Here is a 57509-nt window from a genome sequence, read left to right as displayed (position 1 = left end):
CCTCCAATCCTCTCCCTCTCCTGCCAGCACGATCCGGCACGAGTTGATCGCCAGCCGAGCCGGCACAGCACACACAGCCGTGAACGCAGTTTCTGCAGGAGCCGACAATGAGAGGGATCGATCAAGCGCGGCTGGCGCTTTATACTCAGGACGGTCGGCGGGGCCGCTGCGTGCAATCCCGACGCGGAACCCTGTGAACCCGCTGATTGACGGACCGCGCTTGCGCTGGTCCGGTCAACGTTATGCAGCCCTTCTAGCTTTGCCTGCGCCCAACTCGATGGATGCTCCGACCTCATCCGGCAGGTGGCCAAGAAGCCACTCCGCGGCCTTGCTGGCCTGGCTGGCGGCACGAACGATGGCACGATTGTCCTCTTTCAGAACCTCTAGCCATGAGCCGATATAATCCGCATGCCGAACAGTAGGCACGATGCCCAAGGCCGCGCAGCAGAAGGCCGCGTTGATCTCTGCCACGAGTTCCTCGAACGCATATTTTCTGGAGGCGGTAGAGCCGGAGAATTTACGATCCAGGCGTGAACTGTGACCGGTTGCATGACCGAGTTCATGCAAGGCTGTCCGATGCCAGTTGATTGGCTCGAAGTAAGCTTGGGGCGGAGGCACCTGGATATAATCGTGGGCAGGCACATAGAACGCCCTGTCGCCGCCAACACGGAAGTCGATACCGGTGGCCTTGATCAGCGCCTCGACCCGCCGTTCGATCGGGCTTGCCACCGACAGCGGGGCCGAAGCTGCGACTTCGTCAGGTAGCCCTTCACATTGCTCGATGTTGAAAACGGTGAAGCGCTTGAGGAACGGTACGGCTTGAGCCTCCTCGCCCGTCTCGCGAGCGCGCTTCTTCTCGTGATCGGGGACAAAACGATCGGCATAGACGATCGTTGTCCCGTGCTCGCCTCTGCGGACGTTCCCGCCGAGCGCGAAAGCCTGTCGATAGGTTATCCAACTCTGTGTTGAGAACCCGCGTTCGACGACGGCGCCCCAGAGGATTAGCACGTTGATCCCGCTGTACGCGCGATGCGTGCTGGCATTCTGCGGCAGGGAAAGCGGGGCTTTTGCCGCGGAAGTGCCCCATGGCTGAACCCAGGGAAAACGACCCGCTTCCAGCTCGGCAATTATCTTGCCGGTGATCTCGTCGTAGAGGTTCGACCTGTCGGCGACGGCATGGGTTTGATTGGTCCGGACAGACATCGCGGTTCTCCGCGACGGGCGCCGAAGGCCTCTCCTTCCGCTTACAACCCGTCGCGAAAAACCCGCTCACTCCTCTGACTCTCCGTCGGGAGAGCCCCTGCTCTCCCGACCAATGTGTAAAAGGGCGTACAAGGCGGAAGCACCGAAATGTCCGTCAGCGGGAATAAGTCAGTTCGGTGCTGGAGCACGTTCGTGGCCCTGAGACCGGTTCAACACGGCGGCCGAAGGAGCATCAGCATAGCGCCGCCGTGAGGCGGGATGCGGGACCGACCGGCCCCGGCGAAGGGCGCCATATGAGACTATGCAGAGCAGGAAGCGATCGGCCGCGCATGACGCATGGTCGATCCAGGCCCAGCTCACCCTCACCGGCCAATATGTGCCTGGCATGGCCCCCTGCCTGCTCGACGCAGGCGTCGGAGCGGTAAATGATCCCCCTGCTGAGTTTCCGGCTTTCGGGATTTCCTTCCCTGAAGGCCATCAGCCTCAATCGGCTGGTTAGCGATGGAGGAATGGCGCCATGACAGGCTCCCGGGAAAGGTGTTACAAAGCGGACGATCCGCCGCAAGCGGCTGCGCGCGTCCCCCGATAATGACAGTCCGCAGGGGTGGATCTTGCCGCGCTGCTGATCTTAGAAATGGATGCTTCCAGTCGCGCATTTGATCGCAGCTAGGAAGTTGGAGAAGCGCGCCACTGGCGGGACCTCCTGAATAAGCCGCCAGATCGCCCAACGGGAGAGCTTTCACAAGGGTGCTTCTTGCTCGATCTGCTTGTCTATTTCGTTGCGGCGTTTGTGTTCCGGGGCTCCAGCAAGAGCGACAACCGGCAGAACAATCACAGATCGACTTTAGCGTTGTCGGCCACGTCTGGCTTCGAGCCGGTGACGGCCGCAACATCATTTTTTGCCGTAGCAACGACCAATCCGGGGCTGTGCCACACTCGCCTTCGTCGGGGTTGACTGTAAACAGTCGAATCTCGGGATCGTTGGCGTTGCCCCACAAAGCGCGTCGGTTTTCTCCCAGAGGTCGGCAATCTTCTTCCTGTCATTGGTTACCGCAGCGGAACCGGAGATGGTGGCGTACTTGCAGTGCCTGCTGTCACTCCAGGCTAGTGTCCCTTTTGGGTTGGTCAAAAGCTGCTTGTTCTTTGCGCTGTGATCATGACGAGGAAATGAATGGCGTTTTCTTCTCGGGAGACGCGTGCGGCGAGCGGACGGGCACGATTGTAGTGGCCGTCCCAGGTGACAACATGCAGGTCGATTTCCTCGGCGACTTTCCAGATGCGGTCCGCCGCCTCGGCGGGTGTCAGTTCCTGCCTGTTGCTGTCGACGCTTGACGCATAGCCTGTCCTCCATGGTGAAAGTGCGGCCTTAGAACTTGCGTAGCGCCGCGACGTGCCACGCTCGCTATCACAGCGGTGAGTTTCCCGCGGACTGGATTAGGAATAGGATCGCGCCAGGAGGCCTGATCGATGCAGAGGTTCACCGTCGAGTTGGTACGCGACGGCAAGGCGGTGAAGCGCGCCGCAATAACGGCTGAGAACGTTGTCGAGGCCGCGAAGATATGGGGATCAGTGACAATCCCGTTTGGCGATGAGCCTGACATGGGCGAATGGATCAGGGTAACGCATCCCGATGACAGCACGACAGCCTGGTTTGAGCTGGATCGTTAAGACGTCGCGATAGATCTGTGGAAAAAGCGCTGCCGTCTGGCGATCGACACAGCAACTATTCATTTCACGACCTCTTTTGCGGCGCCGGCCCGTCGCCAGGGGGTCGGGTGTGTGCAAGCCCACGGCGCGATCGGGGTCCCCGTGGCGTGCGGCAAGTCCAGGGGAACAGAAGCTCAAATCCGAACGTTCTAATGCCGTAAAGGAGCATAGAAATGGTACGCCAAATCGTAATTGTGGTAGTGCTGATTCAGTTTTCAGGTTCGGCATTTGGAGACACCGCTCAATATTGGGTCGCGAAGGATGCCGTTTCGAAGCAGTGCGAGGTCGTCACAAAGAAGCCAGACGGAACTTTGGTCATAGCCCTTAGCAAGGCCACGTATAAGACCGAGGCGGAGGCGAAGGATGCCTTGAAGAAGCTTCCAGATTGCAAGTGACGCAGGGCGCGCCAGCCGCCTCATCCCCGAGCGTCGAGCTCAATTGTTGGACTTTGCCAACCAGCGTCCGTGCCGACAGGCGGCGACAAGGGTTGCTACACAGGGTGCAGGGTATCTGTTTCCATGCCCGCCTCTGGGGCGGCTTGGGCGTGCAACGGCGCGCTTGGAGCGAGTTGAGCCGCAATCCACGAATTCCTTATTTCTTCAAACCTATTCCATTACAGCGATGAGATCATTTTGGGGGCCGCTTGAATGTCGTGGCCTGAGAACCTTGGCTTCAGCGTATCGGGCGCCAGGTCCCCCCGGCGGCAGGAGCGGATGTTTCCACAACCGCATTCGGCTTCACCAGTTCATTTTCACGCACCCTTAGTAGCGCCGAAACTCAGCTTGGATGCGCGCCGAAACCCTTGAGGACAAACTTTTTTCTATGCAGGGTGCGCGATCAACCATAGCAGCAGGATGAGAGCCGCTCCGAACGCAAACAGTATGTAGCCTGACAGGAGCAGAAGGACGGGGAAAAAGTCGCTGTGATAGGCAACAACGATAACGCGGATTAGAGGATTGTGAATCTCATTGTCCAATAAGCCCTCTTTGCCGTCGACGGCCTTTGGTATTGCATCTTGCGTTGTGGCCCGCTCCGACTTCGCGGCCGCCTCCGCCTTCTCAGCCGTTAGAATCCTGCTTACGGTACGGATGGCCGCCACCCGACCATCGGATGGATGGTCGGGTGAGACCGATTTGGCGAAAAGTTCGGCTCCGCGTGTGCCCATGGACAAATAAGCAATTGCGGCACTTGACGTTCCTTCAGGGGACCTTGGTCCTATCAGGATGCGACTGAAGTCTGCGACCAGGAACCATGTCGCTGTCTGAAAGTTCACCGGCGGGCAAACGGTCAAGTCATCAGTGCCGGAGAGCGGTGTGCAAATTGGAGAGATGATCGCTGATGTCTTCGCCACAATTCTGGTAATAGGTCTTCTGGCGATAATGTTCTTGATTCCCGGAAACCAAATCTGGTCTCAGCCGATGGCGCGAATGGTGATTATCTTGCCGATGAATCCGCTGAACACAGCCGCGTTGCAGAAGAAATACTTAGATTTGCCAGCCAATTTTGACGTAGGCCTTGTCCAGCCTCGACCGCCTATTCGCTGACATTCAATGGTTTTTAAACGTGAAAGCAGAAAGATGAAGCTCGAACGCCTGGCGGCGTCGATACCAAAGCACGAGTTCAAATTTCTGATGAAGCTTGGGCAAATGACGAGAGCGGAAACGTTGGCCCTGATCGAAAAGCATGACGGACACCGCACCGCAATTTATGCCGGTCTCGCCAGTATCGCGGCGCGCCGATAAATGATCGGGCCTCTCCGTGGCCCGGTGCCGGTCTTCAAGCCCAACAAAACCAGTTTCCTCGTACATTGAGTTTCGACAGCACCCCGGTTATGTAAGCGCTGAAAATGATAGAAGCCTCCGGAGAAGGTTCGTGCTCCTGGTCAACCCGCTAGTGGGCGGCCTTGTAGGGAGAACAGACGATCATGGAGACTCGACGTCACCGGGCCGTTTCAACTCAGCCAGCAAAATCTCAGCCGCTTTTTTGAGCCGCTGCTCCCTTAACCGGGCGGTCTTTGCCTCCCTTGCTTGCCGCTCTGCATCAAGTACGAGCCTGCTTTCTCGATCTGCTCTCTCTATTTTTTCGCGATCAACCTTACGACGTTTCATCTGCAAACCTCCTTCGACCTGACGGGCCAAAAAAGGCTGACTTTTTAAATTGTTCCCGACGAAATTTTCCGCTTCTTGCATCATTTGTTGTTGAGCGCTGCCGCGCCGAGCTTTGAGCCCTGAGAGACTGTTTCGGCGCTGACTCACCGATTACCAGATCATCGAATCCGGCATCCATCTCGCTCGCAACGGGCTGACATGTTCGAAGATCCTCCCTGCCGTCTGACTGCGCCTGCAGAGATTGAACACAATGATGCGCCGCGCCGCAAAAACGCTCTACTGATGAAGCCCTTTCTTCACGGCTGGGGTCAATGGCAATCACAAGCAGCGCCAGTTGATGTGGCTGGTTCCGTTCTGGGGCGGGAAAGGCCCAAGGTGGCTATGTTCAACGCCAGGATTGAAGGCATTGACACGGCGCCGCCCTCTAGGGACGCCTTCAAGTCGAAGTGCTGCCTCATCTCCGGCGATGGGTTCTACGAATGGGCGATTTCCGGCCGATGGCGAAAAGGATCCTTGGCAAATCTATCTGCCTGAGCCCGCGCCCTTTTTCGTTTGCCGGAGTCTGGTTGGTTTGGCGGACTCTGGGCGTAGAACTCCAATCGTCGCCGGCTGCACCATCATCGCCGCGTCCGCCGGCGGGCCGATGAAGAACCTGCACGATCGACAACCGGTCATCCCCGATCGGGCCTGTTATGAAGCCTGGCTCGACCGGCAACGCCGAAGCGATGCGCGCAGGGACGCAGTTTTAGGGCGATGGGGGCTTGGAGCGACAAGCCGGGCATTACAAATTGGTAAAAATCGTACATTCTATTGAAAGGCGGCAGAGGGAGATTAGGATTTGCTCGTCGCCCGCCTTCCTCAAACAGGTGGCGAAGGCCGGTGAGTTCCCCCGCGTCAGCTTGAGGGGCTAGCCGGGCATTTTGTAAAATGGATGTTCCCATTGCTTTCTAGGGAGCTTAGCGATGGATAGCGTGACGCCTGACGGCAAGGTCAATCCTTGCGTTGAAGTCATGGAAGCCTGCGGAGAGTGGTTCGTCCGTGTGGTTGATGGCGACGAAGAACTAACACGATCATTTGAATCGGAATCGTTCGCACTAGCCTTCGCAGAGGGTCAACGAATACGTCTCGGGTTAGCTGATTTCGATCGGCTGTAGCCAAGTTTGAGGGAACGGCCGGTGCGGGTGGGGCCATCGGGGTTTTCGGGCACCCGCACCGTTTGCGGTGAGGGCTCGGAGTCCTCCCGCCTGATTGTTTTATCCCTCTACAAGCCAGGTCGCAATTAAGCCTGTTGGCCTACGCCGCAGGCGGCTGCCGGCGTGGGTTGTCTCCCTCTTCCCGGCCATGCCTACCCCTTAACGAAAATGGAAGTCCGCGCACTATCGGACAGAGGTGAGTGGGCGCGGCTGCCGGTCCCTGCCAAGCCGTGGGATTATGCCAGCTCGTGTGGCTGGCGCTGTAAACGCTCGAAGCTCTGCACCTCAGCCACTTGTCCGGGCCAAGGCAAGCGTCATGTCGGCCATCGTCATAATGCGTTTCCATGTCCGCGCCAGCCGCTGGGTGGCCCGCCGTTCTCGGCAACTGCCATCGTTTCTTGGCAGTCGTCCAGTTTGATAGACGGAGAAAAAACGGTTGGGGAGTTGGCGTCGCTGATGGGCCCTTCACGTTCGGCCTCATCACACCATCTCGCGCTTCTAACAGAGGTAGGGGTCGTTGAATCGCGGGCAGATGGAGTTCGGCGCTTCTATTCCTGCAAATCAGAAGCTGCGAAGGCTGTCGTGGTGTTGTTCGATGACCTGGCCAAAGATGAGAAGCTTCCCACCGGCTTCGACCGGCGCCGACGTTGACACGCTGACGCCCGGCGGACTTCGTCGTGGTGATGTATTGACCGAGCGGTCATTCGAGGCGAGCGCTTATAGCGATTACCGATCGAGCCATCAGACTCCAGGCTACGGCGCCGACTACACGAAAACCTACCGTTCCGGCTACTATGCTGCCTTGTGGTTGCGTATCGAACGCTCCCTGGTTGAAAACATTCTTAGGCCTCTTGGCGGGCCGGGTCGCAGCTGCCTTGACTTCGCCTGCCGCACAGGCCGCGTCACAACTGTTGCAGGCCCATTGTTTGGTGAGGTCGTCGGCGTCGACGTCTCTCAATCCATGCTCGCTTGCGCGCGGGTTCCGGGCAACGTCCAACTGGTGGAAGCCGATCTACGGTTGCCCCCCTTTCCAGAAGATTCGACGTGGTCACAGCTTTTCGGTTCTTCCTGAACGCTGAAGACACTCTTAGGCGGGACGCACTGTCGGCCATTCATGAGCACTTGAACGATGGTGGGTTGCTGGTTTCGAACATCCACATGAACGCAACCTCGCCAATGGGTCTGGTCTACCGCTTTCTCAACCGATTACAGGGGCGCGTCGTGCGCAGTACGTTAAGCATCCACGCATATCGCCAGATGCTCGTTTCCAACGGGTTTGTCGTCGAACGGGTCATCGGCTATGGGTTTTTGCCGCGACCCGGGTGGCTGCTACCGAGGCTTTGCGAGATGTTGGTCGGGCCTGTTGAGACGATATGCAGGCGCGCTGGTGTCCCAGCGCGCTTTGCTCAGAATTTCTTAGTGGGCGCCAGAAAGCGATAAGTCTCAGCAGAGCGGTCGGCGAGGCGACGAAACGCCGCCGACGACTGATAGAGGAACCATGCCAGTTAGCGGTCATTTCAGGGGTCAGTTAGTCGAGGGAGGCTATGTTGACCCAACGAAGGTTCGACAGAGAACGCATTGAGCGCGCCGATCAAGAGGCGAAGCTGTTGATCGAGGCGGAGACCCTGGCCCGAAATGTAAGGACAACGCGATTGAGGGCGCTTCGCCTGTCAGCGGAACATCTCACGGAGAGGCCGGCACGGGTCAAAAGGCGCAGGACGCTCGCCAAAAACCCCTCTTTGAAAATTATCGAAGGCGAGTAATTCCATCCGTCGGCGAACCAAACGCCGGAACCTGACCGCCAAGCCGAGCTTATCGCGGCATGAGCACGCGCGGTATTAATTTCCTTGATCGATGGCTGGTCAACAACGTCCCTGAGACCACGAAGGCGGACGTCATCTCGGTTGACGAACAGACGCACAAGCTCATCGCAGACGCCAAGGCGCTCGGCATCAAGCGGGAAGAGATCGATGAAGAGGTCGAGAGCCTCTACCGGGCAATCCTCGATCCGATTGTGCATTATGACCTTGGCCTGCCCGAGTAGACCTTGCCGTGCAAAAAGGCCCCGGCGCAGGGTGAAATCGCCGGGGCCTTAGCCATGTACAAGTTACTCGGCCTGTCCGCTTATTACGATGCGCCGACGTGCTCAAGATTCCGTTAATTCGCTCCACAACCTGCGGCTGGTGGCAGGTGCGGGCAGGGCAGGAAAATACTCGCGTTGCGGCGAACCCCTCAAAGCAGGATAACGCCGTTGCCAGAACCAAACCTTCCAAGCATTTATCGCAGCCTGAGATCGAGCGCTTCCTGGCGGCCGCGGAAGCGCTCCACGATAGGATCGTAGGTCCGCTGATATGGCCTACGTGCCAGCGCTACCGGGCAACCCGTGTCCTGCATGAGGTCTGTTGAAGACGGTGCGTGACGTGACCGGCAAGGGAGTCGAATTCATTCGCTGGTTTCGGTGGCGGTTCGGCTTAGAGCTTTGACGGAACATTAGCTGTCTCTAAAAGTTGATGCGAGCGGCAGGTGGTATCCTCCATCGTCTGCCGTATATCAGGCCTACGCCACACGGGCGGGGGCTTTCAACCTCCAAGGGTGCAATTGGCCGACACGCCTGCAACCACCTATGTCGTCAGCGTCTTCGAAATGCCGAACTGGCGCACTGTGCTGACCACCAAGGACAAGCAGAAGTCCTTCGATATGGCCAAGGAGATCGGCGACAAGGTGAGGATCGAGGAGATCACGCCGAAGGTGAAGTAGTGGTCCGGCTGCCAAGCGCCCGTCGATACCAACGGGGATATTCTAGTGGACGCGATCAAACGCCGCGCCTTTGATCTGCGAATGTCGACCGTCGACCTAGATCGCTCGCTCGGCAACAAGAAAGTCTTCAAAATTGCTAGAGGAAACCTATCCCTCCCGCTCGGGTTCACCAGGGTGTGCAGCCCCCGGCGGCCGAATAGTAGTCGAATGGGACGACGAATGAGCGCCTTGTTCCGACGCCCGGGTAGAGGCTTGAACACATGATCGGGCCGCTTGACGCGACGGATGGCGATTCGGACCTGAAACCCGAGACGATCGAAGAACAGCACGATCGAGAGGCCGATCCTGCCGAGAGGTATCTCAGACCGGGTGTTTCTCGCCTACATCGCGGCGGAGGCATCAAGGCGCCGGCTCATTGTCCGCCTCAGACTGTGGCGCCGCCTTCCAATCGAACGTCACGCCGGTCGGGGCCCCCAAAAAGCTCGGTAAGACCCCTCGTTGTTCCGCGCCGGGATTTTTGCGCCTTCATGTCGGGCCTATTGGCGCTTGGCCTTCCTGATCCTCGGCAAGTCCTTGCTATCGGTCTTGACTTCGCCGCACCGGACCGAGCAGCCCCAAGGCGCGCTTGTATTCGATTGTCCATCGATCGTCGCGGCGCTGGATCGGCTCAGGAAAGTGGGGTTGATTGCGGCGTATCGAACGCAACACCCAGGCCATGGGCCACGGCGCTTGCTGCGATCATGTGCTCCAGCTCGCTTCTGGAAACCGGACATGCTTTGATGACCGTCAGGACAGCCGCTGCCGCTTGCCTCACCGACACAACATCGTGCCGCTTCTTCCGCACCTCGACGTACTGCTCGATAAGCATCTTGAGGCGGCGCTCGTCTACTTCGTGCGACATCTTGATCCTCCACCCAGATCACATGGCCGGCGCCGTTGGAGGGCACCCGCCGACCTTCAATCGCTGTCAATTTGCGGGCTCGATCCTTGTTCCACCGTTCGGGCAGAAGGCGCCGCTTCGTTCCATGGCCTGTCGCATCAGCGAATTCGCCAACGGTCGGCATTTAACGTCTTTTACGCTCAAGGTCTGAGCCGCTAGGCGAATCGCTGGTGGGAAAAAGGAATTATCCCAAATTCACAACCGGCCGGCCACAGCGCAGCAGCGTTCAGCCCCCATTCAGAGCGGCATCAACGCCGCTTTGGCCAGAAGCGGCACGGTGCCGGGCATGAAGCCGATGAATTTTGTAATGAAAGAGGCAGTGATGCCAAGACCATGACAGTTGAGGCTCGCGTGGGCCCAGGGCTTGCTCTTTTATGAGCGCTGCCTCCTCTGCTCCCAGCGCTCGGGCAACCCGAAATCGATGCTCCGTTGCTCGTTTGAGATCTAATCTCTCTCCACGCCGGAACCTTTGGGAACGTTCAAGGTTAAGCGAGCAGGCGTCCAAGACGTTCCCCCTGCCCAACGGCATTGGCCCTAGCCGCAGGCAAGCCCTGTTTCCCGAGGTGTCCTATGGCGAACAACGTTCCCGAAAATCAAGCTCGACAAGGCCCTCTTGGCAGGCCCGTCCTTGTTGTGCTCTTGGGCGGGCTGCTACTGGCCGTTGCGGCCTGGGGTGTCGCCGAAATCTATGGCGTAGTCATCAAAGGACCATCGACAGAGCAGGACAGTAAGGCGCCTGCGCGCACCAGCCAAAACCCGGACAAGGTTGATTCCGGTCAAACTCAGTCTGACAGTATCGATCAAAATCCCAAGGTGGACAGGAATCCAACGCCCCAGTCCAGCACGGGCGGTGACCAGCAAGGGGTGCAGCCCTCACAACCCGCTGCACATTGAGCCTTAGGTGGCGGGCGCCAAGGCACGCTTTGATCGCACGGTTGCTCAAACCTCGTGACGGTCCCGGATGTACCGAAGTCTAAGATGCCTGTATCGGGAGGAGATTATGGGGCTTTCGGAAAGTATGTTTCTTTCAGTCCACTTGGACAAAAAATCATCCAGGAAAGCGCGGCGGCGACATGCATAAGGCGACCGGCCGTTTTGGCAACTCACTCAAAGGACTAAAAGACTACAGCTCCCAGCGGTCAAAATGCGATACCAGCAAGGAAGAAGCCGTGGGTGATCCAAGGGGACATGCCTCACCGGTGAGCCAGCGATCTGCCTCCTGGTCGGGCGGTCCTCTCTGGCACCACCCGTCAAGATCCTTGCTGCGCTACGCCTCTACGGTTTAATCACACATGCGAGATATCCCGGCGCCCGGTACGGTGGTTTTTGGGGACCTTGGCGAGGTCGAGCCCCTAAGCCGAAAATTTGGCGGCGATCGCGGCACGCCACTTGACCGTTACTACATTGAACGTTTCCTGCAGCGCCATGCTGAAGACATTCGAGGACGTGTCGCGGAAATCGGCGACAATGTTTACACGCTCCGTTTTGGTTTGGCACGAGTTGTGACTTCCGACATTATCGACTCGCCCGAAAGTGCCAATCCTCAAGCCACGATTTGCATCGATCTCCAGAACGAGAATGCCGTGGAGCCCGGGCGCCTTGACTGCATCATCGTGACTCAGACGCTGCACATGATTTACGATGTGCGTGGCGCAATCGCCACGGTCCATCGCGCCTTGGCACCGGGTGGCGTCGTGTTGGCGACAGTACCAGGCATTACTCCCATCGACGCGCATGACGGGCCGGAAAAATGGTTCTGGGCCATGACACAGAGTGCCGCACGACGCCTGTTCGAGGAAAGTTTTGGGGCAGCGGGAGTGGAGGTACAGCAATTTGGCAATGTGCTCGCCGCCACCGCCTTTCTGCAGGGCCTCTCTTTCGAGGAGATAGACCGCGCAAGGCTCGACCTTGTTGATCCCCTCTACCCTGTCATTACCGGGATCAGGGCCATCAAATCTTGATCCAGTCTGAAGTCAGGGGACGGAGTGGAGCCGCGCCTTGTCGGTACGAGGTCTCAACAGCTGGCGGAAAATATGGCTCGTCATAGTGGCCGACTGGCGGATATCGAAGGTGGCCTGCGCCCGCCTCACGCTCGCGTCGGCCATCGACTTGAGCCTGGCGGGATTGGATAGCAGCGAGATTGCCGCCAAGGCCACGCCTTCCCAGTCGCCGGGATATTCCGAGACGATGCCCGGCCATTCGATGGTTCCTATAAGAATCCCGGTCTCTCCTCCAGAGACGATTTCCGGGATGCCGCCGACGCCGATGGCCACGACCGGCACCCCAGATGCCATGGCCTCCAGAATGGTAAGAGGCATCGCGTCAGCGCGCGAAGTATGCAACAACAAATCTAGGCCCGGATAAATCCGATGCGGTTCGCGCGTGAGCCCGACCATGTGGATCCGCGACTCGAGTCCCGCACGGCGAACGGTCGCAGTCAGGTCCTTTTCCATCAACCCCGTGCCAACCACTGCGAAGTGCACCTCGGGCCGCCTTTGCAGTATGAATTCGGCTGCTTTGAGGAATTTGTCGGGGCCCTTTTCCCAGGCCAGCCTGCCAACGAACCCGACCAACATATCGTCAGGGCCGACGTTGATCGTTTGCCGGAAGTCCAAGCGGTCAGCCGACAGCGGATGATACATTGCCAGGTCGACCCCGTTAGGAACGAGGCTCACATGCTCAGGTGACAATCCCACAGCAAGTGCTTGCGACCAGGCTTCGCGGCACACCACAATGGTGTGGCTCCCGGTTGTGCGCGCCACACTAATTTCCTGCGGATGCAAGCTCATCCCATGCAGCGTGGCAACTGTCGGCGTCGCGCTCAGTCGGCCGGCCATAGCAGCCACGGTATGCGCGTTCATCAGGTGAGCGTGGAGCAGGTCGATACCGGTTTCGCGAACAAGGGTACAGATGAGTTCGATTGTCTTCCAAGGTGGATCGTCCCGCAGAGGCGCAATGTAGACGTCCCTGCCCTCAGCCCGCAGCAATGCGGTGTAAGGGCTTTCATACGGGCACAGGAAGGAGACTTTGAACTCGTTCGAGGGCAGGTTCGCAGCCAGATTGCGCACGTAATTTTCCATGCCGCCAACAATGGCGTTACCCAAGACCTCAAGCACATGGATGCGCTCATCAGTCTGGCCGCCTGGCAGCACGCGAGGGGTCCGGGCCATCAGTTTCCTCCTTGCGACGGGAGCAGCCTCAACCAATCCGTCGCGGTTCCCGACATGATTGCAATTCGGTCGTCGGCTGCGACGTCGAGTTGATCCAGAATTGCCGTGACCTCGTCTATTGCCGCGCGGATATGGGCCCCGCTGCACGGCAAGAAACGGTCGCTCCCGAATTGCAATGAGCGTGGGCCGATCACGTCGATCGCCTTGCGGAACACCTCGCTGCGGTAGATGGGAGGCGGTCCAAAGGACAGGTCGAAGCGAAACTGGCTGTCGGCTGGCTGGACGCCGTTGATCCGATCGATAACGCCAACTGCGTTGGCTTCGTCACACCACGGCCAGCCAAGGTGAGCCAAAGTTACGCGAAGGCCGGGGTGATCGCGAACCGCCTCGTAGAAGGATGGCCGGCAGAACCGGCCAGATCGGCCGTCAATGAAAATTCCGCTATGAAACAATATCGGCAGGTCGAGCCTTGCCGCGACCGCGTACACGCGATGAGCGCACTCGTCATATGGATACCATCCGGTCGGAACCATCTTAAGCGCGCGAATGCCGGGAAGCGTGGCTGCCTCCTCAAGATCGTCGGCTGATTGGGGATGCAGCGGATTGACCACCGCGAACCCGATGAGCCGATCTGAGTGGCCTTTGACGAGGTCGGAAAGGTACCGGTTGCCAGCGCGCAGCGACTCCCGGTCATTAAGCGAATAGGGCGATGTCAGGAACGGAGCCAGCAGGAACGCCATATCCACCCCCGCATCGTCAAGTGACATAAGTACTTCCGCCGTTGTCTCGCGACCCGACGTATGAAGGTGTGCATCGACGATCATTGGCGCCTCCCCGCCGACAACTTACGGAGGCAAGGCCCGTTCCAACGATAGAGCGAAATCGTGGCGCCATTGATGTTGGGCAAAATTCTGCGTTGCCGTGGAACCCGATTTGCGAACGGAGCTTGATCCACCATAAGCCAACCCTAATGCGGATTGTTGCCATGGATCAGACTGTATCCAACCCCTTGCTCGTGCCTTTTGATAACCCGCTCCTGATCTGCTTTTCTCACCTGCGGTGGGACTTTGTTTTTCAACGCCCGCAGCATTTGATGACGCGCGCCGCGGCCGACTACACCGTTGTGTTCTTTGAGGAACCTGTCTTCGAGCCTGTTCCGCTACCTCTTCTGCGCCGCAAGGCGGTTGCGCCAGGCCTGGAAGTTATGACGCCGATACTACCGCAGTGTCAGTCCGGAATTGAGGTCGACAGGGCCATCGCCACTCTGCTTGAGAACCTGCTCGCCGGCATCGAGCACGACCAGTTGGTGACTTGGTACTACACCCCCATGGCCCTGAAGTTCACCGAAGCGCTGCAGGAGGATGTCTGCGTCTATGACTGCATGGACGAACTCTCTGCCTTTAAAAACGCGCCTCGTGAACTCGAGCGACTGGAAGAGCAGCTCTTTGGCAAGGCCGACGTCGTATTCACCGGTGGAATGAGCCTTTATGAGTCCAAGCGTCGCCGGCATCCCTGCGTTCACGCGTTTCCAAGCAGCATTGACACGGCACACTTCCATCAGGCGCGCCGGCCTCAGGCAGACCCGGCAGACCAGCAGAGCATTGCGCATCCCCGCGTAGGCTTCTTCGGAGTCATCGACGAGCGGTTCGATATCGACCTGACTGCTCGAACCGCTGCAGCGATGCCTACGGTCCAGTTCGTCACGATCGGACCGGTGGTCAAGATCGACCCGGCCGCGCTACCCGTCGGCCCGAACATCCATTGGCTGGGCGCCAAGCGGTACGCCGAACTGCCCCAATACATGGCCGGTTGGGACGTAGGGTGGATGCCTTTCGCCCTGAACGAGGCGACGCGTTATATCAGCCCGACGAAGACGCCTGAGTTCCTGGCCGGCGGACTGCCCGTCGTGTCGACCGCAATCGTTGATGTGGTGCAAACATACGGCAGTCGCGGATTGGTCGACATTGCTGATGCGGGCTCGATGTCAGCCGCCCTCGATGCCGCTCTGCGCAAGCGCCGCGAAATGACCAAGGTCGACGCCTTCCTCTCAGGGATGTCTTGGGACAGCACCTGGAGCGCAATGCACGATTTACTCAAGCCCGCGAAGAGTTTGCGCCGTCAGGGATTCAGGAACTTGGTCCACCATGTTTGATTGGCTTGTCGTCGGCGCAGGCTTTGCCGGAAGCGTACTAGCAGAGCGCCTAGCCAGTCAGCGCGGGGAGGCAGTGCTGGTCGTCGACCGTCGCAGTCACATCGGCGGCAACGCTTTCGATTGGTACGATGAAGCCGGCATTCTTGTGCATCGCTATGGGCCGCACATCTTCCACACCAATGCCGAGGCCATTGTCGCCTACCTGTCCCAGTTTACGGCGTGGCGTCCCTATGAGCACCGTGTGCTGGCCAAGGTAGACGGTCAGCTTTTGCCAATCCCCATCAACCTTGACACGATCAATCGCCTCTATGGCCTCGACTTGACCTCCGACCAGATGGAGCGGTTTTTGGCCGAGCGTAAAGAGAGCGTGGAAGAGATCCGCACCGCCGAGGACGTTGTCGTGGGAACGGTGGGGCGGGAACTCTACGAGAAGTTCTTTCAAGGCTACACGCGAAAACAGTGGGGGGTCGACCCCTCGCAACTGAGCAAGTCAGTGACGGCGCGCGTTCCGACACGAACCAATCGCGATGACAGGTATTTTGCCGACACGTTCCAAAGCATGCCGGCGAGCGGCTACACACGCATGTTTCAACGGATGCTGGCCCATCCCAATATCAAGGTGATGCTGCAGACGGACTATCGGGAGGTTAGAGAGGTCATCCCCTATCGCCGCCTCATCTATACCGGTCCAATCGATGAATTTTTCAACTTCAGGCTGGGGAAATTGCCGTACCGATCCTTGCGTTTTGAGCACGTCACACTCGATACGCCACGGTTCCAGCCGGTCGCCGTCGTCAACTACCCGCAGACCGAGGGCTTCACCAGGGTTACCGAATACAAGCATATGACCGGACAGCAGCATGTTCAGACAAGCTTGACCTATGAATATCCAACGGATGACGGCGATCCTTATTATCCCGTCCCCAGGGCGGAGAATGAAGAACTCTACAAGCGATATGAGGCGCTCGCCGCTCAGCAAACCGATGCAATCTTTGTCGGTCGGCTGGCAACCTACCGGTACTACAATATGGACCAGGTAATTGGTCAGGCGCTGGCCGCGTTCAATCGCATCCAGAAGGCGGGCGCGCCGCAGCTATCCCTTGCCAAGGGCGCGGCCGGGTAGCCATTGTGGAAATTTGGGGCGGTATTGAATGCAGTGTGGTTCGGGTCGGTAGCGTGATCCGCGATCAGCTTGCGGAAACCGGTCATTCCAAACGGATCGAGGATTTAGATCTCGTCGCTTCTCTAGGTGTCAAAACACTTCGATATCCTGCGTTATGGGAACACGTCGAAGCTTTGGGGGGGCAGGATGACTGGAGCTGGCTCGACGAACGGTTTCAAAGGATGCGCCGTCTCGGTATCAGTCCAATCGCAACCCTAATCCATCACGGGAGCGGGCCATCCTGGACGTCCATTCTCGCTCCGGATTTTGCGGCGCGTCTCGCGGCATTTGGCGGTCGGCTTGCTCTTCGATACCCGTGGGTAAAGACTTTCACGCCTATCAACGAACCGATGGCAACCGCCCGCATGAGCGGTCTTTATGGGTTTTGGCATCCGCACCGCGCGGATGAACCAACTTGCCTGCGGCTCCTTGTTGCCCAGTGCCGTGCGATCGCCATGACTATGTCGGCTATCCGCAAGGTCATCCCGGATGCCCGCCTGCTGCAGACGGAGGATTTCGGAAAGATTTTTGCCACCCCAAAACTGGCATACCAAGCTGCTTACGAGAATGGGCGGCGATGGTTATCCATGGATCTGCTTTGTGGGCATGTAGACGCGCGCCATCCGTTCCTTGGGCGCCTCCTCGACGCTGATATCGATCCTGAACATTTGGCTGAGTTGGAGGCCGCGCCCTGCCCTCCGGACCTTGTCGGCGTTGACTATTACCTCACCAGCGACAGGTTCCTCGATCATCGCGTCGAGCGGCATCCTCAAGAACCCGTTGGCGGTAACGGCACAGAGCCCTATGTCGATGTCGCCGCTTTCCGCGCGGGTGTGCCCACCCATACACTCGGGTTTGCCGCACGCGTGCGTGAAGTGTGGCGCCGTTACGCCCTGCCCGCGGTAATCGGAGAAGTGCACAACGCCTGCACGCGTGAGGAACAGCTGCGATGGTTCATGGAGGGATGGGAAGCGGCCTTTGAATGCGCGGCTGAGGGCATTGACGTACGTGCCGTCACGGCTTGGTCACTGTTCGGAGCAGTGGACTGGAATTCCATGATGATGCGCGAGGATGGGTACTACGAATGTGGGGTGTTCGATGTAAGGGCAGATGTGCCGCGCAAAACAATTATGGCTGATGCCATTTCGACCTTAGTGGATAAGCAATCGTTCGGCCATCCCGTGCTGGCACAGACGGGCTGGTGGCGTGCGCCGCGTAAGAGGGGGGCAAAATCGCCCACGATCCAGCTCCGAGGATTTGACCGGCGGCTATCGATCCTGGGAGAGTGTTGCAGTCGCCGTCGACTTACAGCCAGGGCTGCACCCAAGCAGTCAGAATTGTCGGATGTGTGGGTTGAGTTAACCGTAGGGGGCACCGGACGCCGGTCAAGAAGTATTTTGTTTGCCACCTACTGCCCGGGCAAGACCCTCTCGCTCGCCGTGCCCGATGGTGCGGACTGGGTTGCGGCCTGCAACGCGTTCCTCGACCTTGTGATCGACGGACTCACGGGGGCTTACGAGTTGCTCGCCGCACATCGCGACAACCAGTACTGGGTCGCCGAACGCCCGGCACCACATGCCGCTGGCGTGGCTCGTCAGCACTGATGCGGTCTGGCAATGTCGGCGGCGGGCGACATTGACCTGCTAAAAAAGCGCGGCAGTAGAACTAGCTACCGCCGCGTTCAGTAGCGGGTCATTTCATAGTGGGCGACTGCTTGCGCCGTCATCGCTTCGTCCGGCACCTGATTAAGCCTCCTCAAGCAATAGGTTTCCCATGAAATTCAAGGCCTCTTCGAAAGTGGCGATATGCTCCAACGTTCATAAGTCCACGTCTCCGTGTAAGTGGGCACCGGCTTGCGCCTCGAGCCCGCCGCCTTGGAGTGTCGATCCTTACCCCGGCTCGTGTCCAAGCGAGAGCTGGGTACTATGCGTATCATGCAAGCAAACGGGCCTCGTTCTAAAGGACAGATGGAACGAATTGACGTCAGTGACGTTCAGCTTGGTTGAGGAGAAACGGGGATCGCGCGAATGGTGTAATCCTGCATGCCAATAAGGCTGAGCTTGATCTCTTAGGCTATGCCCCCGAGGATTACATCGGTCGACATATTGCCGACTTCTATCCCGACCGCGACACGATCGATGACATTTTGAGTCGGCTCGCCGGTGGCGAGAAAATCTCAAGATATCCGGCACGATTGAGAGCCCAGGACGGCTCTATCAAGAATGTCGAAATCACCTCGAGCGGCCATTTCCGTAATGGCAAGCTGGTCAACACCAGATGCTTCACGGTTGATGTGACCGATCTGGAACAGACGCGTTCCGAGTTGAAGCGGCAGGATAGCACCTATCACCAGATACTCGACGGCCTTCCGGTAGCAATCTACACGACGGATCGGAATGGGATTATCACCTACTACAACCGTGCTGCGGCCGACCTTGCCGGGCGACAGCCCAAGATCGGCAGGGATAAATGGTGCGTCACATTCAAGCTGTTCACCCCGGACGGCAAAGAACTGCCGCATGACGAGTGCCCCATGGCGATCGCGCTCAAGGAAAACCGGCCGGTGCGCGACCAGGAGGCTATAGCGCAGCGCCCGGACGGTTCGCTTTTTCCCTTTCTGCCCTTTCCGACGCCCTTGCGGGATGAAGACGGCAATCTGATCGGCGCCGTGAATATGCTGCTGGACCTGACTGACCGCCAGCGCGCCGAAGAGGTTAAACAGCACCTTTCGGCGATCGTGGAATCCTCGTTTGACGCGATCGTCAGCAAGGATCTCAACACCATCATCAAAAGCTGGAACCACGGCGCCGAACGTCTGTTCGGCTACAGCGCCGAAGAAGCGATCGGCAAGTCAGTGACGATGCTGATTCCGGATGATCATCATGACGAGGAACCCCGCATTCTCGAACGCATTCGCCGGGGCGAGCGGGTTGAAACGCTCGAAACAGTTCGTCGGCGCAAGAACGGCACCCTGGTCCCGGTTTCGCTGACTATATCGCCTGTACGCAATGCCACGGGTCAGATCGTGGGCGCATCGAAGATCGCGCGGGATATCACTTCGGCACGGGAAAGCGAGCAGCGGATTCGCATGCTGATGCGGGAGGTCAACCACCGAGTGAAAAACCAGTATTCGGTGATCTTGTCTATGATCCGGGAAACCAACAAGCGATCGGAAACCCCGAATCAGTTTGAATCCCAGGTCCGCGAGCGCATCATGGCTTTGTCTGCCTCCCACGACTTGCTGGTATCGGCCGATTGGAAGGGAGCGACCGTCGGTGATCTCTTAAGAGCCCAGACCAAGCCTTTCCCGCGGGGCGAAATGGTGGAAATGTCAGGGCCGCCGCTGGTTCTCACTCCCAATGCGGTGCAGTACCTCGGAATAGCCTTCCACGAACTCGCGACCAATTCGGCGAAATACGGTGTCCTTTCCGGGGAGAAGGGCAAGATTGCGGTGAGATGGGGCATTACGGGTGCCGGTGCGTCCGGGCTGTTTCATCTGACCTGGGCAGAAACAGACGGACCGGAAGTGCAGGCCATCGGGCATGGCGGGTTTGGGACGGTGGTCCTGAAACGGGTTGCGCCAGCCGCAATCAATGGACAGGGAAACCTCGACTACGGCCGCAACGGGGTTACCTGGAGCCTGGAAGCGCCGTTAGCGAGCGTGCAAGCCTCCGGCGGTGAATGAGTTAGATTCTGACGCCGCCCAGTCATCTGCGCCCGCTACCCCAAGCCACTCCTCAGTCAACACGGCGGATACGACCGTTATCAAGCCTGAAAACACCGGTGTTGCCGCCCTGCTTCTCGAAATCGGTAAGCAGCTCATCCCATGTACCGAGGAATTCGCCGCAATCATCGCAGACAATCCTCGTATCAGGCTGGGCATCCGCCGGAATTCTCAGCCGGATGGTGAGACAATGAGGGCACTCAAGATTGTGATTGAGATATTCGGCGGTCATGGCGGTTGCCGATTTTACGCTGCAACTGGCCGGTTGCAAGTCTCCCCTGGCAGGCTTAGATCTGGCATCATCAACCATGGCAGGCGCCAGGCAGCTTCGAGTTGTGCCTTCGCAAACCTACGCCCTTTCTGCCTCTTCTCAATGGCGTAGGACGCAGACACATGCCGGCGCTAGACGTGCCTGCCCCACCAAGCAGGCAGACCACGAGAAGCGGGTCTTCCGACGCGCTTTTCCGGGTCACGATAGCCAGCAGCATTAGTCTCACGGGGACATGAGAAAGCCGATCCGTTTCAAGGTTAGCGGTGCGACCTTCGTCATTTTTTGCCTCCCTTCGACCCCGTTCGATTGGAACCTATTTGCGCCCTTCGCGCAAAGCCCGCCTACGACCCGGCTACGACCGTTTTTGAATATGCGCGGGCCCTGCCAAGCGGCGACAGCAACGGGCGTGGTAATTAAGTGCGACCTCCTCGGCGCGCTTCGGATAAAGCAAAAGGGTCCGACGGTACGGGAGCATTTGGATCGGGCGATAGAACAGTTTTTCTTCTCGTCATTGCTCGGCACGAGCAAGATGTTAAAACTGAAGGGATGGCAGAATGCCGAGCAAGCTGCGACATCTCTCATAAGGGGATGAAAGCTTTCCGTCGATGCCGAGCGCGTTAGGCGCTGCGTCCCTGCCCCACAGCTTGGAGGTTTCGTCAGAACCATGGCTGGTCACACGGCCCAGAGGCTCTCCGCAGATGCTAGAGTTCTTGGCATCACAGCCAGGAGGTAGAAGAACAGTCCGGAATTGCTTATGAGGTGAGCCTGCACACCCTCCGACCGGGTCGGCCAAGCCGACTGAAGCCGTACGGCGACCTTATTGCACCGTCGCTGGAACTGTTCGCGTTTTTGCTGGTTGGTTTGTCTGCCAACCGGAGATTTGCACCATGGACCACACCAATCACGTGCGCCTGACGCCCCCAGAACTCACTCCCGATATTCTGGAGGGTGCAACGATCTACGGCCCTGACGATGAAGAGATCGGCTCGGTCGACCATGTGCATGGCAGCCAGGTCGTTATCGATGTCGGCGGCTTTCTGGGTATCGGCGCCAAGCCGGTCGCAGTTCCGGCAAGTCAGCTGGACTTCATGCGCGACGAAGATGGCGACGTTCATGCCGTCACGTCCTGGACAAAGGACGAGTTGAAAAAGATGCCCGAGCATCAAGACTAAGGAGGAAGCAATGCCACGCGGCGACAAATCCAAATACACCGACAAGCAGGAGCGCAAGGCCGACCACATCGCGGAAGGCTATGAGAAGCGAGGCGTCTCCGAGAAAGAGGCGGAGCGGCGCGCCTGGGCGACCGTCAACAAAGACGATGGTGGCGGTAAGAAGGAAGGCGGATCTGGTCGGGGCAAAGATACCGGCCACCCGGCCGCGCATAAGGGTGGCGAGAAGGGCGGCGCGGCGTCCGCCAATCGTTCTGAAGCCGAACGTTCCGCGTCAGCGAAGAAGGCGGCAAAAACGCGAGCCCGTCATGAGCACCACAGCTCTCATTAGCTCTCATTGAACGAGCCGAAGCTCGTCGGACCGCGCTGATGACCGCTGGCGATTCCGGCATTGGCCGGCGGTCGCCGTGCTGTTCGCGCGCGAAGGCGCCGATGTCGCGATCGTCTCTCGAGGGCCGCGACGCCCAGGTGACCAAAGCGGTCGAGGCGGAAGGTAGGCGTTGCGTCATGCTTCGCGGCGAAAACCTGCATTCTGCCGCAGGGCAGTGCAGCAGGCGAAAAGCCGGGCTCGGCGAGCGTCAACACCCGGCTCGATTACGGGCATCGACGGCTCGAAGGAACTTATCGGCTATTCAATGACCAAGCCGGCATCCACATCCGGGCGCTGTCCGCTAACCTCATCGCCAACAGCATTCGTCTCAACGCGGTCGCGCCTGGTCCGGTGTGGACGCCGCTCAACCCGTCACAGCAAAAAGAGGACGTCGCCCAGTTCGGCCAAGACGCCGATGAAGCGGCCGGCGCAGCCGGACGAGATCGCGCCGGCCTATGTGTTCCTAGCCCTACGGCAATGTTCGAGCTACGTCACCGGCGAGATGCTACCGCTACCGATCATTGGGGGTTGTTCGCGCCTTATGCTTGCTCTTTGGCGCCTGGGTCGACAAGCTTAGCGCCTTGAGACGGTCCGTTTTTTTATCCTGAGCGTCGATCACGGCTTTTTGCTTCCGGTGTCGCGCGGTCCATGCGCTCTTTGTTCACACGCCGACGCGGCCGGGAAAATGCTGAAGCCGTGCATTTTTCCATCGCGTCAGCAAGCGCCTGAGACATCTCCCGGGGATCAGGCGGCTGGGCGCGGCTCTATCGGCGTCGATGATGGCCCTGGACACGCGTGGATCCGGTGCCGGATGCCGATAGCCTGCGGCTGAATGATACCATGCCGGCTCATGGGGCGGTCCCCGGGTTGTTGTCTATTTGTCCAGGGGCCGGGCGGCTGCCTCCGGCGGTCGAAGGTCTCGATGACGATCATGCGGCCGCCGCGCGGCGATCATGTGCACGTGCGGATGGGTCATTGCCGAACCCCAGGTGTGGAGCACTGCGTCATGCCGATGCGCGCACCGTGATGCTGCTTCGGATCCGCCGCGATCGTCAGCATCGTCTCCGACGCTGTGAACAGCAGGTCGTAGACCGACGCCCGCACGGTGCGCACCGTCATGAGCCCGCTCGATCTTCATCGCATGCCGCCCCGCAAACAGCCAGCCGTCGCAATGCATCACCCCTTGCTGCGTCCAAGCTTCCACCACTGACGCAGGAGCAGGTCTTGCGACAGCATGGCGTTCCGGTTTTGCCGCGCTCGACACGCAGCAGCATGCGCTCGCTATCGACGTCGGCGATCTTCAGCATCGACAGCGCCGCCGCGCGCAGGCCCGCGCCATAAGCGAGCGACAGCGCGGCCTGGTGCTTGAGGCAGGTGGTGGCGTTGAGCAGCTGGGCAACCTCGTCGCTGCTGAGCACCATGGGCAGTTTGCGTGGATGCGCGAAACGCACGAGCTTTGCGCGCCAGATCGGACGATCGACCGTGCGTGAAGCAGAGGCCCAGCGCGTGCCAAGCGCAGTCTCCGCTGGTCGTCAACCGTCCCACGCTGCATCTGTCCCGTCATCGCTGCAATGTATAACAGGCCATGGGCAGCCGGCGACGCGTCGGGTAGCTCGCTGAGCTGGCGATGTCCTGCGAAATCAACGGTCAATTTCTGTAGGATGCCCTGCACCGCCAATCTTGGGCCCTGTCATCCAAGGCGGCGCCGCGGGAACATCCTCAATGACACCGACCCTGCGTGCCCAAGTCGTAAATGTCTTGTGTGCCGCATCGACGGACTTTCGACCATCATACGCGGAGTAGCAAGTGTCACTCGCCGCTGCGTGAAGCAGGCCGCGCCTTTCGAGCGGCCATTCCTCAAGAAACTCTATCGCATCCATGACAGAAGCGATCCTTCGGAGAGCAAAGCTATCATCTCGTACGAAGATCGCCTGTTTGAACATTCCATCTTCCATGGTGACCTCCCTTCAAACAGTGTGGCAACCGATCCTGCCTCGCCTCTGCGTGGCAAGGATCCAGCAAGTCGGACGCCATAGCAAACAAGACGGAATTCTGCCCGGCATCCGCCAAGCTGCGCTCGACATAGAAAGAGATTGGAAAGACCTCTTTTGGGTTCAAGGGGTGTCGGCAACCGGACAGGTGGGCTGGTCGCCACGATTGGGCGCCGGCTATTGAATGGTAAAAATGCCGTCTACCGCCTTCCATCCGGAAGGCCGGATCAGGCGGTGATGGGCGACGCGCACGGAATGCAGCGCGCCTTCGAGTTCGCGCTCCCAGTAATCCAGAAACCCTTTCAGGATTGGGAATTCCGGTGCGAGATCGTATTCCTGCCAAACGTAGAGCTGCAAAAGGCTTGGATGATCGGGGAGATGATAGTGGATTTCCGCAGTTGTGAGACCGTAGCCCTCCATCTGCAGCCGGAATTCACTGCTGACCATGCGTCTCTCCTTCCTTGTTGCATTCAGGCGTCAAGGTTTTGCGGGCGTTCTCGGTCCCGCCGTTCCTTGAAGTCACTGGCAAGCTCGGCGCGACTATCGTCCAGTCGGCGAAGTGCATCCATGACGGCGTCGAACGTCACCGGGCAAGGAGCACCCGGTGGCTTTCGCAGCGCGGGCATTGATTCGACAGCGCAAGCATCCGATGCCCATGATGCAAGAATGGCGCGCTTTTCCTGAGTGTCGAGCGTGCGGTCGTCCACCACCTCATCGGGGTGATTAAAGTGCCGCGCCGGGAACAGCAGGCGGTCAAGCGAAGGATCAGAGGCCTCAGGCGCGATCAAGGGCATTTTCGACAAGGTTCGTTCCATCGATGGTCTCCGTTTCCTGACAATCTCCTTGGCACTTTGGTGTTGCAGTGATCCCTTTCCGGACTCCAACCGCAAGAAAATTTCGATGAGTTCGGGTCGAATTTCAAGACCTGAAATCGCGCGTCCCAGCGAAAATAGCTTCATGAATTCATGCCCCTAGCAATCTCGAATGCAGAGCGCCAAAATTTTTCCGGCGAGCCCTTGAAACTCGAAAATGCCAAAACTAGCTCGATATGCGCGCGATGCCTGAGAAAGGGGTCGCGACGCCCTGCACTGGTCCGATATTGCCGGTCCGGTGTGGAGGAACCTCAAAAATCTGTTTGTCCTGAAGGAGAACGACATGACGTTCCGTCCATTGCACGATCGTATCCTGGTTCGCCGCATCAAGGCCGAAGAGAAGACGGCCGGCGGTATCATCATCCCCGACACTGCCAAGGAGAAGCCGCAGGAGGGCGAAGTCATCGCCGTCGGCCCGGGTGCGCGCGACGAGAGCGGCAAGCTCACGCCGCTCGATGTCAAGGCCGGCGACCGCATCTTGTTCGGCAAATGGTCCGGCACCGAGATCAAGCTCAACGGCGAGGACCTGCTGATCATGAAGGAAAGCGACGTGATGGGCGTGATCGAGCAGATCGCGGCGGTCAAGAAGGCCGCCTGACCGAGGCTTCAACCGCAATCCAGTCAATGAAGCTGCCTATTGAAGGAGTGATCCAATGGCTGCCAAGGAAGTGAAATTTCATTCCGACGCCCGTGAGCGCATGCTGCGAGGCGTCAACATCCTCGCCGACGCGGTGAAGGTGACGCTCGGCCCCAAGGGCCGCAACGTCGTCATCGACAAGTCGTTCGGCGCCCCGCGCATCACCAAGGACGGCGTCACCGTCGCCAAGGAAATCGAGCTTGAGGACAAGTTCGAGAACATGGGCGCGCAGATGGTCCGCGAAGTCGCTTCGAAGACCAACGACATCGCCGGGGACGGCACCACGACCGCGACCGTTCTCGCGCAGGCGATCGTCAAGGAAGGCGCCAAGGCCGTTGCCTCGGGGATGAACCCGATGGACCTGAAGCGAGGCATCGACAAGGCCGTCGAGGCGATTGTCCAGGAGTTGAAGACCAACGCCCGCAAGGTGACCAGAAATGATGAGATCGCCCAGGTTGGCACCATCTCGGCCAATGGCGATGCCGAGATCGGCCGCTTCCTTGCGGAAGCGATGCAGAAGGTCGGCAATGAGGGCGTCATCACCGTCGAGGAAGCGAAAACCGCGGAAACTGAGTTGGAAGTCGTCGAAGGCATGCAGTTCGACCGTGGCTACCTCAGCCCCTACTTCATCACCAACCAGGACAAGATGCGCGTGGAGCTGGAAGAGCCCTATGTGCTGATCCACGAGAAGAAGCTGTCCAATCTGCAGGCGCTGCTTCCGGTGCTGGAAGCTGTTGTGCAGTCGTCCAAACCGCTGCTGATCATCGCCGAGGATGTCGAGGGCGAGGCGTTGGCGACGCTGGTCGTCAACAAGCTGCGCGGTGGCCTCAAAGTCGCCGCCGTCAAGGCGCCCGGCTTCGGCGACCGCCGCAAGGCGATGCTGGAGGACATTGCCATCCTAACCGGCGGCACCGCGATCTCGGAAGATCTCGGCATCAAGCTTGAGAATGTCACGCTCAACATGCTGGGCCGCGCCAAGAAGGTGTCGATCGAGAAGGAGAACACCACCATCGTCGACGGCGCCGGTTCGAAGGACGAGATCCAGGGTCGTGTCGCCCAGATCAAGGCGCAGATCGAGGAGACCACCTCCGACTACGACAAGGAAAAGCTGCAGGAGCGGCTGGCAAAGCTCGCCGGCGGCGTCGCCGTGATCCGCGTCGGCGGCTCGACCGAGGTCGAGGTCAAGGAACGCAAGGATCGCGTCGACGATGCCATGCATGCGACGCGCGCTGCGGTCGAGGAAGGTGTGTTGCCAGGCGGCGGCGTGGCGCTTCTGCGCGCCGCCAAGGCACTGGACGGCGTGCAGGCCGAGAATGAGGACCAGAAACACGGTATCGAGATCGTCCGCCGCGCGATCGAGGCGCCCGTGCGTCAGATTGCCGAGAACGCCGGCGCGGAAGGCTCCATCATCGTCGGCAAACTGCGTGAGAAGCCGGAGTTCGGCTGGGGCTGGAACGCACAGACCAACGCGTTCGGCGACCTCTACAACGAGGGCGTCATCGATCCGGTGAAGGTGGTGCGGACCGCGCTCCAGGATGCGGCCTCGGTTGCCGGCCTGCTGGTAACGACGGAAGCGATGGTTGCCGAGAAGCCGAAGAAGGATCCCGCCGTTCCGGCAATGCCGGCTGGTGGCATGGACTTCTGACGGTCCGGCTGTGTCCGCGCCCGGTGGGCGCGGACACCCTGACAAATGAGTAGAGCCATGAATGTGATGAACTTGAACGTAATCCCCCCGCCGTCGCGTGCGGCCACCGATCTGAACTACGAAGCAGACCTGAAGGTTGCGCTTGACCCGATACTGGTCGAGTTGCTCGACAGAGCAGAGGCCGCGGGTTGGGACCGGCGCAAAGCGGCATACACGGTGATGTTTCTGGCTGCGCGCCACATCACGGACAGCAAACAGAACCCAGAAATAGCACGTACAGGAAGTTGATGCCTGCCGCGCCCTGACGGGTCCGGCGTTCTGACAATCGAACTGTGCTCGCCGGTTGACGGATCGGACAAGGGAGTCTGGTCCGCCAGGGCAGACCCGATAGCCAGCTGGCAACCGCCGAGAGGAACAATCTACGTTTCGGGGCCTAAAATGACTATGCGATCGTCAAGTTACATCGGCGTGTTCGCCGCATTCTGTCTCTCGCTAACCCCAATGCCAGCGTACCCCGCTGCAGCCGGGTCCGTCGTCAGCAACACTACGCAGCGACCGCTGCCGGACGACCTGGAACAGGTGACGCCTGCGGTGGTCAACATCGCCGTCACTTCGGGTTCATCTGCAGAGACCAATCCGCTCTACAACGACCCCTTCTTCCGGCGCTATTTCAACATGCCTGAGGCCCAGCCCAGGATGAGCGCCGGTTCGGGCGTCATCGTCGATGCCGAAAAGGGTCTTATGCTGACCAATCATCACGTCGTCGCCGATGCCAGCGAGATTTCGGTGACGCTCAAGGATCGCCGCCGGTTCAAGGCGGAACTTGTCGGCATCGATCAGGCGACCGACATCGCCGTGCTCAGGGTCAAGGCAAGCAGGCTCACCGCACTTCCTTTCGGCAACTCCGACACACTTCGGGTCGGTGACACCGTCCTGGCGATCGGCAATCCCTTCGGCCTTGGCCAGACAGTGACGTCAGGGATCGTCCGCGCCCTCGGCCGCAGCGGCCTCAACATCGAAGGCTATGAGGATTTTATCCAGACCGATGCCTCAATCAACCCCGGCAATTCCGGCGGCGCCCTTGTAACTGCCGATGGAAAGCTGGTCGGCATAAACACTGCGATCATAGGGCCGGCCGGCGGTAATGTCGGCATCGGCTTTGCCGTCCCGATCGCGATGGTTTCATCGGTGATGCAACAACTGATCGACCATGGCGAGGTGCGCCGCGGTCGCATCGGCGTCGCCATACAGGACCTCACGCCAGACCTAGCGGATGCTCTCAAATTGACCGACAATTCGGGCGCCCTCGTCGGCAGCGTCGAAGACGGCTCCCCGGCCGCCCATGCGGGGTTGCAGGCCGGCGATGTGATCGTCAGTGTCGACAACCACCCGATCTCCAGTTCGGCTGATCTGAGAAACCGCATCGGTCTGACACCGGTCGGGTCGGATGTGGCCGTCGAATATCTGCGCGATGGCGCCCGCAAGAGGGTGACCATTCGTATCGCGCCGGAAAACGCGGCAGCCTCCGCGCCAGCACTACCCGATCGTCTGGAAGGCGCGCAATTCCAGGACGCCGCCGGCAACGTCGTTGTCTCCCAGGTTAAGGAAGGCAGCGCGGCCGCGCGAGCGGGCTTGCGCGCCGACGACGTCATCGTGGCGGTCAACCGCAAACCGGTTGCCACGGTGGCCGCACTGAATGTCGCGTTGCACGAGGCAAGCGGCACGATCGCGCTGGATCTGTTCCGCGATGGGGCGAAGTTGTTCCTGGTGGTTGGCTAGGAAACCCCAGACTGGGCGAGAGCAATCCAAAAGCATTCATTGATTGGTGCCACCGCAACGCGCTGAGCTTTCTGGCGCAGCGCTCGCCGTAACCGAGCCAAGCGAGGCGTCAGGTCCTTATCCTGGGTAAGGATCCGCCGGGCGAGCCGGCCTACATAGATCAGCCATTCATGTTGGAGGCCACCAGCTCAGCCGCCAACCATCTCACGGTCTCTGTCGAGGTCCCTCTGGCGGTTCAGGAAGCATCTGGTTTCCAGCTAGACCGTCAAGGAGCCTGATAACCTCTTTGGCCTCTTCCGACTTGCATGCATAATAGCGCCACGTGCCTACCGCGCGACATTCGATGATCCCTTGTTCGGCCAGAAGGCTTAGATGCTGGCATGTGGCCGAATGGCTGAGACCCAGTAGGTCAGCTATGTCGCCCACCGTTCTCTCACCGTCGATCAGGTGAACCGCGATCAAGAGGCGCTTGGCATTTCCCAGAACAGTGAGATATCGTGCCGCGACCGCGGCCTGATCTCGAAAGGTGAGGGGCTCGGCCGGTCGCCGTATAGTCAGGTCGGCCTTAATTTCCGCCATACGTTGTCCGACATAAGAAGCCATGGCGCTGGTTCCGGTGTGGAGGCCGAGAAAATGCCTGTGGTGAGAATTTTAGTCAAGCTGATGCTAAAACAGTCCGCCAACTTCGGCCCCGGGTCAGGGCAGAGCCATTGGGTGGGCGTTATCCGGTGAATGCTTAGCTAGTGACGTCGACCCTCGCCGAGCCCTGCTGCGCGAGCGATCAACCTGTTGTAAGCGGCTGCTTCTTCTGAGGTGTCGAAGGCCACAGAAGTGACGCTGCCGTTCACGGCTATAACCACTGCCAGGAATGGAAGGCCTACGACGGCCGGGGCGTAAACGACGAAGGCTGGGCGGACATTTTTCATTGCCCATTGTAGCAGCATTTATGAGTTAACACCTAGTTCTCGCCATAAATGGCAACAAGGCCCGTTGAGCATTCGAGGTGAGCGGGCAGGTCCACGAGCTGATATCAACCAGCCCGGGTCAACAGGGGTACGGCCATAGGTAAGGTTAGTTAGTCAATTGCAGCGCTGTGAATTTCCCGGCGATTTCCTGGAAGACGTTGGGCAGCTTGTTAGGGTCGTTTACGGCGTAATAGTTGCTCGGATCAGTGGCGCATTTGCCGTAAAGCGTCCGGTTGGCCGCGGTGTCGGATTGCAAGGTAATCGTATAGATCTGGACTTGCTGCGCTTTAAGCTTCTGACACACGTCTAGCGTCCAGCGATCCACCATGCGCGCAGCGTCCGTTTGGTTGCTTGTGCCGAAGCGGCCGGACGAGAGAAATCCATAGGAGGTATAATCAGACTTTTCCGGTTCGTTGCTGGCTCCAAAGACGACGTTTTCGCCGTCGGTGAGTAGGACGACAATCTTGCTCGTGTTCGGTGCCTTCCAGGCGGCTCCATCGGTATAAGGCGGATCAGGGGAGAGTACGCGCATGCCCCAGGAAAGCCCCTCGGACACATTCGTGCCAGAGCCGTTCCACTCCTGCATCTGCGCGGCGGCGGTACGCAGTTTATCGAGGTCCGTGGTCAAGGGCACAACTGGTGTTGGACAGGCACGGTTGGGGCCCACCGTCAGCGGCCCTTTCTTATCGTTTATCTTTTTAGCCTTTGGGTTTTTGTACTTGGCGACTTTCTTGTCTTTCCCCTCCTTGTTCGCGCCGTCCTCGACGTCATCCGAGAGATAGGAATTGTTATAGACCTTGGCATCATTGCCATAGCTGGCGGACGGATCAGTGGCGTCGCCGGGGTCGTCCGGCGCGAAATATGGCACGAACAAAGTGTTGGCATCAGCTTGGTCAGGCGCCACATCAGAGATGGCAGCACTCCCTGGACGTGCCTCGACACAGCCCTTCCAGCCGGTACCCTTCCAGCCGGTACCCTCGGCCAGGTCTCTAAACAGGTCCATGTGATTGACGCGCTTACCATCGGGCAGCAACGGGAAATTCACCCCGTTGGTGGGAGACCTGCCATCCATGTCGATCCAGGACGGGTCAAACTCGTCGCCATTGACATTGACTGCTGTGACGAAAGGGACGAGCGCCGCAGTCACCTTTCGGGCCGGTGACTTTGCGCCCTCCAGGTTGTCAAGCAACGCTTTGGTTGCGTCACGCAGGGCCTTGATCTTGGCACCTGCCATCGAACCGGTATTGTCCAAGACCAGTACGACCTCAAGGTTATTGGTCGCCTCGACCGCGCCCGCATCGACCTCGATGTGCTGGTCTGCACCGAACAAGAAAGCAAAGTTCAGCGTTACATCAGCCGAAGCGACCGCCTTGGTCTTTACGGAATTGAGACCCTTGTCGACGGTCAAAACCGCCTTGGCGTTCGAGAGTTCACGGTGGCTGGCTACATTGACCTGGAAATAGCGGTCAAAAGCAGCCTTACGGTCCCCTTCGCTGTCCGACAGGTGCGATGAGGCAAGCGTGGCTGCGTCGAGCGAGGCTTGGAGGCTGACCTTTGCCCGCATGATGGTGGTGACGTCCGTCGCGAAGCCTACGGCCGCGAGGATCGCGGGTAACGCCAAACCCAATAGAAGTGCGAAGTTTCCACGCGTCGAGCGCCAAAAACCGAAAAACATGCTGCCCCCTTGTCGGCCAACCTGCCGATAACAGGGGCATGGTTGATGCGGGGTTTAGGTAACCCCGACCGGGAGCAAAAACGTCCGATTAGTTAATGGTACTCTTACAGCAGTCTGACATTTGTTCGAGGGTCACCCGCCGCGTAGCACGCGCCAAATGTCGTGCCAAAAGTAGGTGATGTTCGACGCCAGCGGCGATAGAGATGACGCCGAAGGCAGAATAACTCGCTCGCCGATTGTCGCACGCGCACTGTTCTATCGTCGCTCGGTTTACAAAGGCAACGAGCGCTTGAAAGATTCGATCACGCTCTCGTCCTCCGAGGGGAGTATGCGAGATGATGATTGGCGAACGACTGATGAACAATTGGCCACGCTTACTAGCGGACGACTATTGCAAACAAGTCCGGCATGGAGGGCTCGCACCCGGCGCGGGAGCAACTGGCGCTCCGCCTGATCGCTCTTTTCAGGGGAGCTGAAGGCCAGTGTAGGCCCAGTCATCGGACGGGCGGTTGGAGCAAGCAAAATTAAAAGTAGTTGCGCAAACATCACAGTCACTTTTACCAGCGTCCGGGTTATTAGCATTGGGAGGATTAATTCTGGGTCGGGAGAAAATACGTGAACAAATTCGTAGCACTTCTGGCTGTTGCCGCCCCGTCGGCAGGCAACGTCGCCTCAGCGGCCGACATGGTGGCGCCAATCGCGGGGTCGACCTATGATTGGAGCGGGTTCTACGCCGGCGGTCATGTCGGCTTTGCCAATGGCGACATCACGGCGACGGATATGACCGAGCCGAACGGTGGGTTTTTCACCGACGCCGTTCCGGCCGGCACAGAAGGCTTCGACTTCAACAAGGGCGGCTTAGCCGGCGGTATCCATGCAGGGGCGCAGTGGCAGTGGGGCCAATGGGTACTGGGCGGCGAGGCCACCTGGACGGCAACGCGCATCCGCAAGACGATTACCAGTCCCTACTTCCCGGACAGCGACACCGAGACCGCCAAAATCTCGAATTATGCGACGGTCGTTGGCCGCGTCGGCTATGCCTTCGATCGCGTGCTGATCTACGCCAAGGCAGGTTATGCTGGCGGTAAGGTGGATTTCCGCGCCCGAAACAACGATGCCCTCGTGACCTACGACAAGAATGAGCCGCAAAACGGCCACGCGCTTGGCGCCGGCATCGACTATGCCCTCACCAACAATCTCTCGCTGGGCGTTGACTATACGCACGTTGACCTCGGCCATAGGACCAGCACGGGTAACAACGTGTTCGATGATGGCACGCTCGGCGCCAATCCGGAGACCTACCGCACCAAGGCAAAAGTCGATGCCGTGATGGCCCGGCTGACCTACAAGTTCGGGATGGGTCAGTAAAAATCGGATTTAGGCTTCAGGGGAGCTCCCAGCCGATGAACTTGTCAGCTGGGGGGCCGCTTCCGCCGTAGACCATCGATCTCCTTCTTCATGTCCTGTCGCCGAAGACGGCGCTGAGGGCTTGCCGAAGATCTCCGCAGCAATCGGCCGCTGAAGCTCGTCATCCATAAGCCCGCCCGGTAATGTTAAGAACGTTTCGTTTACGTTGGCCAGAATATCGGGAATGGAACGCCGGGGAGCGACGGCCTCACATGTGAAAAGGCCGTGCCGATTGACAGTGCAAAGGTCCCCTAGGGGCTCCGCCGCCGGCACCTTTAAGCCGGCACATTCCTGTATCCGCGTTTGATCGGCGCTTTGCACCCGACACGCTTCGCTTGCTGCGGGCCTGACGCCTTGGCGCGGCACGAGCCCTGTCCATCGGGTTAGCGCTTCTGAGACACCCCTCCTGCCAGAGACGTTTCCGACGATGGCCTGCCGCCTTCCTTTTACCCTGACGGTCTTCACGATCACGCGCTGCTCGCCCTTGCTAAAATACCGCTTCACCGCCTTAAGCTGGACTGCAAACGTTCTGAGGTTTATGCTTCGCTCGTCGGCTTCCAATTGGCGATGTTCGAATGATCGGCCCGCAACGTCGCAACGAGATCGGCAAACCTCCTCATTGACATATGAATGGCTGCCATGATGCCACGGGCAATCGCTATCACGACGGGGTGACAAAAGCCTGCGCAGCTCTATTAACCAGCGCTGGTGATCCTCATCCGAACCGGCGCCAAGAACGGGAGCAGTCTCAAGAACTAGGGCCTCCAGCTAAGTGAGCCCCGGGGCTTGTAGCGCGCAGCGATCGCGGTGGCGGGTAAACCGTTGGTCATCATGCCCGCGATGCCTAAGTCAGCACAGCTTTCAGCCGAGCTGGGGCCAGCGCCTAGCTTAGGCAACCCAGCTCTCACGGGACTTCGACGCGAACTGAAGACGCTTGAAGAAAAGCCGCGCGAACTGAGAGCATCTACGGAGCGATGCTTTGGATCGCCGCCAAGCTGCAGAGCAATGGAGGCAAGCACGGAACCTATGGGACGCGAAGAGTAACCTGACGTTCGCTGCGGTGGCATGAAAAGATCAAAGGACCCGGCGAACATAGCGGACTGGCGAGCGGCAGGCGGCGCAAGGCGTGAACAGCGGTATCTGCCAGCGGATCGTGAGCTGGCGGCGCTGCGTTCAGGATGGCAGCAATTTGGGGCGACCCGCAGCCCGCCCTTACCAAGGGAGTGCTCTACCACTAAGCTATCGCAGTAGCTGGCGTCCGAATCGCCCGTCGTCAGCCTGCTTGACCAACAAGAACACGCTTCCCAAATCGGCAGCAGGAACCGGCAGTACTGGCGGGCGGCTCTTCCAAACACAAAAGACCCGCCTATCCAGTTGCGGAAGGCGGGTCTTCGGACCGAGCCTAGTCAGCGTCACTCGACGATCTGAACCACCTTGCGAGTATCGGGGTCCACGAGCACGGCATGATCTCCCACCACGGTGTACTTATACCTGACGTCGGGAACGTCAATCGTGTGAAGCTCGACGGTGTCTGGAAGTGCGGTGCCGACGTTGAGTTCGATGCCGAGCAGGCTGACCGATGCGAGCTTTTGCTTGTGGATGTATTCCCGAACGACGGTTTGCTGTTCGGGCTTGAGAATTACGACGTCCTCCGCAAAGGAAGTCCCAATACCGGCGATGAGAACGAGCGTGCCTGCGGCGCCGACCAGATATTTTTTCATCACAAATTCCTTGTTCATTGAGATGAGTTTCAAATTATGTGTCCCGATCAACCCCCATTGGCCGGCGCGGGCGCCGCAGGTGCGGGCGCAGGAGCCGCAGGCGCAGGCGCCGGGGCTTCGACTTTTGGCGCTTCCACCTTGACGTTGATGTCCTTCCCGCCGCCATGGAGGTTTATGACGCCGGTGAAAATCAGCAACACAACGATCGCAATAAGTCCAAGAACAATGGCGACCGCAGTGCCGCCGCCGCCTCCCGAGTTAACAACAGTTGGTCCGTCAGCCATCTTTTTCTCTCCTAGTTCAACAACTTACCAGTGAACAACGATCAGTGATGCCGAGCGTTCCACGGTGAGGCTAAGGTCTTAGTAGGAGTTGGACTAAGGTCCGACGGGGCAACAATTTCGCAGATCAAGCGAAAGGTAGGGGTCTAGCGCCCTATGACCCGGCCAACCATGGATTGTTTGGTGGTCAGGTATGGCTCTTGCCGCCGGCGGCCCAATGCTCTTGGCGCCACCGGTCCAATGCTCTTCAGTCAATTTTCGTCTCGACTATCGACCTTCGTAAAGCCTCGCGCGCGATGTCAAACTCGGAGGCCGAAATGCTTCCGTCCTCATGGCTCTGGTCCATGATCGTAGCTTCCAACAGCGCGCGTTTTCTGAACTCGCCAAGCGCGCCGACGTCCAAAAAGGCCAGCCGGCGACGATGAATACTCATAGGACGGGGGTGGCCATGGACGGTATCGGTACCAAAATACACCCTCCGAGCATCGCTACGATCGTCAATTTGGCGATTCATATCTTGGCTGATTCACCGGGAGTTCCAGCAACAAATTCTGAAGATCAGAAATCGCGAACGGCTTGGCGAGAACAGGACTGCCAACGTAGGCGGGATCAAGTCCTTGTGAACCGTAGCCGGTCGCGAAAATGAAACATATGCCGCGCTCCTTGAGGGCGTCAGCGATGGGATAACTCGGCTGACCGTCCAGGTTGACATCGACAATAGCAAGATCAAATGCACCCATTCGGGCAAGGTCGAGACCCTGCTGCATGCGCGACGCCACAGCAGCGACTTCATGGCCCATTTCTGTCAACATGTCTTCGACCAGAAAAGCAACCATCGGCTCATCTTCAATCACAAGAACGCGAAGTTTCGTGGCTAAATGGCCCATGAATTCAATCCTCATTGCAAGCGGTAAGAAAACTATGCCATCGGCAAGCAGATGTCGCAGACGACCCCGGGAGGGCGGAACGAGAGCGTTACCTCTGCATTGAATTCGCTACCCAATGCACGCTCGAGAAGACGGCTGCCAAAACCTTTATGACTCGGCGATCGGATCTCTGGTCCGCCGCTCTCTTCCCAATGCAATGCAAGCTGTTGCTCGGGATCTGATCCAAGAACGTCCCATCGGATCTCGATGCGTCGCTCCTCGTTGGCCAAAGCACCGTATTTGGCCGCATTGGTGCAAAGTTCATGAAAGGCCATCGACAGTGAGAGAGCGAGTTTTGGCCTGAGGCGTAGTGCAGGTCCTGACATGGCGACCCGCACATCGAGACGGACGCACAGGGGCGCGATCGTCTGAGCAATCAGTTCGTCGAGTTGAATGCCTTCCCAATCCTCGCGTGTGAGCACGTCGTGGGCGCGCGACAACGCGATGAGCCTGCTTTCAAACTGACGGAAGGCGGGGCTGGGCCCCTCCCCGCGAAAGCTTTGTGCGGCCAGCGACTGAACCGTCGCGAGAGTATTCTTTACCCGATGGTTCAGCTCGTTAACCAGCAACTGCCGGCGCTCTTCATGACGACGCTTCTGGGTGATATCTCGCGCGATCTTGGATGCGCCGACCACGTTGCCGCGCCCGTCCTTCAGAGGTGAAACTGTCAACGACACATCAACGAGCGTTCCGTCCTTGCGCATGCGCACGGTCTCATAGGGAGCAACACGATCGCCGCAGCGGATACGATCAAGGATCGCCGGCTCTTCGTCCTGGCGATCCGGCGGAATCAGAATGTTGATCGGCCTGCCTATGACCTCAGCTGCGCTAAATCCGAACAGGCTTTCCGCACCCTTGTTCCAGGTTTGAATGGCGCCATTCGTGTCCTTGCTAACGATCGCGTCCTCGGAAAACTCTACGATTGCAGCGAGACGCCCTGCATACTCTTCCGCCTTTTTTTGTTCCGTGACATCAACCAGCATGTTGATTGCACCCACTAACCTGCCATCGGTATCGTGTAAGGGCGTCGGATAGGGGATGAACGGGACACGTGTGCCGTCGGGCCTTTCCGCGACCGCTTCTACACCCCGAACCGGCCGGTTCTCCCTAAGCGCGATTGCCATGGGACATTGGTCATGGGGCAGCGGCGTCCCGTCCGGATTGAACAGTCGCCAGGTAACACACCATTTGTCTCCTGGTCGTGGCGTGCGCCCCGCCAAATCGACCGCGGCCTTGTTGAAGAACGCAATACGTCCCTCGGCGTCGGTGGTGTAGACTGCGGCCGGCAGCGCCTCGAGCAATTCTCGCATGTGGCGTTCGCTCTCCAGGATTCGATCCTTCATCCGTTTGGATTCCGGGATGACGCCGAGCCCGATGTGCTGGCCTAAATGACCTTCTTGATGGAACATCGCGGCAAGCTCCACTCGATCTCCAAATTCACCTCCCTAAGATGGGATAGAAGAGCGGCAGTCACATTCCTCCAAGCATGCATGACATCAGGGCAAACATTTATCGGCTGACAGCTCGCTGCCGGTGAGGTCTTCAGCAACGCTTGGTATAGCGTCCAGCATATCCCGGACGCGAGTAGCCAACCCTTCAAACGTGAACGGCTTGCTGATGAGTTGTACGCCGGCATCGGGGGTTTCGTGAATATCCTGTCGTGAACAGCACCCTCAACCCGGGTCTCATTTGTTTGGCAAGCTCCGCCAACTCCCGCCCGCTTTTTCCCGGCAGCACGACATCAGTGAACAGCAGGTCTATCCCGTCCGATGTTCACAGGATGCTCAGCGCAGCATCAGGGTGTTCCGCTTCCAGGACGTTATAGGCAAGTTCGACCAGTACCGTCTTGACGCGGTGAGCGCTCGGCAGAGCTTTCCGCCTCAGTCAGAACGTCAATGGTGTATGGTTTGTTCAGAACTTGGCAATCCTTGAAGGTCTTAGGGACGCCAACACGCCCATATCCCGTGCTGAAAATGAAGGGCAACTGCCGTCCCTTCAAAATCTCTGCTACAGGAAAGACAAGCTCTCCAGCCAAATTGACATCGAGCACCGCGAAATCCAATGTCTCGGTTCGGGCGGCATTCAACGCCTTTGCCAAGGTCGCGACCGCGCCTGCGACCTCACATCCCAAATCCTCAAGCATGCCCTCGATGAGCAACGCTACGCTGCCCTCGTCTTCGACCACAAGCACACGTAGCCCAGCAAGATCAGTCATTCCCCGGCGGTCCCCAGCGGAACAACAATCCGGCAGTGCAATTCTTGTGGATCGAAGACGAGGTCGATCTCGCCGCTCAAATCCCGCTCGATACACCTTTCCATCAGCCGAGTGCCGAAACCGCGGGCCTGGTTCGCGCGCAATGCCTTCGCCACTCACTATATGAAGGCCGACAGCACTGTTCTCGAAAAAATCCTCAACGTCGCTGGTTCTGCGCTGAACCTCTTCCTGCATTGCCTTGTGCGCCGAGATGTCCCGGAAGCAATTGTTCGCGCCCTGGATGTTGCCTTGGTGATCCCTCAAGGCGCGGATATTGACCAAAGCAGTGAAACGCGTGCCGTCCGGGCGCGCTCCATTATCACTTCGCCATTGCGGGTGGTCGTCCCCATGCGTACCGCATCCGCCATCGGGCAGTCCTGCGCTGGAAGCGGTGTGCCGTCAGGCAAGAATACCCGGTGCGATCCGCAGAAGCGCTCTTTTCGTCCGTCCGTTCGGAGTGCGTCCCCACAGAACAGCTGCCTCCGAGTTGTAGCGGATCAGCCAGCCATCTTGGTCGCAAAGGTATACAGCGCCAGGGATGGGGCTTCCAGCGCCGTCGGAGCCGCGGCGACAAGTGCATCAAGTTCTGTAAGTTGACGCTGTATGGGAAAGTCTTCGACGTTCGACATCTTTGGAACGCTTCAACTGGCGAGCGAGAACCCCTGTCCCACATGCTGAAGGGCAGCGCCAAACCCGCAAGTCGCGATTCCCCCAAGCAACGCCCCCGAAAACGCCGCGCGTCAAGATTGGTTCCAAATTGGTTTCGTCGCAAGATCGAGGATACACAAGCGCGAACATTCGCTGTTGAGGCCCCGGGAGAACCGCTCTAGCTGGCGGCGCGCAGGCGCTGAGAGCGAACCAAGGCCTTCAGGCCGTCGGAATCCAACGCCTGCCCGAAGGCATAGCCCTGCAGTATATCGCAGCCCAGCTCCTTCAGTATGCGTGCGTGCTCCATCGTCTCGACGCCTTCCGCTATGACTTTGATACCCAGGGTCTTGCCGATCTCGATGATCGACGAGACAATCTGCCTTCGTTGCGGAGATTCGACAATCGGGATGACCAGCTGCCGGTCAATCTTCAGCCGGCGCGGCTGTATCTTGATCAGGCTGACTATGGAGGCGTAGCCCGTACCAAAATCATCTATCTCTATATCAATGCCCAGTTGCTTGATCTGATCAACATTCCAAGTCACCAAATCGTCGTTTTCGTCAAGGAAAATGGACTCAACAAGCTCGAATGAAACTGTTCCCTTCTTGATATTCAGATCTCGCAAGCTCTTTATGAGTTCTCCATCTTGGAGCCGCCGTGCCGAAACGTTGACTGATACACGCGGTATATGAAGATTCGCGGCAGACCAGTCTTCAAAATCTGAAAGCGCTTGGTCCAATATGGTTCGATCGATCATCGAAACGACGTTTAGTTCTTCTGCAATCCTTAAAAAGACATCCGGTGCTAAGATGCCCTTCCTTGGGTGCCTCCAGCGCGCAAGCGCCTCGACTCCGACAATTTCGAGAGTTTTTGCACCGAATTGGGGTTGGTAGAAGGCTATGAACTCATTGCGCTCAAGCCCGCCAAGAATTTCGTCGGCCATCCGCTTTGTGTCGACGATTTCGCTTTGCATCGCTTCAGTGAAGAATTCGTGCCGATTGCGCCCACGGTTCTTAGCTCGGTAAAGCGCGATGTCGGCGTTCACCAGGAGGTGCTTAGCTTCGACGTCTTTTCCGTTGTCGACCGCAATTCCCACGCTAACACCAAACCGGCATCGGTGGCCTTGGTAGTAGACGGGCTCGCTCATCTGGCTGATGAGGCGGTCGGCCAGCAGTGCCAGTCGCTTGATATCGTCATGCACCGGGCAAAGGATGACGAATTCGTCTCCTCCGATCCGAGCGACGAATCCTCCATCCTCGACCTTGGATCGAAGGACGGTGGATGCGTGAACCAACATCGCGTCGCCCGCAGCGTGGCCGAGCGTGTCGTTGATGTGCTTGAACCGATCCAGGTCGATGTGAAGCAAGGCCGCTTGACCGCCGTCGCGCCTGCAGTTGGCTGCGTACTGTTCCAATACCTGGTCGAGGTAACGACGGTTGGGCAAACCGGTCAGTGAATCATGAAGCGCGATATGCTCGATGCGGGCCTTGGCCGCCTCGAGTTCGACATTTCTCGACTCCGACAGTTGTTTCGAGCGAACCAGATCGCTGTTTAGCAGGACATCGGCTGTGACATCCCATTCCGCACCAATCATTTTGGGCGTCTCATTTGGGGCTTGGTATATGGTCGCCTTAGATCGGACATGACGAATCTCGCCATCCGGACGAACAATTCGGTATTCCGACGAATATGTTCCGCGGCTGGCCACGGCATGGTCGAAATCTGCGTGGGCGGCGGCCAAGTCCAGGGGGTGAATTGCGCCTGCCCAATCCGAGTAGCCTCGACGCCCTCCATCGCTGGGTCTGCCATATATTTCATTGACCCGATCGTCCCACGACAGGTCATTGGTCGCGAGATCGTGTTCCCAAACGCCAATGGCAGATGCCTCCAAAGCGAGTTCTAGTCGTCTCGACAATCGACGCAGTTCCGCATAATTACGCTGTCTCTCGCCAATCAGACGACCTGTGACCAAGCATGGGATCACAATCAGCGCCCCGGCCGCGGCCATGATTGCGCGCAACAACCACGCGTTGCTGGGAGTTGAAGCCCAGCCGTTTTTGGGGATTGCTGCGATCTGCCACGATCCTGACGGGAGCAGAACTTCGGCCGTCACTGGATTGTTTTTGCGGACGCCCACATCACCGAAGAATTGATCTCCGCTTGGGCCGAGGGCGTCTTTACCGATGAGCGCGACGTCAATCCCCAGATCATCGTCAAGCAGGCCGCTCGCCTTGTAAAGACGCTGCACGTCGACAACGGCGGAAATGATGCCCCAGAATCTTTCAGTGTTGCCCGCGCTCGGCACAAAAACCGGAAAGCGGCCGATGAAGCCTTGGCCGCCCTGCTTCAGGTCGACCGGACCGGCAAGGATCAACTTGCGCTCGTCTCGCGCCCGCAGCGCGGCGTTACGCTGCCGATCGTCCGTTCGGTAATCGAGGCCTATCGCTTTCTCGTTGCCCTTCAGGGGGTACATCAAGGAAACGACCAGATCGGGCGCGCCAGCAATATTGTTCAGTTGCAAGTCACCGCCAAACAGGTTGCTCGCGAGCGAAGCGAAACGCTGCTGTCCCATGTAGGGTTCAGTCACGACCGTCGCGACAAGCCCATGCACGAGTTGGAGGTTCCCGTTGATGTTCCCCTCTAGCTTGGCGCGGATCAGATTGACCTTGGCCAGGACATCCGCACGAGCGGCCTGGTCCGAAACGATCTTGTTCTGATGGTCCGCATAAGCCGCGCTAATGGCAATAACCAAAATCGCCACTGCGGCCGGAATATTTGCCGACGAAAAAACAGCTTCCTTTATGCCGCTGAACCTACCGCCGAAAAGAGCCAATAGGGTGGAACTCCCCTTTGTTAATCAGGTTCTCGGATCGACCCGCCGACAGAACATTAGCTTCCATTAATTAATATTGAACCTCCTCAGTCGTGAAAACTTTGTATTTCCCGACGTGTGTCGACACCACCGTCCATGCGGGAACAAGCCAGGATGGACGGTGCCGCCGTCGGCACTCAACGCAAGAGCAGCAACCGGTTTCAAGGAGCCCTGCCATTTCCGGTCAACTCGCCGGCGGGGGTAACCGTCGGAGGGGTGCGGCGCTTCTGGAACGCCCACTCGCCAGAGCTGGCCGGGCCGGCGCCGGCAGAGTCCCGGTTGAGAACCGAGGCGCCGCACTTTTGTCATGGCATTGACCAAGTGCGAAAGAGCCGATTCAACTGTTACTAGAGCGCTTCACGACGGAAGCGTATCCGGCGTTTTCGAAGTAGTTCTTGCATTCGGCTGCCTCGATGGTTTCGACGAGGTGGTCGATGTGACGCCACGTGTCCTCGACGGTGCGTTTCTGGGCTTGGCGCATCCAGTGTTTGATCTTGGCGAAGGCCTGCTCGATGGAATTGAGGTCCGCAGATTAGGGCGGCAGGTACCAAAGCCTAGCGCCGGCAGCCTTGATCATCTGCCTGATGGCCGCCGACTTATGACTTCCCAGATTATCCATGACGACGATGTCGCCGGGCTTCAGAACGGTGACGAGCTGCTGCTCGACATACGCGCGAAAGCATTGGCCATGATTGGTCCGTCGAAGACGCAAGGTGCCGCGACCCGATCCCAGCGCAGCGCGCCGAGGAAGCCAGTGTGCGCCAGTAGCAGTGTGGATCCAAGCCGCGCAGCCGCTTGCCCCTCGGGCCCCAGCCTCGCAGGGGAGCCATGTTGGTCTTTATCCAGGTCTCGTCGATGAAGACCAGACACCGCGGGTCGAGGCCGGCCAGTCAGAAACGCCATCGCTGACGCTCCCGGGCGATATCAGCGCGTGCCTGCTCGAGGGCGAACAGCGTTTTTTTGAAGCTCGGCCCCTCGCTACGTGCTCACCGGGGGGCGTCCACACATGAATCACAAAACTCAAAAACCGGGAATCCCCATTCATCCATAAAGCCGTAAACCGCTCCAGTGCCCCTCGATCACCTTGGAGCAACAAGATATGGTATTTTGCCGACGCTGCGCTTCGTCGCGCCAATGGAATAAGCCATTGGGATCTTAGGGGAGTTCTTTGGCAGGCCGTACATATCCTTGCCTGCCCTCACTGCAAATGAAAAGTGCTGCCACGAAACCGTGTCATGCTCATTCAGAAAATCGAGCGTCAGCCCCGCTGAAATCAGCGCGTTCACCACGTCGCTGATCGGATGGATCCACTCATAATACCGAGGATGCTTCAAAATGCGGTCGTCGCCGGTATAGGTCCGTTCCTCGTTCCATGCGAGCGGTCGAGCTACAGGCGTTCGCCAATCGTGCTTAAACTCCAACGCCGCGGCCTTACGATCACACTGAAACATCAACGGATGGCCCTCGGCCATGTAGAGCCGGCCGCCTGGTCTCAGGAGATCGAAAACGACCCGCGCCCAGCGGAACACATCGTCCAGCCAATTTACCGAACCCCAGGTAACGTAAGCGATGTCAAAGGTCCGGCCGAGCGCTTCGACTGCCTCGAATAGTGGCGCTTCCACAAATCGCACATCAGTGCCTGCCTTCGCCGCGAAATCCCGCGCAGCTGCGATCGCGGTCGGTGAAAAGTCCAGACCGACCACGCTGCCAGCACCAAGATTCTTCAAGCTGATCGTGTCGAGCCCGATGTGACATTGCAAATGGACGATATCCTTGCCGACGATATCGCCGACCTCGCCCGTTTCCAGCTCATAGAGATTGGATCCGCCTGCCAGCACATTTTCAATCTGGTAGCTGCCCGTCGTGTCGGTCGAATGGAGTTCGGCCCGATCATCCCAATTCAGGAGATTTGCACCCAGAAACGGTTCCAAATTACCCCCTATTACCAGCGACGACTGACGCTTGGTTAACAAGTCGTTAATATACCTTTGCAGCGAAAGAGTCGCGCGTCAATGTGCCCAGGCGGACGGGTGCGCCTACGTCGCAAAGCCACCCTGCCTCTGCGGCCGCTGTCAGCCCAGCATCCAGTCGTGGAGGATAGTGGCGGCGGCTCCTCAAAATCGCCCCGGTGATGGGCTAAACGCCAACTTCTGGCGTCGGGCGCGAGTCGCCGCCTTCAAAGCTTATCCAAAACCGAACCTAGTGTCCCGCTTTCTTCATAAGCAAACGAAATTCGGGCTGAGGAGACGCCCCACCGCGATAGCCGGGGTCATTTTCAGCTGCGTCTTGTGCATCTTAATGAAGTGGTACCAACGGTGTAGATCCCGACCATGTGGACGTGGTTGTCGAACTTCTTCGAGCGGGTTGGTGAGCGCGAGAAGCGGCGGTTCGCCATGCGCATGGAGGTTGGCGCGCTCGATATGTGATGAACTGACATGCACGGGATCGGGATTGCCTTCGATCCGCGTCTTGGTCGCGCTGGTGCAGACGGCGGGCCTGAAGCGGAGTTCCGGCGACTTGTTGCTTTTCGGCTCGCCGTACTGCTTCACAGCATGGCGTAATCGATGGCAGCCAAAGGCCTCCTCGACCGCGTTAAGATAGGCGCGGTGGGCGTCGGGTCGTAAGCTGGACGCAGTCCTTCCGGTCCGCCATGAAGGCCAGAGATCTAAGGTTTTGGCTTGGCTGGCCGAGAAGTGTCTAGGTAGCGTCCGGTTTCCCGATAACGGGTCGTTGCCCGTTGCAGGTGTAGAAACGGCCACCCCGACCCGCACGAGTGCGAATGCCTCCGGCCTTATCCCGACATTCGCGACAACCGAGCCGGATGGATCGAACGCTCGGCGCCGCCTGTGCACTCGACATCATAACGCTCCTTCATGACCGGAACCGCTCGGTGTGCCAGTCGGTCTTGCCGTGAAGGCAGCCGTCACGATGTTCGTCGAACAACGCGGAGCAATCAATTTCATATCGAAACAGGGCGGTTGGATCGGACACAAGCCAAGAGGCTTGATATCGAAGTCGCCTAAGGCTGGCGGTTTTCTCGATTCGTGCTTGAGGCTCTTCCTCGTCTGGCAACGGCCGAGTCGCTCTTTTCTTTTTCTCGGTAGGAGATTGCATCGTGACAGCTCTCCTGGACTTGAACGAGTATACCCCCAGCACGCGCAGATTTCACGCTCATCCAGTGAACGAGACATCCTCTGAATGGAGGATGCCAGCCGCTCTTAGTCACGTCGAGGTTGGCTGCTATGCTTTTGGTCCAGCGCACGCTGGCGGTTGATGCGGGCGAACTTCGCTCTCACTTGATCTAGGAGGCTCGGCCCATAGGGGCAAGTTCGTGGAATGCCTGCACGTCAAACCATGGCCTTGTTGCGGAGGGTCGGCGACTCGATGGCGCCCACACCACATGCGATCACGAACTATTCCGGCTAGAGAACCATCAGTACTTTCTGAGGTATAGACAATGTCGCGGGGGCGCGAGGAGCGCGAATTGCGGCGCGATAACAATTGTCCAACTTGGTTTTCAGAAATCCTCGCTCATCGACGGGCGCTGCTCAATCAAGACCTTCGGCGTGACGCCGCATCAATACGGTCTCAGCCTTCGTCTGGACTTTGCAGAAAAGCTGCTTGCCGAGCGCCCGCCGTTCACGGACCTCGCTTATCTGAGCGGGTTCTCGAGCCAGAGCCATCTCACTACCGCAATGAAGAAATATCGCAATCTGACGAGAGCTCCGATCACATGACGGTAAGTAGGCCGCACGGAGGTTTGACCCTCGGGCGCCCCATTGCCGTGCGTTATCGGCCTGGCAACTGACCGATCATGGTGCAATCGACCGTGGGGCCCGAACGCTCGGTGTACGCGGCGTAGAATAGCTGATCCCGGTTCATGGAGATTTCACGAACCAGCTTTCGACGAACCGCGGTGGCGAACATCGCGGCGTCGGTGACGCCGATTGCAAATGCGTCCGGTCCGCCGATGACGCAGCGCTCGAAATAGGATTGCAGGCTGGAGGGGTCGTACCGTGCAAACCCGTCGGCCTCGCCGAGGCGGGGCAGTGCGATAGGCAGCCCGTTGATCGTCACACCTTCCGCGACAAGAAAGTGCCGAATGGGGTCAATGAGTGCTCCGGCATTGTTGGGTCCGTCGCCAGATACGTCAATAACACGGCGCGGGCTGCGCAAGCCGCTCTTCGCGAACAGGCCATTCGCGGCCTGCAACGCGCCGGAAATCGAAGTTCCCCGGCCTTCAGTCAACGACAGAGCAGCGAGCCCGTCCGCCAGAGTCAAAGCATCCTCGCGGCTTTCGACAATTGTCCACGGCACGATGACGGTTTGCTGATTTGGCCCCGCCCACTCTAGATAGAGGACTGCGATTCTTCCCACTCCTCCCGCCTTGATTGCCATCGCGATATCCGCGTGGCGGAAAGCATCAACATAGCCGGCGCGCTGCACTTTTTGCTCAATTCTACTCATCGACGGCGAGACGTCCACGGCAAGGATCAATTGCAAATCGACTTCAGCCAGGCCGCCAGCGGGACGGTCCGTCGAGTGAGATCGTGGCGCAGTCGCGAAGAGCAGGGCGAGCAGGAAGGCGCCAGTGAGCCGCAGCATGGGTCTTGCACCCATGCTTTCAGCAATCCGTAGAAGGCAGTCCATGGCGAACCCCTCTAATGACAATGGTATGTGGAATTGTCGGTCCGGGGCGTTTGCCAAGTCACGAACGGCTTACGATCATTCGCCGAAATCCGCGCTCCTCGCGCGGTCTGGAATGATCAGTCGGCGCAGCGCGAAACCGTGCTAGTATGGGACTGCGGCTTCGTGCTTGAGGTGAACCGGCTTGAATAGCTCGCCGCCCAGGACGTTCGTCCTCAACGGCGTGACCGCCGATCTGAGCAGCGAGACGTTGCGCGACCAGTCCAACAGGATAATCGCACTACGCCACCAGACCTTCGCGGTACTTCGCCACCTTCTGGAGAATGCTAATCGCGTTGTCACCAAGGACGAACTGATGAAGGTAGTCTGGAATGGGCTAGCCGTCACCGATGACAGCGTGGTCCAATGCATTCACGAGATCCGTGCGGCGCTCAACGACAGTCGCCAGGCCGTCGTGCATACAGTGCCGAGGCGGGGTTACAGGTTGGTCCTTCCCTCAAATGCCGGACCAAGATTGGCTACAATTCTGGCGGCAGGATTGGCCGGCGAAGTCCGGCAGGCATGCAAGGATGAGCGGAGCATTGCTGCACTTACACACGGGTACAAGCAGGTCCTTTATGGGCTGCTGATGAAACATGCCGGTCGTGTCTTCGCGAGCGTCGAAGAGACAGTCCTTGTGGAGTTTGCTGGCCCCGTCGAGGCGTTGCGGTGTGCGAACGAGATCCAGCATGAGTTCGATCGGCGGAACTGCGAGGTTCCCCAGACAAAGCGGCTGCGCTTCCGCATCGGCGTTGACCTTGGTTACGTCGTCGCCGAGGGCGACCACCTCAGGGGCGAGGCCGTCGAGGTCGCAGCTCATCTTCAAACCTTGTCACGCCCCGGCGGGATTTGCATCACGGAACCGGTCCGCGCCCAGGCTCAGGACCACCTCTCGCTGGATTTCATCGATCTCGGCGACCACAAACTGAAGGATGTCGCCCGTGCCTGGCGCATCTACCGCGTATGTCTTGCGTCGGAGGAGCCGGTCAGATCGCCATTTCGCGGTCTCGCTGCCTTCGAATTCGAAGATGCCGATCTATTCTTCGGCCGAGCGCGGGCGATTTCTGCCTGCACTGCCAGACTGGAGCAGCAGGCGGCAAGCGGCACGGCATTCCTGCTCATCTACGGAATGAGCGGTTGTGGCAAGTCTTCCCTCCTGCGCGCTGGCCTGCTGCCGTCATTGACGCGACCTGGAGCCGTCGCAGGCATATCCTTGTGGCGTCGCTGCCTGATCCGCCTCTCCGAAGGACCGGATGCATTCGCGGTGTTGGCTGCGGCGCTGCTTCACGACGCTGCTTTGCCGGAGCTGTCCTCAGAGGCAACAGTCGCGGAGTTTGCTCGACTCTGCAGGAACACGCCGGATCGAGCCCTGGCGATGGTCCGACAGGCACTTCGCAACGCCGCAGGGCCGGCCCGCTCCCAGATCAGATTGCTTGTGGTCATTGATCAATTGGAGGAGCTGTTCACGACGGAGATGCAGCCGGCGACGCGCGAGGCCCTTGTACGGTTCATGGCGGTGCTGGCCGCGAGCGGATTGGTCTGGGTGATAGCGGCGATCCGTTCGGACTTCTTTCACCGCTGCGGCGAGGTCCAAGGTTTTTCGGCCCTCAAGGACGGCCTGGCCAGCTACGAACTTCTGCCACCAACCGGCCCAGAGATCGCGCAGATGATCCGCGAACCTGCGGTCGTGGCCGGGCTCCGCTTCGAGGAGAGTGCCGAGTGGGGGCGGCTCGATGACGTGCTGCAGGCGGCAGCAACTGCCGATCCCGGATCATTGCCGCTTCTCGAGTTTGTCCTTGACGCGTTGTACCAAGCCAGTGGCGACCGACGCGTTCTCACCTTTGCGCACTATCGCGCGCTCGGCGGGCTCGAAGGCGCAATCGCGCGCCGCGCCGACGAAGTCCTGGATTTGCTTGCGCCCGGGATCCAGGAGGCCTTGCCCGCGGTGCTGCGCGCCCTCACCACGGCGAACCTGGGCGATGATACGGTCACGGCACGTGCGGCCCCGTTTACCGACGTTGCGGGCACTCCCGAGCGATCGGCCCTCGTCAGGGCACTAATCGACGCCCGGCTCCTCGTCAGCGACGAGGACGCCGCAGGGCATGTCTTCGTTCGTCTTGCACATGAGGCACTGTTGAGCCGTTGGCCGCGCGCCGGTGACATTGTGAATGCTAACCGGAACTTCCTCGCGACGCGCGAACGCCTGAAGGCTGACGCCCACCGATGGCACCTGGAAAGCAGGAATCGGGAGCTTCTCCTTCCGTCCGGCAAACGTCTGTCGGAGGGCGAAGAGTTGATGCTGTCAAGGCGGGAGGAGGTCGACGATGCCGTCCTTGAATACATCGAGGAGTCCTTGCGTGCCCACCGGCAGAAGGAGGAGAAGGACCGTCACGCAGAGTTAGCGCTGGTCGCGGCTGCCGAAGAGGCAAAACGCGAACGCCTGGAGCGCGAAGCCGAGCGCCGGAGCCTCGCGGCGGCCGCAGCAAACCGCCTTGCCCGACGGACACGGAACGCCGCTATCGTGGCAATAATGCTCGCTGTTATGGCGGGTGCAGGCGCACTGGTCGCCTTCAAAGCACGGGAGGAAGCAAGAGGCCAACGCGATCAGGCGCTGCGCAATCAGTTCCTTTCGCTTTCGTTCCTCTCGGAGCGATCCGCCGCGGCAGGCAACACCGAAGCTGCGATCCGGTTGGCGCTTGAGGCGCTACCCTCGAAAGACCAACCCGAGCGGCCATATCTCTTTGAGGCGGAGGCAGCTCTCTACAAGGCTCTGCTGGCGCACCGGCAGATCAAAATCTTCCGCCCTGGCGCCGGTGTGACGCATGCGGCATTCAATCCCACAGGTGATCGCATCGTCACCGCATCCTATGACAGAACTGCAGCAGTCTGGGACGTCTCCAGCGGCGCCGAAACTGCAATTCTTAGAGGTCATGATGGGGTCGTGGAGAGGGCCGAATTCAGCCCCGACGGGAGTCGTATCCTGACGGCCGCGAGGGACGGCACTGCACGTCTGTGGGACGCCGTCTCGGGAGAGCAGCTCTACATCCTGCGGCCGGTAGGCAATTACCCGACGGCAATCTTCAGCCCGGATGGCACCCGGGTGCTGACGGCGGGAGAGAACAGCGATGCAACGCTCTGGGATGCTAGCACCGGGAAGAAAGTCCTGGGTGTAAGCAGCGACGCATATACGCGTGCTGCTTTCAGTTCTGACGGCCGCAGATTCGCGACGGCGGGCAAGCATTTTGTTTCGATCTGGAATGCCGCAGACGGCGTGCTGACAGCGTCGATCCGAGTGACCTCCTGGCCCTACACCCTGGCGTTCAGCGCGGACGGAAGCCGGATGGTGGCCGGCCCGTGGGGTTGGCATTCACACCGCGACACTTCCAGCCTTTTCGATTTGTCGAAAGGAACGGAGATCGCAAAGTTGGCCGGCAGCAAGAGCGACACGCAATTGAACGGGGTGATCTTCAGCCACGGGGGTCAGCGGATCGCCACGGTATCTCTCGATGGCACTGCCCGGATCTGGGATGGCACGTTGGGAACGCTGGATGAGGTGCTCGGCCAAGAGGTCTCGGGGTTAAAGCCTGACATCGATACAGATGAACGCGATCTGGAGATGAACGGTACTTTCACCCGGGACGACCGCTTCCTTGCGACGACCTCGATCAATGGGCAGATCCGCATCTGGGACGCTGAACGCGCCTCGTTGGTGACGACGATCGCCGGTCATGAATCCCTGGTCGAGCATTTGGAATTCAGCCCGGTCGACAGCAACATTCTACTCACTGCTTCACACGATGGCACCGCTCGGCTTTGGGATGTCGACGGCGCCCTGACGACGTCGCTCTCACATGAATATCGGCCGACTTTCGCGGTCTTCAGTCCCGACAACGTCCACCTGCTGACCGGCGGAGGCGACAGCGCGGCGCACCTGTGGGATGTCGCGAGCGGGCGCGAGATAATCCGCCTAGACACGCATGAGATCATTCAAAGTGCCTCGTTCAGCCCAGATGGGAGGCGCGTCGCCTGGCATCCCAGGAGGGCGTGGTTCGAGTTTTTGACGTGGCCACGGGACGCGAGACCACCCAGTTCCAGTCAGATGCCGGACTGATCAAGATCCAGTTTGATCGCGATGGCAAATCGCTTGTTTGCGCATGGATCAACGGTACCGCCCAACTGCGGGACGCGACGACCGGCACGGAGCTGGCCGTCATCGCGACAAGCAGCAATCTGCCCCAAGCCGTTCTTAGCCCTGACGGACGTCTGATCCTCTCGGCCAGGGAAGACAATGTCGGACGCCTCCTGGCGACCAGCGGAGCCGAACTTCGTGCTCTGGTTGGGCATCAGGATCGCATCACGGCAGCGGCCTTCAACCCGGACGGTCAACTGGTCGCAACAGGCTCACTCGACCACACGGCCCGAATTTGGTCGACCACCGAGGGGACAAGCGTCAGAATGCTGGAGGGACATACCGGCGCGGTGACGGTGGTCGCCTTCAGTCCCGATGGCCAGTCGTTGCTAACCGCTTCGAGCGATGGAACCGCCCGGATCTGGAGCATCGCAGGCGGTCTGGAAAAAGTTCTCAGGGGCCACAGCGGCGCGCTGGACAGCGCCGAGTTCAGCCCCAATGGTTCCTATGTCGTGACCGCGTCGACCGAAGATCGAACGGTGCGGTTATGGGCGGTGCAATCGGGGCGCCAGATTGCCGTCCTTGGCAGCCAGGACGATGCATCCGTTCGACGGGGCTTTACACGTGCAGCTTTCAGCGCGGACGGTACCCATGTCGCGATTATTTCCGGCGAACAAAGAGTGAGCATCGTTCGCGTCTTCCAGACACCCAAGGACCTCATTGACTTTGCACGGTGGACCGTCCCGCGCGAACTCACCCCTTGCGAGCGGCGAAGCTTCTTCCTGCCTGAAGACCCTGCAACCGGCACTTGTCCGAGCTGAGGCGACAGAGGTCAGACTTTGCCCCTCATGCCGCCTGCTGGAACCGCCACCCGTCCGAGTAATCGGCCCTGATCGCGGCCGGCTGCGCGTCGCTCGATGCAGAAGATGATCTTGAGCAGCTCGCGGCCAAGCGATCGAAACGAGGCTACCCAACAATGCCGGGCCAGACAGAGCAGAGATGGTAATGTTTCTGCTCATCTACCGCGCGATGAAGAACCGGAAGGGTTGCGCTTGACCCGTCCAAGCTGATCGACGCTGCGCGTGGTCTGGGTGACATGCCGCTATTGGGCGCCAGCATAATTATCAGCCATAGCAGAGAAGGTATGGACCGGGGTCGACGCCCCAAGCTGCTATCGCCGCTTGATAAAGCTCCCTGCCCACAAGTTGCGTTTGGCAATGCGGGCTTCTTGCTCCTCGGCAAGGTATGAAGTGTCGGCTACCGCCAATCCGTGTTTCACCAAGTCCCGCCCCAGATCGATCCCACCCACGAAGCAGACGCCGACATCGTCGTTGGAACCGTCCTTGCTCTCGATGATGCAGGATACATCGCCTGAGGCAATAAGATGTTGGATGTGGTCACGCGCATACTTGCCGCAGGGCCAGATCTTGTCAGCGGCATCAAAACACACCTGCGAAAGTTCGGGGGCATCAAAACCGAGCAATTGAATTCGTTTTTTGTCGTGCCACAGCGTGTCGCCGTCCTCAGCAGACCAGTGCTCTGCTGCGGACACAGGGCCACAGGTTAGCAGGAAGGCAAGGGTGAGGATCAACCTACACATGGCCGTGCTAAACGCACACCCCTACGGCAGTGGCACCGGTGTGTCGGCGAGTGTTCTAAGATAGGCGATCACGTTCAGCCGCTCGGCCTCTTCAGGCACGCCGCGAATATCCATGTTGACGCCGGGCGTCGTCAGCGTGGGTCCGGCGAGGAAGATGTTCAAGTCCTCATAGGTCCAGTTTCCCTCCCAGCCAAGCAGGGTCTTGGAGTAGCGCTCGAATTCCGTTGATGCCTTGTCCCGTCCGACGACGTTCCAAAGGTTCGGCCCGATGGTAGGAAGTTCCTTTGGCCGCACGACATGGCAGGGGGCACATGTGCTTTTAAAGAACGCCCCCCCTTTGACGGGATCGCCTTTCGCAACCCGGGCGGAAATCGGCTCCGGCTTCAGGATGACGACCCCTTGCTCCAAAAGGTAGGCGGCAATGTCCTCATGATCGTCGTGCTTTGCGAGATGATACGCCGTGATGATGCCTGGCCGTTGGCTGGGATCGCCCTGGACCCAGATGGCGTTGACGTCAGCACCGGCCTCGACCAGCACCTTGACGCAATCGAGGCAGCCATTGGCAACTGCGAGGGTCAGCATCGGCTCTCCCCGCGTCCTGCCGTTGGCGTCGGCACCATGCGCCAGTAGCAGCCGGATCATGTCGGCGGCGTTTTTCAGCACGGCCACGGTTATTGGCGGGCCGAGCTTCGCTTCTTTGTTGACATCGGCACCGCGTTTGATCAGCAGCTCCGCTGCCTCGACGTGGCCGCTGCGCACCGCGAGGAAGAGCGGTGTTGCTCCCTTCTCCTGCTCCTCGATGTCGGCGCCAGCATAAAGCGCCGCCGTGATTGCCTTGAGGTCTCCGCTCTTAGCCGCGTCGTGGAGCGCACCGCCATGTGCTGTTGCGACGGCACATAGCCAGAGTAGGAAGCTTGCGAATAAACCCCGCATTTCGGCATCCCTCCGCCGATAAGGAGGAAGATACACCCGACAGCGGCTCACTTCCAGCATATATTAGCGCAATCTAATGGTGTATAATGACGTTGACGACATCAGTTGCCGTTGAGGGCGGCCCAATCGATGCTTGCTGTCGGGAAAAGACAGGTGACGTGCTTTGCAGGCGTGATGGCCACGGCTGCGGCACTTGAGGGAAGTGCGGCGTTGGCCCACGGCCCAGATCGGAATTGGGGCTATCCACGAGCTTGCTGCCACGGCGACCCGCTCACTGGCGACTGCGGGAAAATTCCCAGTTCGTCTGTGACGCCCGGGCCAGATGGTTTCGTGGTTATTCTACGACCAGGCGACCATCGAAAAGTCACTCATCAGAACCGCTACTTCGTGCCGTACGAGGTCGTCATCCCCTCGGGGGATGGCAACTTCCACATCTGCCTCCATCCCACAGAGGAAGACGAAAACTGCTTCTTCGCACCACCCGATGCAATGTGAATGTTCATCTGTGTTGGCGCGATTGAACCTGTCCCCGGCGGGCAAAAAAGAACGTCCATCGAAACCCGTGAGCCTCGAAACTCATGCGCGAAAGCCGGCGACCGATAGAACGCATCAGGCGCTCGCAATGTGATACTGATCAACTGTGTAGGTCTGCACGCGCATTCTAGGGATGGACCTCTCCGGCCTCATGAAGAGAATGCGACCCAAGCTCCTTGCGATCGGTCGACGCGTTGCCGTTGGTGTCGCCGCCACTCTTGGATTGCCGGAACGCACCTACGTGAGTTGGGCTTACTAGAGTAGTGGAGGCATATATCGGGCTGTTGGCGCTGCCCACGAACTGCAAAGTGGCGGGCTGATGAGCATTCTCATATCGTTTGCGCCGGCGCGGTCATTTTCCCCATTTCTGGGAGACCCAGGCACAATCAGCTGAGCTGTTAGCAAGAGGGCGCGCCCGCATCGGCAGCATCTGGTCCTCGGCGCTGGTGTTGCCGACACTGCGCGGCGTCGACCTCAGGACGGCGGTGCCAAAGGAAGGAGCCGCGCCAGCGCTCGACAAAGGCAGCACTCTTTGGAAGTTCGCGCTGACGCCCTCTGGCGCATGTGCCAGTTTATGAATTCAAAGCTATCCAGAACCGAACCTAGTTCCCCACTTTCTCCATAAGCAAACGAAATTCGGGCTGACGCGCGACGCAGAAAGTTCGGAAAGCTTCAAGGAACCTCACCTGACGGTTCGATTATCCAGCTATTTTCAGTCGGCGCTCGTCGCGCCGCTACCGCAACATCAAAGGTCTGATTGCAAGTGCGCCGACGTCGCGTTAGTGCGTCTTGGCAGTTCGATAGCATCCCAGTTGTGGATCGCGTCGGAGACGGAGGCGTCTCGAGAAGTGCATCGCCAAGTTCCCTCACCGCCATTGAATCGCCTAACCTTTATCGGCGATCGTCCCTGTGCAGTTGCTGACGGGTAACAGTGTGGTGTTCCGTGGACTCGGGATTAGCATCCACTTCTGCGTTTGCTTCATGTCTCGCCGCCCATAGACCATCCTGAACACAAGCCCGAAGTACCCGACCTGCAATACCGCCGCAGCGATGATGCCCCAGGCAACAGCCCTCCAGCTGGATCCCGTGGCTACATAGGCCCAAGCCCCTACGACGCCGGACGTCGTCAGCATTCTCACCAGAAACTGCGGAAAATCATCTTTCAATCCGGGAAATTGTAAAATAAGCTGCTACTAATTAGTAAATTTACAAGCACAGCCCTAAGCCCCCGATCCCGGCGTGGCTCCCGACCGCTTGGCCTTATCCTCGGTGGTGAGCACCGGGCGCGAGCGGCTGCGTTGGTTGCCAAAGGGGGAAAGTCGTAGTCCCCGCCCGAGGCGGCACTGAATTCTGTTCCCTATGGACTTTTGGAGCGAAATCGCCCCATTACTTGGGCGGGGAAATCAAATGAAGAACTGCAAGTTCTTGTCAGTGCCGCGCCACATTGGGTTGGCTGCTCGACCATTCCTATTGGATCAGATAGCAATCTTACGGCGATGAATATGGTGGCGTTTCGCCATGTTTTGGCCTCCGGCACCGACGAGCAATATCGAACCAGAGTAGCAGCCCTGCTGGTTCGTCGCGGCGCAACACCAGACAACTGCATGCGGCGTGTGCGGGCTGACATTGCTGCAGCGACTGGGATTGCGGTGTCCGCTGTAGGTGGCGCCGTTGCCGTTGCCGCCAATAATGGCTACGGCGGCGGCGTATATTACCGCCCGCCGTCTCCGGTTTACGGCGCTGCCTGGGATCAGTTCTATGGACAGAACCATGCACTAATCTGGCGGTGCCGGGACACGGGACGCTTCGCGGAGTCCATGGTCGACAGCACTTGGCCAGGTTGGTCGACTTAAGCAGCAGTATGGATGCACCCCCGAATGGATTATTACGTTTAGGAAAACTTGAACCACGATCGAGGCCGCATACATCGGGCGGATTGCGGCTTTTGCAATAACGTTCAGAGAACGCAAGGCCAGACAGTTGACAGAAACGGCAGGTGGTACGGGCCGTTTGATCGGGATATTGCCTTTGTGAAGGCCTCTCAACTGCATCGGGCAGATATGCGCGCGTGCTCCATATGCAACCCGTAGAACTCTCGATATCGCGCTGCGGTCTGTCAGCTTCGCTGCATTGGTGACTTCGGGTTCCATTCTGCCGATCCGTTTGTCTGACGATTGCATGTCTTTTAGTGCCCCAATTAGACTTGTCTGAACGACACACCATCTAGTCTCAATAGGGCAAGCCCATGTGACTCTCTTGCATGGCGGGCCGGCCAGTCTCACACGCACAGTCGGCGTTGTGAACTGGATGCGCTGACGAAGAATTAAGGGAGATGGCGTGCCGCTCTGGCGGCTTCAGCCGAATTTACCTCTGCTGGAGCCCGACGCCATCGTTTTCGAAATCTACGAAATCGCCTTGGCTTCGCCCTGCAGCAGGTCGCTGAACTGGACACGACCGCCAGGCGGGATCATGTTGGCCAGGATCGCGCGCCGCTCCTCGAGCGCCAATAAGGTGCAGCAGGTCGAATGCGACGAATAGAGGTCGTGCTGGGTGATCGCATTGCGCGACTCGCCGAATTCCGAAATCCCGGCTTCGTTCAGCACGATGATCTCGCCGTCGACAATGGCGCTTTCCGGTCTGGGGCCGCGAGCTTGCGAGGCTTTGCTCGACAAATACACTCAAAGGGTCTTCGACGCTCATGATGAAAATCTGTGAGATCAGCGGCCAGGATGACGGAACACGATGAAAGCCGAGACAGTAGATCGCTCCGGTGCGCTGAGCGACTGGCTCGGCAAGCGCAAATTCCTCGCCGCGTTCGTTAATGGCTTGGCGGCCTTCACTAGGCCGATCTTTCCGTTGGCGCATTCGATCAAATAGCTCATCGCGCCGCTCAGAAAGCCAAGCCGCCGGCCGGCCGGTCGGTTCGATGTTCACTTTGCGTCGGTCTTGACTTGCGGAGCAGCCGGAGTGCCGTACCGAACCGGGTCTGGAATCAACTTCTGGAAAATCGCATCGTTCTTCGCCCGCCACGCTTCATCCGCAAGCCACAGACATTCCTGATCCGGCATCAACGGGACGGCTTTGACGTCAGCACTGGAGATGCGCAGGTAGAAGCTGGTCCGCTCCTGGTTGATCTGCAGATAACGGAGCGGAACGACGATGCTGTCTTTGCCGGCGATGAAAAACCCGCCAGCGGCAACGACTGCGTAATCCCATCGGTCCTTGGTACCGATCACCACATTTCGAACTTCGCCAACGATCTTGTCATCGGAACTGCGAACCTCGGAGCCGACAATCTCGTCGACACGCAAGCCTGGTCCAAGGTCGTCGAGGTTGATGAGAGGACGTGCGTCTGGAGCGTTTCGACTGCCTTGGACGCCACCGCCTTCATGCTGCTGTGGCTCGCCCGCGGCCAATTGCTCGTCGGCCAGGTCCTCATCGTTGCCCCCTAGCTTGGCCATCGATGGCGCGGCAATCAGCTGGCGAATGTTGGCAAGTACACGCTCGCAATCGTCATGCAAGCCGTAGGTCCACAAAACGAACGCGGCATTCCTGAGGGTTCGCAGGTCACGAACGAGGTATCTATTCTCCGGCTTCCGCAATTCCGGGCTCTTGAGGACCGCCTCTTCGAGCTTTGTATCGGAAATGTTGCAGACAGCGAACGCTGGTCCAACACCAAACGCGAAAAACAACGCCAAGGGCGCTGCTATCCTGGATAACCTCATAAGAACTTTCCCTAGGCGGCTTCTTGCTTTGACTTCGTGTGTCGAGCACGCCAATCGGGTGGAAATGTACCGCGGAACATACCAGCACGGTTCAACTGCTTGTAAGCGTTTTGGTTCCAGCGGCTTTGGATGGTTGTCGTAGCGAAAGAACCGCCGCTTGGGCGGCATCAGCCAATAGGCCCTCCCCGCTATCCAAAGAGAGCCCGCAACGAGTGGTCCAATTTCTCCTGGAATAGGGTTTGGCGAAAATCGGCGATCCTTTCGCGAACTCAGCCGCACCGTCGCAATACCCAGTGGCGCACA

At 58.9% G+C, this 57509-nt stretch carries 53 protein-coding genes and 7 pseudogenes; 30 read left to right on the top strand and 30 right to left on the bottom strand.

Annotated elements, in window-relative coordinates; all coding sequences use genetic code 11:
• Positions 1–240 precede the first annotated feature (240 nt).
• A complete protein-coding gene (locus JG746_RS36790) occupies positions 241–1203 on the bottom strand; it encodes an ArdC family protein (RefSeq protein ID WP_199200693.1) in 963 nt (320 codons plus the stop codon).
• Between the two features lie 1167 nt (positions 1204–2370).
• On the opposite strand from JG746_RS36790, the gene JG746_RS37610 reads away from it, so the two are divergent.
• From JG746_RS37610 to JG746_RS36770, 4 genes are all read left to right on the top strand, one after another.
• Positions 2371–2535: a hypothetical protein gene (locus JG746_RS37610; RefSeq protein ID WP_244731068.1), complete on the top strand. Its 165-nt coding sequence runs from the start codon at positions 2371–2373 to the stop codon at positions 2533–2535.
• 135 nt (positions 2536–2670) lie between these two features.
• A complete protein-coding gene (locus tag JG746_RS36780; protein WP_199200691.1) occupies positions 2671–2871 on the top strand; it encodes a hypothetical protein in 201 nt (66 codons plus the stop codon).
• A gap of 212 nt (positions 2872–3083) precedes the next feature.
• Positions 3084–3305, top strand: coding sequence for a hypothetical protein (locus JG746_RS36775; protein ID WP_199200690.1), 222 nt, complete (start codon positions 3084–3086; stop codon positions 3303–3305).
• A 933-nt stretch (positions 3306–4238) separates the two neighbouring features.
• Positions 4239–4454, top strand: a complete 216-nt coding sequence (locus JG746_RS36770; protein ID WP_202359591.1) for a polymerase — start codon at positions 4239–4241, stop codon at positions 4452–4454.
• A gap of 3 nt (positions 4455–4457) precedes the next feature.
• Here the strand turns inward: JG746_RS36770 and JG746_RS36765 are convergent, their stop codons facing one another.
• Entirely contained in the window at positions 4458–4718 is a 261-nt protein-coding gene (locus JG746_RS36765) for a hypothetical protein (protein ID WP_199200687.1), read from the bottom strand.
• A gap of 114 nt (positions 4719–4832) precedes the next feature.
• Positions 4833–5102, bottom strand: coding sequence for a hypothetical protein (locus JG746_RS36760; protein ID WP_244731067.1), 270 nt, complete (start codon positions 5100–5102; stop codon positions 4833–4835).
• Positions 5103–5216: 114 nt separating this feature from the next.
• Between JG746_RS36760 and JG746_RS36755 the strand changes: the two genes are divergently transcribed.
• The 8 genes and pseudogenes from JG746_RS36755 to JG746_RS36725 all read left to right on the top strand — a co-directional run bounded on the left by JG746_RS36755 (position 5217) and on the right by JG746_RS36725 (position 8968).
• Complete coding sequence (locus JG746_RS36755; protein WP_199200686.1) at positions 5217–5552, top strand: SOS response-associated peptidase family protein; 336 nt, start codon at positions 5217–5219, stop codon at positions 5550–5552.
• Positions 5485–5832 carry an SOS response-associated peptidase family protein gene (locus tag JG746_RS37990; RefSeq protein ID WP_199200685.1) on the top strand — a complete coding sequence of 116 codons (348 nt, stop codon included), beginning with the start codon at positions 5485–5487 and terminating at the stop codon, positions 5830–5832. The genes JG746_RS36755 and JG746_RS37990 overlap by 68 nt, the downstream gene beginning before the upstream one ends.
• A 148-nt stretch (positions 5833–5980) precedes the next feature.
• Positions 5981–6172 (top strand): hypothetical protein, encoded by a 192-nt coding sequence (locus JG746_RS36745; RefSeq protein WP_202359590.1) that lies wholly within the window; start codon positions 5981–5983, stop codon positions 6170–6172.
• A gap of 207 nt (positions 6173–6379) precedes the next feature.
• Positions 6380–6862, top strand: coding sequence for an ArsR family transcriptional regulator (locus tag JG746_RS37985; protein ID WP_199200684.1), 483 nt, complete (start codon positions 6380–6382; stop codon positions 6860–6862).
• Complete coding sequence (locus tag JG746_RS37605; protein WP_244731066.1) at positions 6807–7283, top strand: class I SAM-dependent methyltransferase; 477 nt, start codon at positions 6807–6809, stop codon at positions 7281–7283. The genes JG746_RS37985 and JG746_RS37605 overlap by 56 nt, the downstream gene beginning before the upstream one ends.
• Positions 7284–8033: 750 nt before the next feature.
• Entirely contained in the window at positions 8034–8255 is a 222-nt protein-coding gene (locus JG746_RS36730; RefSeq protein ID WP_199200683.1) for a DUF768 domain-containing protein, read from the top strand.
• Positions 8256–8401: 146 nt separating this feature from the next.
• Positions 8402–8686: pseudogene (locus tag JG746_RS37600) on the top strand (hypothetical protein).
• 123 nt (positions 8687–8809) lie between these two features.
• On the top strand, positions 8810–8968 hold the full coding sequence (locus tag JG746_RS36725) for a hypothetical protein (RefSeq protein ID WP_202359588.1): 159 nt from the start codon (positions 8810–8812) through the stop codon (positions 8966–8968).
• A 667-nt stretch (positions 8969–9635) separates the two neighbouring features.
• Here JG746_RS36725 and JG746_RS36720 read toward each other — a convergent pair.
• A complete protein-coding gene (locus JG746_RS36720; RefSeq protein WP_199200682.1) occupies positions 9636–9869 on the bottom strand; it encodes a hypothetical protein in 234 nt (77 codons plus the stop codon).
• Between the two features lie 609 nt (positions 9870–10478).
• On the opposite strand from JG746_RS36720, the gene JG746_RS36715 reads away from it, so the two are divergent.
• Positions 10479–10802 carry a hypothetical protein gene (locus JG746_RS36715; protein ID WP_199200681.1) on the top strand — a complete coding sequence of 108 codons (324 nt, stop codon included), beginning with the start codon at positions 10479–10481 and terminating at the stop codon, positions 10800–10802.
• Positions 10803–11200: 398 nt separating this feature from the next.
• The gene (locus tag JG746_RS36710) at positions 11201–11869 is read left to right on the top strand and encodes a methyltransferase domain-containing protein (RefSeq protein ID WP_199200680.1); all 669 of its coding nucleotides are present in this window, start codon (positions 11201–11203) and stop codon (positions 11867–11869) included.
• A gap of 12 nt (positions 11870–11881) precedes the next feature.
• On the opposite strand, the gene JG746_RS36705 is transcribed toward JG746_RS36710, so the two are convergent.
• Positions 11882–13078: a glycosyltransferase family 4 protein gene (locus tag JG746_RS36705; protein ID WP_199200679.1), complete on the bottom strand. Its 1197-nt coding sequence runs from the start codon at positions 13076–13078 to the stop codon at positions 11882–11884.
• Positions 13078–13902 carry an amidohydrolase family protein gene (locus tag JG746_RS36700; protein ID WP_199200678.1) on the bottom strand — a complete coding sequence of 275 codons (825 nt, stop codon included), beginning with the start codon at positions 13900–13902 and terminating at the stop codon, positions 13078–13080. Before JG746_RS36700 ends, JG746_RS36705 begins: the two co-directional genes overlap by 1 nt.
• 161 nt (positions 13903–14063) lie before the next feature.
• Here JG746_RS36700 and JG746_RS36695 point away from each other — a divergent pair, with 161 nt between their 5' ends.
• The 4 genes from JG746_RS36695 to JG746_RS36680 all read left to right on the top strand — a co-directional run bounded on the left by JG746_RS36695 (position 14064) and on the right by JG746_RS36680 (position 20077).
• Entirely contained in the window at positions 14064–15230 is a 1167-nt protein-coding gene (locus JG746_RS36695; protein WP_199200844.1) for a glycosyltransferase family 1 protein, read from the top strand.
• Positions 15223–16353: a UDP-galactopyranose mutase gene (glf, locus tag JG746_RS36690; protein WP_199200677.1), complete on the top strand. Its 1131-nt coding sequence runs from the start codon at positions 15223–15225 to the stop codon at positions 16351–16353. Before JG746_RS36695 ends, glf begins: the two co-directional genes overlap by 8 nt.
• A gap of 53 nt (positions 16354–16406) precedes the next feature.
• Positions 16407–17996: a hypothetical protein gene (locus tag JG746_RS36685; RefSeq protein ID WP_202359587.1), complete on the top strand. Its 1590-nt coding sequence runs from the start codon at positions 16407–16409 to the stop codon at positions 17994–17996.
• Positions 17997–18394: 398 nt separating this feature from the next.
• Positions 18395–20077 carry a PAS domain S-box protein gene (locus JG746_RS36680; RefSeq protein WP_199200675.1) on the top strand — a complete coding sequence of 561 codons (1683 nt, stop codon included), beginning with the start codon at positions 18395–18397 and terminating at the stop codon, positions 20075–20077.
• Between the two features lie 52 nt (positions 20078–20129).
• Here JG746_RS36680 and JG746_RS36675 read toward each other — a convergent pair whose 3' ends face one another.
• Positions 20130–20426 (bottom strand): hypothetical protein, encoded by a 297-nt coding sequence (locus JG746_RS36675; RefSeq protein ID WP_244731065.1) that lies wholly within the window; start codon positions 20424–20426, stop codon positions 20130–20132.
• An 848-nt stretch (positions 20427–21274) separates the two neighbouring features.
• Here JG746_RS36675 and JG746_RS36670 point away from each other — a divergent pair.
• The 3 genes and pseudogenes from JG746_RS36670 to JG746_RS37595 form a co-directional block, all read left to right on the top strand.
• Positions 21275–21559 carry a PRC-barrel domain containing protein gene (locus JG746_RS36670; protein ID WP_199200674.1) on the top strand — a complete coding sequence of 95 codons (285 nt, stop codon included), beginning with the start codon at positions 21275–21277 and terminating at the stop codon, positions 21557–21559.
• Positions 21560–21569: 10 nt separating this feature from the next.
• Positions 21570–21887 carry a plasmid stabilization protein gene (locus JG746_RS36665; RefSeq protein ID WP_199200673.1) on the top strand — a complete coding sequence of 106 codons (318 nt, stop codon included), beginning with the start codon at positions 21570–21572 and terminating at the stop codon, positions 21885–21887.
• Positions 21888–21913: 26 nt separating this feature from the next.
• Positions 21914–22503 (top strand): annotated as a pseudogene (locus JG746_RS37595) (SDR family oxidoreductase); the annotation flags it as partial.
• A 372-nt stretch (positions 22504–22875) separates the two neighbouring features.
• Here JG746_RS37595 and JG746_RS37590 read toward each other — a convergent pair.
• The 5 genes and pseudogenes from JG746_RS37590 to JG746_RS36645 form a co-directional block, all read right to left on the bottom strand.
• Positions 22876–23027: pseudogene (locus JG746_RS37590) on the bottom strand (IS91 family transposase); the annotation flags it as partial.
• Between the two features lie 36 nt (positions 23028–23063).
• Positions 23064–23416, bottom strand: a pseudogene (locus JG746_RS37585) (tyrosine-type recombinase/integrase); the annotation flags it as partial.
• Positions 23417–23566: 150 nt separating this feature from the next.
• On the bottom strand, positions 23567–23881 hold the full coding sequence (locus tag JG746_RS36655) for a DUF982 domain-containing protein (protein ID WP_199200672.1): 315 nt from the start codon (positions 23879–23881) through the stop codon (positions 23567–23569).
• Positions 23882–24094: 213 nt separating this feature from the next.
• Complete coding sequence (locus JG746_RS36650) at positions 24095–24364, bottom strand: usg protein (protein ID WP_199200671.1); 270 nt, start codon at positions 24362–24364, stop codon at positions 24095–24097.
• Positions 24365–24387: 23 nt separating this feature from the next.
• Positions 24388–24732 (bottom strand): hypothetical protein, encoded by a 345-nt coding sequence (locus tag JG746_RS36645; RefSeq protein ID WP_020628966.1) that lies wholly within the window; start codon positions 24730–24732, stop codon positions 24388–24390.
• Positions 24733–25072: 340 nt separating this feature from the next.
• Between JG746_RS36645 and groES the strand changes: the two genes are divergently transcribed.
• From groES to JG746_RS36625, 4 genes are all read left to right on the top strand, one after another.
• The gene (gene groES, locus JG746_RS36640) at positions 25073–25387 is read left to right on the top strand and encodes a co-chaperone GroES (RefSeq protein ID WP_199200842.1); all 315 of its coding nucleotides are present in this window, start codon (positions 25073–25075) and stop codon (positions 25385–25387) included.
• A gap of 55 nt (positions 25388–25442) precedes the next feature.
• Positions 25443–27071 (top strand): chaperonin GroEL, encoded by a 1629-nt coding sequence (gene groL / locus JG746_RS36635; RefSeq protein ID WP_199200670.1) that lies wholly within the window; start codon positions 25443–25445, stop codon positions 27069–27071.
• A gap of 57 nt (positions 27072–27128) precedes the next feature.
• Positions 27129–27359 (top strand): hypothetical protein, encoded by a 231-nt coding sequence (locus JG746_RS36630; protein ID WP_199200669.1) that lies wholly within the window; start codon positions 27129–27131, stop codon positions 27357–27359.
• A 150-nt stretch (positions 27360–27509) separates the two neighbouring features.
• On the top strand, positions 27510–28850 hold the full coding sequence (locus tag JG746_RS36625; protein ID WP_199200668.1) for a Do family serine endopeptidase: 1341 nt from the start codon (positions 27510–27512) through the stop codon (positions 28848–28850).
• Between the two features lie 204 nt (positions 28851–29054).
• On the opposite strand, the gene JG746_RS36620 is transcribed toward JG746_RS36625, so the two are convergent.
• Positions 29055–29429, bottom strand: a complete 375-nt coding sequence (locus JG746_RS36620) for an ArsR/SmtB family transcription factor (RefSeq protein ID WP_244731105.1) — start codon at positions 29427–29429, stop codon at positions 29055–29057.
• A 492-nt stretch (positions 29430–29921) separates the two neighbouring features.
• Positions 29922–31490: a pilus assembly protein gene (locus JG746_RS36615; protein WP_199200666.1), complete on the bottom strand. Its 1569-nt coding sequence runs from the start codon at positions 31488–31490 to the stop codon at positions 29922–29924.
• A gap of 615 nt (positions 31491–32105) precedes the next feature.
• Between JG746_RS36615 and JG746_RS36610 the strand changes: the two genes are divergently transcribed.
• A complete protein-coding gene (locus tag JG746_RS36610; protein ID WP_199200665.1) occupies positions 32106–32858 on the top strand; it encodes an outer membrane protein in 753 nt (250 codons plus the stop codon).
• A gap of 1451 nt (positions 32859–34309) precedes the next feature.
• Here the strand turns inward: JG746_RS36610 and JG746_RS36605 are convergent.
• The 10 genes and pseudogenes from JG746_RS36605 to JG746_RS36565 form a co-directional block, all read right to left on the bottom strand.
• A complete protein-coding gene (locus tag JG746_RS36605; protein WP_199200841.1) occupies positions 34310–34618 on the bottom strand; it encodes a DUF1236 domain-containing protein in 309 nt (102 codons plus the stop codon).
• A 47-nt stretch (positions 34619–34665) separates the two neighbouring features.
• Entirely contained in the window at positions 34666–34902 is a 237-nt protein-coding gene (locus JG746_RS36600; protein ID WP_199200664.1) for a hypothetical protein, read from the bottom strand.
• A gap of 494 nt (positions 34903–35396) precedes the next feature.
• Positions 35397–35786 carry a response regulator gene (locus JG746_RS36595; protein WP_199200840.1) on the bottom strand — a complete coding sequence of 130 codons (390 nt, stop codon included), beginning with the start codon at positions 35784–35786 and terminating at the stop codon, positions 35397–35399.
• Positions 35787–35818: 32 nt separating this feature from the next.
• A pseudogene (locus JG746_RS36590) lies at positions 35819–37177 on the bottom strand (sensor histidine kinase); the annotation flags it as partial.
• A gap of 467 nt (positions 37178–37644) precedes the next feature.
• Complete coding sequence (locus JG746_RS36585; RefSeq protein ID WP_199200662.1) at positions 37645–38040, bottom strand: response regulator; 396 nt, start codon at positions 38038–38040, stop codon at positions 37645–37647.
• Between the two features lie 141 nt (positions 38041–38181).
• Positions 38182–38708: pseudogene (locus JG746_RS37580) on the bottom strand (PAS domain-containing protein); the annotation flags it as partial.
• A 197-nt stretch (positions 38709–38905) separates the two neighbouring features.
• Positions 38906–41560, bottom strand: coding sequence for a bifunctional diguanylate cyclase/phosphodiesterase (locus JG746_RS36580; RefSeq protein ID WP_446721243.1), 2655 nt, complete (start codon positions 41558–41560; stop codon positions 38906–38908).
• A 376-nt stretch (positions 41561–41936) separates the two neighbouring features.
• Positions 41937–42582: pseudogene (locus JG746_RS36575) on the bottom strand (IS630 family transposase); the annotation flags it as partial.
• 96 nt (positions 42583–42678) lie between these two features.
• Positions 42679–43530 carry a class I SAM-dependent methyltransferase gene (locus JG746_RS36570; RefSeq protein ID WP_199200660.1) on the bottom strand — a complete coding sequence of 284 codons (852 nt, stop codon included), beginning with the start codon at positions 43528–43530 and terminating at the stop codon, positions 42679–42681.
• Between the two features lie 285 nt (positions 43531–43815).
• Positions 43816–44148, bottom strand: coding sequence for a hypothetical protein (locus JG746_RS36565; RefSeq protein WP_199200659.1), 333 nt, complete (start codon positions 44146–44148; stop codon positions 43816–43818).
• Between the two features lie 1017 nt (positions 44149–45165).
• Here JG746_RS36565 and JG746_RS37575 point away from each other — a divergent pair.
• Positions 45166–45336, top strand: a complete 171-nt coding sequence (locus tag JG746_RS37575; protein ID WP_244731064.1) for a helix-turn-helix domain-containing protein — start codon at positions 45166–45168, stop codon at positions 45334–45336.
• 52 nt (positions 45337–45388) lie between these two features.
• Here the strand turns inward: JG746_RS37575 and JG746_RS36555 are convergent, their stop codons facing one another.
• Positions 45389–46204: a DUF1194 domain-containing protein gene (locus JG746_RS36555; protein ID WP_202359586.1), complete on the bottom strand. Its 816-nt coding sequence runs from the start codon at positions 46202–46204 to the stop codon at positions 45389–45391.
• 226 nt (positions 46205–46430) lie between these two features.
• Between JG746_RS36555 and JG746_RS36545 the strand changes: the two genes are divergently transcribed.
• Both JG746_RS36545 and JG746_RS37570 read left to right on the top strand, forming a co-directional pair.
• Entirely contained in the window at positions 46431–50396 is a 3966-nt protein-coding gene (locus tag JG746_RS36545) for an nSTAND1 domain-containing NTPase (protein ID WP_244731063.1), read from the top strand.
• Positions 50348–51235, top strand: coding sequence for a WD40 repeat domain-containing protein (locus tag JG746_RS37570; protein ID WP_244731062.1), 888 nt, complete (start codon positions 50348–50350; stop codon positions 51233–51235). Before JG746_RS36545 ends, JG746_RS37570 begins: the two co-directional genes overlap by 49 nt.
• Positions 51236–51585: 350 nt before the next feature.
• Here the strand turns inward: JG746_RS37570 and JG746_RS36540 are convergent, their stop codons facing one another.
• The 4 genes from JG746_RS36540 to JG746_RS36520 form a co-directional block, all read right to left on the bottom strand.
• Positions 51586–52005, bottom strand: a complete 420-nt coding sequence (locus tag JG746_RS36540; protein WP_202359585.1) for a thermonuclease family protein — start codon at positions 52003–52005, stop codon at positions 51586–51588.
• Positions 52006–52035: 30 nt separating this feature from the next.
• Positions 52036–53007 (bottom strand): ankyrin repeat domain-containing protein, encoded by a 972-nt coding sequence (locus JG746_RS36535; protein WP_244731060.1) that lies wholly within the window; start codon positions 53005–53007, stop codon positions 52036–52038.
• Positions 53008–54956: 1949 nt separating this feature from the next.
• Entirely contained in the window at positions 54957–55253 is a 297-nt protein-coding gene (locus tag JG746_RS36525; RefSeq protein ID WP_202359584.1) for a hypothetical protein, read from the bottom strand.
• Between the two features lie 630 nt (positions 55254–55883).
• Entirely contained in the window at positions 55884–56159 is a 276-nt protein-coding gene (locus JG746_RS36520; RefSeq protein WP_202359583.1) for a hypothetical protein, read from the bottom strand.
• Positions 56160–56223: 64 nt separating this feature from the next.
• Between JG746_RS36520 and JG746_RS37740 the strand changes: the two genes are divergently transcribed.
• Positions 56224–56358 (top strand): hypothetical protein, encoded by a 135-nt coding sequence (locus JG746_RS37740; RefSeq protein ID WP_274609337.1) that lies wholly within the window; start codon positions 56224–56226, stop codon positions 56356–56358.
• A gap of 53 nt (positions 56359–56411) precedes the next feature.
• Here the strand turns inward: JG746_RS37740 and JG746_RS36515 are convergent, their stop codons facing one another.
• Complete coding sequence (locus tag JG746_RS36515) at positions 56412–57179, bottom strand: PRC-barrel domain-containing protein (protein ID WP_342216578.1); 768 nt, start codon at positions 57177–57179, stop codon at positions 56412–56414.
• Between the last annotated feature and the right edge of the window lie 330 nt (positions 57180–57509).

The organism is Mesorhizobium sp. 113-3-3 (assembly GCF_016756495.1).
GTDB lineage: Bacteria > Pseudomonadota > Alphaproteobacteria > Rhizobiales > Rhizobiaceae > Mesorhizobium.
This window is presented reverse-complemented; position numbering and strand designations above follow the sequence as displayed.

Bases quoted from the DNA above. Each gene is read 5' to 3' on its own strand.
- JG746_RS36790 (WP_199200693.1), bottom strand. From the start codon at position 1,203: ATGTCTGTCCGGACCAATCAAACCCATGCCGTCGCCGACAGGTCGAAC.
- JG746_RS37610 (WP_244731068.1), top strand. From the start codon at position 2,371: ATGAATGGCGTTTTCTTCTCGGGAGACGCGTGCGGCGAGCGGACGGGC.
- JG746_RS36780 (WP_199200691.1), top strand. From the start codon at position 2,671: ATGCAGAGGTTCACCGTCGAGTTGGTACGCGACGGCAAGGCGGTGAAG.
- JG746_RS36775 (WP_199200690.1), top strand. From the start codon at position 3,084: ATGGTACGCCAAATCGTAATTGTGGTAGTGCTGATTCAGTTTTCAGGT.
- JG746_RS36770 (WP_202359591.1), top strand. From the start codon at position 4,239: ATGATCGCTGATGTCTTCGCCACAATTCTGGTAATAGGTCTTCTGGCG.
- JG746_RS36765 (WP_199200687.1), bottom strand. From the start codon at position 4,718: ATGTACGAGGAAACTGGTTTTGTTGGGCTTGAAGACCGGCACCGGGCC.
- JG746_RS36760 (WP_244731067.1), bottom strand. From the start codon at position 5,102: ATGATGCAAGAAGCGGAAAATTTCGTCGGGAACAATTTAAAAAGTCAG.
- JG746_RS36755 (WP_199200686.1), top strand. From the start codon at position 5,217: ATGTTCGAAGATCCTCCCTGCCGTCTGACTGCGCCTGCAGAGATTGAA.
- JG746_RS37990 (WP_199200685.1), top strand. From the start codon at position 5,485: ATGGGTTCTACGAATGGGCGATTTCCGGCCGATGGCGAAAAGGATCCT.
- JG746_RS36745 (WP_202359590.1), top strand. From the start codon at position 5,981: ATGGATAGCGTGACGCCTGACGGCAAGGTCAATCCTTGCGTTGAAGTC.
- JG746_RS37985 (WP_199200684.1), top strand. From the start codon at position 6,380: ATGGAAGTCCGCGCACTATCGGACAGAGGTGAGTGGGCGCGGCTGCCG.
- JG746_RS37605 (WP_244731066.1), top strand. From the start codon at position 6,807: ATGACCTGGCCAAAGATGAGAAGCTTCCCACCGGCTTCGACCGGCGCC.
- JG746_RS36730 (WP_199200683.1), top strand. From the start codon at position 8,034: ATGAGCACGCGCGGTATTAATTTCCTTGATCGATGGCTGGTCAACAAC.
- JG746_RS36720 (WP_199200682.1), bottom strand. From the start codon at position 9,869: ATGTCGCACGAAGTAGACGAGCGCCGCCTCAAGATGCTTATCGAGCAG.
- JG746_RS36715 (WP_199200681.1), top strand. From the start codon at position 10,479: ATGGCGAACAACGTTCCCGAAAATCAAGCTCGACAAGGCCCTCTTGGC.
- JG746_RS36710 (WP_199200680.1), top strand. From the start codon at position 11,201: ATGCGAGATATCCCGGCGCCCGGTACGGTGGTTTTTGGGGACCTTGGC.
- JG746_RS36705 (WP_199200679.1), bottom strand. From the start codon at position 13,078: ATGGCCCGGACCCCTCGCGTGCTGCCAGGCGGCCAGACTGATGAGCGC.
- JG746_RS36700 (WP_199200678.1), bottom strand. From the start codon at position 13,902: ATGATCGTCGATGCACACCTTCATACGTCGGGTCGCGAGACAACGGCG.
- JG746_RS36695 (WP_199200844.1), top strand. From the start codon at position 14,064: ATGGATCAGACTGTATCCAACCCCTTGCTCGTGCCTTTTGATAACCCG.
- glf (WP_199200677.1), top strand. From the start codon at position 15,223: ATGTTTGATTGGCTTGTCGTCGGCGCAGGCTTTGCCGGAAGCGTACTA.
- JG746_RS36675 (WP_244731065.1), bottom strand. From the start codon at position 20,426: ATGGTTGATGATGCCAGATCTAAGCCTGCCAGGGGAGACTTGCAACCG.
- JG746_RS36670 (WP_199200674.1), top strand. From the start codon at position 21,275: ATGGACCACACCAATCACGTGCGCCTGACGCCCCCAGAACTCACTCCC.
- JG746_RS36665 (WP_199200673.1), top strand. From the start codon at position 21,570: ATGCCACGCGGCGACAAATCCAAATACACCGACAAGCAGGAGCGCAAG.
- JG746_RS36655 (WP_199200672.1), bottom strand. From the start codon at position 23,881: ATGGAAGATGGAATGTTCAAACAGGCGATCTTCGTACGAGATGATAGC.
- JG746_RS36650 (WP_199200671.1), bottom strand. From the start codon at position 24,364: ATGGTCAGCAGTGAATTCCGGCTGCAGATGGAGGGCTACGGTCTCACA.
- JG746_RS36645 (WP_020628966.1), bottom strand. From the start codon at position 24,732: ATGGAACGAACCTTGTCGAAAATGCCCTTGATCGCGCCTGAGGCCTCT.
- groES (WP_199200842.1), top strand. From the start codon at position 25,073: ATGACGTTCCGTCCATTGCACGATCGTATCCTGGTTCGCCGCATCAAG.
- groL (WP_199200670.1), top strand. From the start codon at position 25,443: ATGGCTGCCAAGGAAGTGAAATTTCATTCCGACGCCCGTGAGCGCATG.
- JG746_RS36630 (WP_199200669.1), top strand. From the start codon at position 27,129: ATGAATGTGATGAACTTGAACGTAATCCCCCCGCCGTCGCGTGCGGCC.
- JG746_RS36625 (WP_199200668.1), top strand. From the start codon at position 27,510: ATGACTATGCGATCGTCAAGTTACATCGGCGTGTTCGCCGCATTCTGT.
- JG746_RS36620 (WP_244731105.1), bottom strand. From the start codon at position 29,429: ATGGCGGAAATTAAGGCCGACCTGACTATACGGCGACCGGCCGAGCCC.
- JG746_RS36615 (WP_199200666.1), bottom strand. From the start codon at position 31,490: ATGTTTTTCGGTTTTTGGCGCTCGACGCGTGGAAACTTCGCACTTCTA.
- JG746_RS36605 (WP_199200841.1), bottom strand. From the start codon at position 34,618: ATGAAAAAATATCTGGTCGGCGCCGCAGGCACGCTCGTTCTCATCGCC.
- JG746_RS36600 (WP_199200664.1), bottom strand. From the start codon at position 34,902: ATGGCTGACGGACCAACTGTTGTTAACTCGGGAGGCGGCGGCGGCACT.
- JG746_RS36595 (WP_199200840.1), bottom strand. From the start codon at position 35,786: ATGGGCCATTTAGCCACGAAACTTCGCGTTCTTGTGATTGAAGATGAG.
- JG746_RS36585 (WP_199200662.1), bottom strand. From the start codon at position 38,040: ATGACTGATCTTGCTGGGCTACGTGTGCTTGTGGTCGAAGACGAGGGC.
- JG746_RS36555 (WP_202359586.1), bottom strand. From the start codon at position 46,204: ATGCTGCGGCTCACTGGCGCCTTCCTGCTCGCCCTGCTCTTCGCGACT.
- JG746_RS36535 (WP_244731060.1), bottom strand. From the start codon at position 53,007: ATGCTGGAAGTGAGCCGCTGTCGGGTGTATCTTCCTCCTTATCGGCGG.
- JG746_RS36525 (WP_202359584.1), bottom strand. From the start codon at position 55,253: ATGGTTCTGTCCATAGAACTGATCCCAGGCAGCGCCGTAAACCGGAGA.
- JG746_RS37740 (WP_274609337.1), top strand. From the start codon at position 56,224: ATGAAAGCCGAGACAGTAGATCGCTCCGGTGCGCTGAGCGACTGGCTC.